At 36.3% G+C, this 57,671-nt stretch carries 60 protein-coding genes, 5 tRNA genes, 1 rRNA gene, 1 other RNA gene and 1 other annotated feature (1 of these 68 running past the window's edge); of the genes, 55 read left to right on the top strand and 12 right to left on the bottom strand.

Annotated features, from left to right (window positions below):
- Positions 1–80 precede the first annotated feature (80 nt).
- The 11 genes from FC66_RS04505 (at position 81) to FC66_RS04555 (ending at position 7,405) form a co-directional block, all read left to right on the top strand.
- A tRNA-Glu gene (locus tag FC66_RS04505) sits at positions 81–152 on the top strand.
- Positions 153–161: 9 nt separating this feature from the next.
- Positions 162–234: transfer RNA gene (locus FC66_RS04510), tRNA-Thr, on the top strand.
- A 36-nt stretch (positions 235–270) separates the two neighbouring features.
- Positions 271–386, top strand: a 5S ribosomal RNA gene (gene rrf, locus FC66_RS04515).
- Positions 387–595: 209 nt separating this feature from the next.
- The gene (locus FC66_RS04520) at positions 596–2,059 is read left to right on the top strand and encodes a peptide MFS transporter (protein WP_057974200.1); all 1,464 of its coding nucleotides are present in this window, start codon (positions 596–598) and stop codon (positions 2,057–2,059) included.
- 62 nt (positions 2,060–2,121) lie between these two features.
- Positions 2,122–2,946 (top strand): metallophosphoesterase, encoded by an 825-nt coding sequence (locus tag FC66_RS04525; protein WP_057974201.1) that lies wholly within the window; start codon positions 2,122–2,124, stop codon positions 2,944–2,946.
- A 66-nt stretch (positions 2,947–3,012) separates the two neighbouring features.
- Positions 3,013–3,096, top strand: a tRNA-Tyr gene (locus FC66_RS04530).
- Between the two features lie 11 nt (positions 3,097–3,107).
- Positions 3,108–3,179, top strand: a tRNA-Gln gene (locus tag FC66_RS04535).
- A gap of 114 nt (positions 3,180–3,293) precedes the next feature.
- The gene (gene proC, locus FC66_RS04540) at positions 3,294–4,091 is read left to right on the top strand and encodes a pyrroline-5-carboxylate reductase (RefSeq protein ID WP_057974202.1); all 798 of its coding nucleotides are present in this window, start codon (positions 3,294–3,296) and stop codon (positions 4,089–4,091) included.
- Between the two features lie 74 nt (positions 4,092–4,165).
- On the top strand, positions 4,166–5,293 hold the full coding sequence (nagA, locus tag FC66_RS04545; protein ID WP_057974203.1) for an N-acetylglucosamine-6-phosphate deacetylase: 1,128 nt from the start codon (positions 4,166–4,168) through the stop codon (positions 5,291–5,293).
- A 25-nt stretch (positions 5,294–5,318) separates the two neighbouring features.
- The gene (locus FC66_RS04550) at positions 5,319–6,020 is read left to right on the top strand and encodes a GntR family transcriptional regulator (protein ID WP_057974204.1); all 702 of its coding nucleotides are present in this window, start codon (positions 5,319–5,321) and stop codon (positions 6,018–6,020) included.
- Between the two features lie 155 nt (positions 6,021–6,175).
- The gene (locus FC66_RS04555) at positions 6,176–7,405 is read left to right on the top strand and encodes a NupC/NupG family nucleoside CNT transporter (RefSeq protein ID WP_057974205.1); all 1,230 of its coding nucleotides are present in this window, start codon (positions 6,176–6,178) and stop codon (positions 7,403–7,405) included.
- A gap of 39 nt (positions 7,406–7,444) precedes the next feature.
- On the opposite strand, the gene FC66_RS04560 is transcribed toward FC66_RS04555, so the two are convergent.
- Positions 7,445–8,191 carry a WecB/TagA/CpsF family glycosyltransferase gene (locus FC66_RS04560; protein WP_057974206.1) on the bottom strand — a complete coding sequence of 249 codons (747 nt, stop codon included), beginning with the start codon at positions 8,189–8,191 and terminating at the stop codon, positions 7,445–7,447.
- A gap of 162 nt (positions 8,192–8,353) precedes the next feature.
- Between FC66_RS04560 and FC66_RS04565 the strand changes: the two genes are divergently transcribed.
- The 12 genes from FC66_RS04565 to accA all read left to right on the top strand — a co-directional run bounded on the left by FC66_RS04565 (position 8,354) and on the right by accA (position 21,288).
- Complete coding sequence (locus FC66_RS04565) at positions 8,354–9,817, top strand: nicotinate phosphoribosyltransferase (protein WP_057974207.1); 1,464 nt, start codon at positions 8,354–8,356, stop codon at positions 9,815–9,817.
- A gap of 17 nt (positions 9,818–9,834) precedes the next feature.
- On the top strand, positions 9,835–10,662 hold the full coding sequence (nadE, locus tag FC66_RS04570) for an ammonia-dependent NAD(+) synthetase (RefSeq protein ID WP_057974208.1): 828 nt from the start codon (positions 9,835–9,837) through the stop codon (positions 10,660–10,662).
- Positions 10,663–10,865: 203 nt separating this feature from the next.
- Positions 10,866–13,520, top strand: coding sequence for a cation-translocating P-type ATPase (locus tag FC66_RS04575; RefSeq protein WP_057974209.1), 2,655 nt, complete (start codon positions 10,866–10,868; stop codon positions 13,518–13,520).
- A gap of 15 nt (positions 13,521–13,535) precedes the next feature.
- On the top strand, positions 13,536–13,976 hold the full coding sequence (locus tag FC66_RS04580) for a hypothetical protein (RefSeq protein ID WP_057974210.1): 441 nt from the start codon (positions 13,536–13,538) through the stop codon (positions 13,974–13,976).
- A 97-nt stretch (positions 13,977–14,073) separates the two neighbouring features.
- Positions 14,074–16,248 carry a Tex family protein gene (locus FC66_RS04585; RefSeq protein WP_057974211.1) on the top strand — a complete coding sequence of 725 codons (2,175 nt, stop codon included), beginning with the start codon at positions 14,074–14,076 and terminating at the stop codon, positions 16,246–16,248.
- A 1-nt stretch (position 16,249) separates the two neighbouring features.
- The gene (locus tag FC66_RS04590; protein WP_057974212.1) at positions 16,250–16,702 is read left to right on the top strand and encodes a SprT family protein; all 453 of its coding nucleotides are present in this window, start codon (positions 16,250–16,252) and stop codon (positions 16,700–16,702) included.
- Between the two features lie 59 nt (positions 16,703–16,761).
- Positions 16,762–16,846 (top strand) — tRNA-Leu (locus FC66_RS04595).
- A 188-nt stretch (positions 16,847–17,034) separates the two neighbouring features.
- Positions 17,035–18,012: a beta-ketoacyl-ACP synthase III gene (locus FC66_RS04600; protein WP_083478964.1), complete on the top strand. Its 978-nt coding sequence runs from the start codon at positions 17,035–17,037 to the stop codon at positions 18,010–18,012.
- A 17-nt stretch (positions 18,013–18,029) separates the two neighbouring features.
- Complete coding sequence (locus FC66_RS04605; protein ID WP_057974213.1) at positions 18,030–18,416, top strand: acetyl-CoA carboxylase biotin carboxyl carrier protein; 387 nt, start codon at positions 18,030–18,032, stop codon at positions 18,414–18,416.
- Between the two features lie 9 nt (positions 18,417–18,425).
- Complete coding sequence (locus FC66_RS04610) at positions 18,426–19,715, top strand: acetyl-CoA carboxylase biotin carboxylase subunit (RefSeq protein WP_057974214.1); 1,290 nt, start codon at positions 18,426–18,428, stop codon at positions 19,713–19,715.
- 14 nt (positions 19,716–19,729) lie between these two features.
- On the top strand, positions 19,730–20,512 hold the full coding sequence (locus tag FC66_RS04615; protein WP_057974215.1) for an acetyl-CoA carboxylase carboxyltransferase subunit beta: 783 nt from the start codon (positions 19,730–19,732) through the stop codon (positions 20,510–20,512).
- An 11-nt stretch (positions 20,513–20,523) separates the two neighbouring features.
- Positions 20,524–21,288, top strand: coding sequence for a carboxyltransferase subunit alpha (accA, locus tag FC66_RS04620; protein ID WP_083478965.1), 765 nt, complete (start codon positions 20,524–20,526; stop codon positions 21,286–21,288).
- Between the two features lie 45 nt (positions 21,289–21,333).
- Here the strand turns inward: accA and FC66_RS04625 are convergent, their stop codons facing one another.
- Positions 21,334–22,368 carry an LCP family glycopolymer transferase gene (locus tag FC66_RS04625; protein WP_057974216.1) on the bottom strand — a complete coding sequence of 345 codons (1,035 nt, stop codon included), beginning with the start codon at positions 22,366–22,368 and terminating at the stop codon, positions 21,334–21,336.
- 417 nt (positions 22,369–22,785) lie between these two features.
- On the opposite strand from FC66_RS04625, the gene FC66_RS04630 reads away from it, so the two are divergent.
- Both FC66_RS04630 and FC66_RS04635 read left to right on the top strand, forming a co-directional pair.
- Positions 22,786–24,054: a C40 family peptidase gene (locus FC66_RS04630; RefSeq protein ID WP_057974217.1), complete on the top strand. Its 1,269-nt coding sequence runs from the start codon at positions 22,786–22,788 to the stop codon at positions 24,052–24,054.
- 85 nt (positions 24,055–24,139) lie between these two features.
- A complete protein-coding gene (locus FC66_RS04635) occupies positions 24,140–24,832 on the top strand; it encodes a 2,3-bisphosphoglycerate-dependent phosphoglycerate mutase (protein WP_057974218.1) in 693 nt (230 codons plus the stop codon).
- Positions 24,833–24,849: 17 nt separating this feature from the next.
- Here FC66_RS04635 and FC66_RS04640 read toward each other — a convergent pair whose 3' ends face one another.
- The 3 genes from FC66_RS04640 to FC66_RS04650 form a co-directional block, all read right to left on the bottom strand.
- Positions 24,850–26,184, bottom strand: a complete 1,335-nt coding sequence (locus tag FC66_RS04640) for a C1 family peptidase (protein ID WP_057974219.1) — start codon at positions 26,182–26,184, stop codon at positions 24,850–24,852.
- 159 nt (positions 26,185–26,343) lie between these two features.
- Positions 26,344–27,045 carry a ribose-5-phosphate isomerase RpiA gene (rpiA, locus tag FC66_RS04645; RefSeq protein WP_057974220.1) on the bottom strand — a complete coding sequence of 234 codons (702 nt, stop codon included), beginning with the start codon at positions 27,043–27,045 and terminating at the stop codon, positions 26,344–26,346.
- Positions 27,046–27,059: 14 nt separating this feature from the next.
- Positions 27,060–27,350, bottom strand: a complete 291-nt coding sequence (locus FC66_RS04650; protein WP_057974221.1) for a GNAT family N-acetyltransferase — start codon at positions 27,348–27,350, stop codon at positions 27,060–27,062.
- Positions 27,351–27,462: 112 nt separating this feature from the next.
- Between FC66_RS04650 and FC66_RS04655 the strand changes: the two genes are divergently transcribed.
- The 20 genes from FC66_RS04655 (at position 27,463) to mprF (ending at position 45,001) form a co-directional block, all read left to right on the top strand.
- Positions 27,463–27,999, top strand: coding sequence for a dCTP deaminase/dUTPase family protein (locus tag FC66_RS04655; RefSeq protein ID WP_057974222.1), 537 nt, complete (start codon positions 27,463–27,465; stop codon positions 27,997–27,999).
- A gap of 101 nt (positions 28,000–28,100) precedes the next feature.
- Positions 28,101–29,471 (top strand): DNA repair protein RadA, encoded by a 1,371-nt coding sequence (gene radA, locus FC66_RS04660; RefSeq protein ID WP_057974223.1) that lies wholly within the window; start codon positions 28,101–28,103, stop codon positions 29,469–29,471.
- 16 nt (positions 29,472–29,487) lie between these two features.
- The gene (locus FC66_RS04665) at positions 29,488–30,600 is read left to right on the top strand and encodes a PIN/TRAM domain-containing protein (RefSeq protein ID WP_057974224.1); all 1,113 of its coding nucleotides are present in this window, start codon (positions 29,488–29,490) and stop codon (positions 30,598–30,600) included.
- Between the two features lie 128 nt (positions 30,601–30,728).
- Complete coding sequence (gene gltX, locus FC66_RS04670) at positions 30,729–32,222, top strand: glutamate--tRNA ligase (RefSeq protein WP_057974225.1); 1,494 nt, start codon at positions 30,729–30,731, stop codon at positions 32,220–32,222.
- Between the two features lie 253 nt (positions 32,223–32,475).
- Entirely contained in the window at positions 32,476–33,885 is a 1,410-nt protein-coding gene (cysS, locus tag FC66_RS04675) for a cysteine--tRNA ligase (RefSeq protein ID WP_057974226.1), read from the top strand.
- On the top strand, positions 33,885–34,307 hold the full coding sequence (locus FC66_RS04680) for a Mini-ribonuclease 3 (RefSeq protein ID WP_083478966.1): 423 nt from the start codon (positions 33,885–33,887) through the stop codon (positions 34,305–34,307). Before cysS ends, FC66_RS04680 begins: the two co-directional genes overlap by 1 nt.
- Positions 34,288–35,046 (top strand): 23S rRNA (guanosine(2251)-2'-O)-methyltransferase RlmB, encoded by a 759-nt coding sequence (gene rlmB / locus FC66_RS04685; protein WP_057974228.1) that lies wholly within the window; start codon positions 34,288–34,290, stop codon positions 35,044–35,046. The genes FC66_RS04680 and rlmB overlap by 20 nt, the downstream gene beginning before the upstream one ends.
- Positions 35,047–35,048: 2 nt before the next feature.
- Complete coding sequence (locus tag FC66_RS04690) at positions 35,049–35,573, top strand: NYN domain-containing protein (protein WP_057974229.1); 525 nt, start codon at positions 35,049–35,051, stop codon at positions 35,571–35,573.
- 68 nt (positions 35,574–35,641) lie between these two features.
- Positions 35,642–36,250 (top strand): RNA polymerase sigma factor, encoded by a 609-nt coding sequence (locus FC66_RS04695; protein ID WP_057974230.1) that lies wholly within the window; start codon positions 35,642–35,644, stop codon positions 36,248–36,250.
- A gap of 121 nt (positions 36,251–36,371) precedes the next feature.
- The gene (rpmG, locus tag FC66_RS04700) at positions 36,372–36,521 is read left to right on the top strand and encodes a 50S ribosomal protein L33 (protein WP_057974231.1); all 150 of its coding nucleotides are present in this window, start codon (positions 36,372–36,374) and stop codon (positions 36,519–36,521) included.
- 11 nt (positions 36,522–36,532) lie between these two features.
- Positions 36,533–36,712 (top strand): preprotein translocase subunit SecE, encoded by a 180-nt coding sequence (gene secE, locus FC66_RS04705; protein WP_057974232.1) that lies wholly within the window; start codon positions 36,533–36,535, stop codon positions 36,710–36,712.
- A 115-nt stretch (positions 36,713–36,827) separates the two neighbouring features.
- The gene (nusG, locus tag FC66_RS04710) at positions 36,828–37,379 is read left to right on the top strand and encodes a transcription termination/antitermination protein NusG (RefSeq protein ID WP_057974233.1); all 552 of its coding nucleotides are present in this window, start codon (positions 36,828–36,830) and stop codon (positions 37,377–37,379) included.
- Between the two features lie 32 nt (positions 37,380–37,411).
- A complete protein-coding gene (locus tag FC66_RS04715) occupies positions 37,412–38,269 on the top strand; it encodes an alpha/beta hydrolase (RefSeq protein WP_157051993.1) in 858 nt (285 codons plus the stop codon).
- A 114-nt stretch (positions 38,270–38,383) separates the two neighbouring features.
- A complete protein-coding gene (gene rplK / locus FC66_RS04720; protein ID WP_057974235.1) occupies positions 38,384–38,809 on the top strand; it encodes a 50S ribosomal protein L11 in 426 nt (141 codons plus the stop codon).
- Between the two features lie 106 nt (positions 38,810–38,915).
- Complete coding sequence (rplA, locus tag FC66_RS04725) at positions 38,916–39,599, top strand: 50S ribosomal protein L1 (RefSeq protein WP_057974236.1); 684 nt, start codon at positions 38,916–38,918, stop codon at positions 39,597–39,599.
- A 63-nt stretch (positions 39,600–39,662) separates the two neighbouring features.
- Positions 39,663–39,778: a sequence feature (ribosomal protein L10 leader region), on the top strand.
- 34 nt (positions 39,779–39,812) lie between these two features.
- Positions 39,813–40,319: a 50S ribosomal protein L10 gene (gene rplJ / locus FC66_RS04730; RefSeq protein WP_057974237.1), complete on the top strand. Its 507-nt coding sequence runs from the start codon at positions 39,813–39,815 to the stop codon at positions 40,317–40,319.
- A 69-nt stretch (positions 40,320–40,388) separates the two neighbouring features.
- Complete coding sequence (rplL, locus tag FC66_RS04735) at positions 40,389–40,757, top strand: 50S ribosomal protein L7/L12 (protein WP_057974238.1); 369 nt, start codon at positions 40,389–40,391, stop codon at positions 40,755–40,757.
- 156 nt (positions 40,758–40,913) lie between these two features.
- Positions 40,914–41,486 carry a dihydrofolate reductase family protein gene (locus FC66_RS04740; protein WP_057974239.1) on the top strand — a complete coding sequence of 191 codons (573 nt, stop codon included), beginning with the start codon at positions 40,914–40,916 and terminating at the stop codon, positions 41,484–41,486.
- A 266-nt stretch (positions 41,487–41,752) separates the two neighbouring features.
- Positions 41,753–42,334, top strand: a complete 582-nt coding sequence (locus FC66_RS04745) for a TMEM175 family protein (RefSeq protein WP_057974240.1) — start codon at positions 41,753–41,755, stop codon at positions 42,332–42,334.
- A gap of 57 nt (positions 42,335–42,391) precedes the next feature.
- A complete protein-coding gene (gene mprF, locus FC66_RS04750; protein ID WP_057974241.1) occupies positions 42,392–45,001 on the top strand; it encodes a bifunctional lysylphosphatidylglycerol flippase/synthetase MprF in 2,610 nt (869 codons plus the stop codon).
- Positions 45,002–45,097: 96 nt separating this feature from the next.
- On the opposite strand, the gene FC66_RS04755 is transcribed toward mprF, so the two are convergent.
- The 3 genes from FC66_RS04755 to FC66_RS04765 all read right to left on the bottom strand — a co-directional run bounded on the left by FC66_RS04755 (position 45,098) and on the right by FC66_RS04765 (position 46,693).
- Positions 45,098–45,742 (bottom strand): DUF998 domain-containing protein, encoded by a 645-nt coding sequence (locus FC66_RS04755; protein ID WP_057974242.1) that lies wholly within the window; start codon positions 45,740–45,742, stop codon positions 45,098–45,100.
- A 221-nt stretch (positions 45,743–45,963) separates the two neighbouring features.
- Positions 45,964–46,317, bottom strand: coding sequence for a bacteriocin immunity protein (locus tag FC66_RS04760; protein WP_057974243.1), 354 nt, complete (start codon positions 46,315–46,317; stop codon positions 45,964–45,966).
- Positions 46,318–46,372: 55 nt separating this feature from the next.
- Entirely contained in the window at positions 46,373–46,693 is a 321-nt protein-coding gene (locus tag FC66_RS04765; RefSeq protein ID WP_057974244.1) for a bacteriocin immunity family protein, read from the bottom strand.
- Positions 46,694–46,955: 262 nt separating this feature from the next.
- Between FC66_RS04765 and FC66_RS04770 the strand changes: the two genes are divergently transcribed.
- Positions 46,956–48,308, top strand: coding sequence for a hemolysin family protein (locus tag FC66_RS04770; RefSeq protein ID WP_057974245.1), 1,353 nt, complete (start codon positions 46,956–46,958; stop codon positions 48,306–48,308).
- A 195-nt stretch (positions 48,309–48,503) separates the two neighbouring features.
- Here FC66_RS04770 and nrdF read toward each other — a convergent pair whose 3' ends face one another.
- Genes nrdF through nrdH form a run of 4 tightly spaced genes read right to left on the bottom strand, consistent with a single transcriptional unit; the run spans position 48,504 to position 52,277 of the window.
- Positions 48,504–49,496 carry a class 1b ribonucleoside-diphosphate reductase subunit beta gene (nrdF, locus tag FC66_RS04775; RefSeq protein WP_057974246.1) on the bottom strand — a complete coding sequence of 331 codons (993 nt, stop codon included), beginning with the start codon at positions 49,494–49,496 and terminating at the stop codon, positions 48,504–48,506.
- 21 nt (positions 49,497–49,517) lie between these two features.
- Positions 49,518–51,689 (bottom strand): class 1b ribonucleoside-diphosphate reductase subunit alpha, encoded by a 2,172-nt coding sequence (gene nrdE, locus FC66_RS04780; protein ID WP_057974289.1) that lies wholly within the window; start codon positions 51,687–51,689, stop codon positions 49,518–49,520.
- Entirely contained in the window at positions 51,667–52,047 is a 381-nt protein-coding gene (gene nrdI, locus FC66_RS04785; protein ID WP_057974247.1) for a class Ib ribonucleoside-diphosphate reductase assembly flavoprotein NrdI, read from the bottom strand. The genes nrdE and nrdI overlap by 23 nt, the downstream gene beginning before the upstream one ends.
- Positions 52,047–52,277: a glutaredoxin-like protein NrdH gene (gene nrdH, locus FC66_RS04790; protein ID WP_057974248.1), complete on the bottom strand. Its 231-nt coding sequence runs from the start codon at positions 52,275–52,277 to the stop codon at positions 52,047–52,049. The genes nrdI and nrdH overlap by 1 nt, the downstream gene beginning before the upstream one ends.
- Positions 52,278–52,488: 211 nt before the next feature.
- Between nrdH and FC66_RS04795 the strand changes: the two genes are divergently transcribed.
- The 9 genes from FC66_RS04795 to FC66_RS04830 all read left to right on the top strand — a co-directional run.
- Positions 52,489–53,091, top strand: a complete 603-nt coding sequence (locus FC66_RS04795; RefSeq protein WP_057974249.1) for a class I SAM-dependent methyltransferase — start codon at positions 52,489–52,491, stop codon at positions 53,089–53,091.
- The gene (tadA, locus tag FC66_RS04800; RefSeq protein ID WP_057974250.1) at positions 53,092–53,592 is read left to right on the top strand and encodes a tRNA adenosine(34) deaminase TadA; all 501 of its coding nucleotides are present in this window, start codon (positions 53,092–53,094) and stop codon (positions 53,590–53,592) included.
- A 41-nt stretch (positions 53,593–53,633) separates the two neighbouring features.
- Positions 53,634–53,720: signal recognition particle sRNA small type (gene ffs, locus FC66_RS07885), an RNA gene on the top strand.
- Positions 53,721–53,807: 87 nt separating this feature from the next.
- A complete protein-coding gene (dnaX, locus tag FC66_RS04805; protein WP_057974251.1) occupies positions 53,808–55,523 on the top strand; it encodes a DNA polymerase III subunit gamma/tau in 1,716 nt (571 codons plus the stop codon).
- Between the two features lie 17 nt (positions 55,524–55,540).
- Positions 55,541–55,855 carry a YbaB/EbfC family nucleoid-associated protein gene (locus tag FC66_RS04810; RefSeq protein WP_057974252.1) on the top strand — a complete coding sequence of 105 codons (315 nt, stop codon included), beginning with the start codon at positions 55,541–55,543 and terminating at the stop codon, positions 55,853–55,855.
- Positions 55,856–55,882: 27 nt separating this feature from the next.
- A complete protein-coding gene (gene recR, locus FC66_RS04815) occupies positions 55,883–56,482 on the top strand; it encodes a recombination mediator RecR (RefSeq protein WP_057974253.1) in 600 nt (199 codons plus the stop codon).
- Between the two features lie 15 nt (positions 56,483–56,497).
- Entirely contained in the window at positions 56,498–56,740 is a 243-nt protein-coding gene (locus FC66_RS04820) for a YaaL family protein (protein ID WP_057974254.1), read from the top strand.
- A gap of 162 nt (positions 56,741–56,902) precedes the next feature.
- Complete coding sequence (gene tmk / locus FC66_RS04825; protein ID WP_057974255.1) at positions 56,903–57,544, top strand: dTMP kinase; 642 nt, start codon at positions 56,903–56,905, stop codon at positions 57,542–57,544.
- A gap of 19 nt (positions 57,545–57,563) precedes the next feature.
- Positions 57,564–57,671 carry the 5' portion of a cyclic-di-AMP receptor gene (locus FC66_RS04830; RefSeq protein WP_057974256.1) on the top strand. Its footprint extends 222 nt past the window's final position, so the window shows 108 of its 330 coding nt (coding positions 1–108); it begins with the start codon at positions 57,564–57,566; its stop codon lies off the right edge, out of view.

Genomic DNA, 57,671 nt, shown 5'->3' on the forward strand with positions numbered 1-57,671 from the left:
GCGAGGGTAGGACGTTGCCATGCTAATAAATAATTTAAAAATGTGCTAATCGATCTGATTAACACGTTTTTATGTATTATGACCCGTTGGTCAAGTGGTTAAGACACCGCCCTTTCACGGCGGTAACATGGGTTCAAATCCCGTACGGGTCATTTTTTTTCGCCGGCTTAGCTCAGTTGGTAGAGCATCGGTATCGTAAACCGAGGGTCACAGGTTCGACTCCTGCAGCCGGCATTTTAATGGTTGCAAAGTTATTATTCAAAAAAAGAGTGTGGTGGCGATAGCAAGAAGGATACACCTGTTCCCATGTCGAACACAGAAGTTAAGCTTCTTAGCGCCAAGAGTAGTTGGGGGTCGCCCCCTGCGAGGGTAGGACGTTGCCATGCTAAATATGAATGGACCGGAAATTTTACGACCGTTATTAAAGGAGATTTGTCAAATGACAAATCTCCTTTTTATTTATAACGTGTTAAATGATAAAACAAGTAGTAATTGATTAGATAAAAGTAAAAATTTGATTTGACTATTGATATATTAAAATTGTATAATGTGTAATGCATTAAAAATACATACTAGTTTATATCGGAGGAAGTCCATGAAAAATAAAAGTACAGATACGGCCTTTTTTGGTCATCCTAGAGGTTTATCAACACTATTCTTTACAGAAATGTGGGAACGATTCAGTTACTACGGAATGAGAGCAATTCTTTTATACTATATGATTTCTAAGGTAGATGGTCTTGGTTATGATCAAGCTACGGCAATGTCAATTATGTCAATTTATGGTTCATTAATTTATTTATCAGGTGTTATTGGTGGATTTGTTAGTGATCGTATCTGGGGCAGTAGAAAAACTGTATTCTTTGGTGGAATACTTATAATGATAGGACATATCGTTTTGGCGACACCATATAAATCAGTTGCGTTATTTATCTCAATTGCACTAATTGTATTGGGAACTGGATTATTAAAACCTAATGTTTCTGAAATGGTCGGTGGACTATATAGTAGCAAAGATCCAAGACGTGATTCTGGGTTTAGTATCTTTGTATCTGGAATTAATATTGGCGCATTGATTGCACCGTTATTAGTTGGATGGGTTGGACAAGAATACAATTATCACGTTGGGTTCTCTCTAGCCGCGATTGGTATGTTTTTCGGTTTAGTTCAATACTACTTCGATGGAAGAAAATATTTAACTAAAGATAGTTTATATCCTAATGATCCAATTCAACCTAATGAGTTGTCATCTATTATGAAAAAGGCATCAGTTGGTATTATTGCTTTGGCATTAATTTTAATCATTATGTTTTTATTTAAAGCATTAAACATTACGAATGTTATTCTTTTAATTACAATTCTTGCAGTTATTATTCCTGTTTATTACTTTACTATGATGCTTACAAGTAAAAAAACGTCTAAAGTTGAGCGTTCAAGACTTACGGCATATATTCCTTTATTTATTGCTAGTATCTTATTCTGGTCAATTGAAGAACAAGGATCCGTCGTTTTAGCAATGTTTGCTTCAACTAGAACAGAATTAAGTGCTTTTGGAATTTCTTTTCCGGCTAGTTTCTTCCAAAGTATGAATCCAATGTTTATTTTAATCTACGTACCAATTTTTGCTTGGTTATGGGTTAAATTAGGATCAAAACAACCTAGTTCGCCTGCTAAATTTTCAATTGGTTTAATGTTTGCAGGTGCTTCATTCCTTTGGATGATGTTACCAGGAGTTCTTTTTGGAACAGATACTAAAGTTGGACCCTTATGGTTAGTTGTTAGTTGGATGATGGTTATGCTTGGTGAGGTTTTGGTCTCTCCAGTTGGACTCTCAATTACAACTAAACTAGCGCCTAAGAGCTTCCAGTCGCAAATGATGAGTGTGTGGTTCTTAAGTGATGCCGTTGCTCAGGCGTTAAATTCACAAATCGTTCGTTTATATACACCCGGAACAGAATCAATGTATTTTGCAGTTGTCGGTGGTATAACTGTAGCCTTCGGTATTATGTTAAGTTTCTTCATTCCTAAAATTCATAAGCTGATGGAAGGCGTCAATTAAATAGATTTTTCTTAAAAGATATGTTAATTTTAATTAGCATATCTTTTTTTGAGGAGGAAAACATGACAATTATTGCAACGAGTAGTGATAATCATTTTGATGTAAATAAAGTAAATGTAAATGAGATTATTGATCAACAGGCAGCATACTTGCTCTCAATGAATGTTGATTATTATTTGATCGCTGGTGATTTATTCAATGACTTCGACGAAACGTTGAAATATATTAGCGATTTAAAAAAAATCTTGAATAACCGAGTTGTTGTATTGTTTATTGCGGGTAACCACGATATGGTAAAAAATGTAACGTTTGATACATTAGAGACTCTTTCAAACGAGTCGTACCTTCATAACCGATATATTGATATTCCTGGCACGCAATGGCGACTTGTTGGAAATAACGGATGGTATGACTATAGTTACTCAAAACAGCTGAAACGGTCTGATGAGGAAATGCTGCGTTGGAAAATGAATTATTGGATTGATAGAAAAATTGTTCAACCTATGTCAGATGTAGAGCGATTCAATTTAAGTTTAAAGCAAACTGATAAATTAATAAGTGAGGGCAAAAAATTAAATAAGAAAATTTTATTTATGACTCATTTTGTGCCTAGTCTTTCATATATTAGGGTAAATGATGATAATCGCTTCTGGAATGTTGTAAATGGCATGTTGGGTAGTCAGAAGATGGGAAGTTTATTAGAGAGTTATAAAGTTGAAAAAGTTTTATTTGGACATTTGCACGTTAAACACAATCCAGTTCAGATACATGAGACGACGTATTACATGAAACCAGTGGGGTACGGCCAAAAAAAATATAACGAATGGACAAAAAATACGTTCATGGAAGAGTGGAAATTTGCGTTACAAATAATTAATTTAAAATAAATGAAAAAAAAGCTTGATATTTGTTTCATTTTTTTGTATGATAATTAAGTCGGATAAAGCTGATATGGAAGAGTAGCGAAGAGGCTAAACGCGGCGGACTGTAAATCCGCTCCTTCGGGTTCGGTGGTTCGAATCCACTCTCTTCCACCATTTTATAATATTGGGTTATAGCCAAGCGGTAAGGCAACAGGTTTTGATCCTGTCATGCGATGGTTCGAATCCATCTAACCCAACTAGTTAAAAAGCAGATACTTAGGTATCTGCTTTTTTGTTTTACTTGTAACTTTAAATTTTTTTGCGGTATGATGGGGATAGAATTTAAATATGGTGTATGAAATGGGGAAATTATGAAAATTGGATTTATTGGGGCTGGTAATATGGCTCGCGCGATAATTGAGGGTTTAATCAAGGCAGATTTTGTGACAGCAAAAGAAATATTAGTTCATAGTGCGAGAAAGACTAGTTATGAGCCTTATGCGAAGGAAAATGGGCTTACAGCGTTAGATAGTAATGATCAAGTGGTTAGTGAAGCAGATATTGTTTTTCTTGCTGTTAAACCAATTGTATTGGCGAAGGTTTTAGCGGAAATTAAAAGTTCAGTAAGGCAGCATACACCTGTGCTCGTTTCAATCGTATCGGGTGTTTCAATCTCCGAAATTGAAACAGAGCTGGATAATCAATCAGTCAGCATTTTAAGAACAATGCCAAATGTTAATGCAACCGTATCTGAAAGTATGACTGCATTAGTTGGAAATGATGCTTTAACGGAAAAACAAATGAAACAGGGGACTGATTTATTTGACACCATTGGAGAAACGATGCAAGTTGCCGAACATGATTTCAGTACGTTTGTTGCTCTCGCTGGGAGTTCACCTGCTTTTATCTACTTATTTATTGATACACTTGCCCGAGCTGGGGTTAAATATGGTTTAGCAAAGGATGAGGCAACTAAGATTGCCGCTCAAGCCGTGTTAGGGAGTGCCAAGAAGGTATTGTCTACTAATGACGTGCCTTGGAAATTGATTGATGAGGTTTCGTCTCCAGGTGGTACCACTGTTGCCGGATTACTTGCGATGGAAGAAGCTGGGTTCATGAATTCAATTATCAAAGCAGTTGATGCAACGATAGCTAAAGATCAAAACTAAATTTTGATAGAACCTTGTATTTTTGGTCTATACCGATTATACTAAGTGTATAAATTGAAGGGATGGCGGATAAAATGAGTATTGTTTTAAAACATGCTGTAATCTATACGGGTTCAGAAAAAATTGAAGATGCATATATTCGATTTGATAAACAAATTAGTGCAATGGGGCCAATGAGCGATTATAGAGCTTTGGCAACTGATGAAGTGAGAGACGTTGATGGACAAGTTCTCGTTCCTGGATTTATTGATGTTCATAGTCATGGTGGCTATAGTTTTGACGCAATGGATGGGGATGCCAACCAAATCAATGAAATGGTTACTGATATGATTCATGAAGGTGTCACGACTTATTTTGCGACAACGATGACACAATCACATGAAAATATTGCTAAAGCCATGGTTGCTATTAAAAAAGCAGCTGAGATGAATCCTGTTATTCGAGGTATTCATCTTGAAGGACCATTTATTTCACCTGTTTTCAAGGGCGCACAGCCTGAAGAGTACATTGAAGCACCAGATACAAAATTATTTGATAAATGGAATGAATTATCTGGTCATATGATTAAACTAGTTACTTATGCGCCAGAACATAAAACATCTCCTGAATTTGAAAAATACTGTATTGAAAATAATATCGTACCTTCAGTAGGTCATAGTAACGCTACGCGTGAAGAAATGAAACATTCACGTGCAAGTCATGTAACGCATTTATACAATGCTCAACGTGAATTTAAGCATCGTGAACCAGGTGTAACTGGACATGCATTTTTAGAAGACAATATTTATACGGAAATTATTGCTGATGGTTTCCATATCGTACCTGATATGATTAAATTAGCATACGATTTAAAAGGTCCAGAACGTATTGAATTAATTACGGATTCAATGCGTGCCAAGGGGATGCCTGAAGGTTTGAGCGAACTTGGTGGACAAAAAGTTATTGTTAAAGACAAGCAAGCAAGATTGGAATCTGGTAACCTTGCTGGATCAGTTTTACAATTCCAAGATGCATTTAGAAATATTATGAAGTTCACTGGTTGTGGTATTGAAGAAGCTGTATTAATGACTTCTGTCAATCAAGCTAGAGAATTTAATTTGACGTCAAAAGGTGCAATTGAAATTGGAAAAGATGCCGATATGAATTTATTTGATGCTGACTTGAAATTAGAAAGCACATATAGTTTAGGACGCAAATTTTAATAAAAGTTTAGGGTGGTAATTGCTGATGGGATCTCCCATATATATTCAAATTCACAATGATATGAAAAAAACAATCGAATCTGGTGAATGGGAAGTTGGCAATCGCATTCCGGCAGAGCGCGAGCTAGCCGTTGTATTTGGTGTCAGTAGAATGACACTCAGGCAGGCGATTCAAACCTTAGTTGATGAGGGTATTTTGGAACGTCATGTAGGTGATGGAACGTACGTTGCCCGTAAAAAGGTGCAAGAAAAAATGTCTGGTGTTACAAGTTTTACTGATTTAATGGCTGAACAAGGTAAGGTTGCTTCAAGTAAGACCATAACATACCATGTTACAACGCCTTCATTAAGTGAAATTGAAAAATTACAATTAAGTGATGGTGAGCTCGTTTTACGAATGGAACGAATTCGTTATGCTGACGGGTTACCAATTTGTTTTGAAGTTGCAACAGTCCCTAATAAATTAGTTGATGGATATAGTAAAACTGAAATCACGAGTTCTTTGTACCGTACGTTGGAAGAAAAAGCTGAATTGACGTTAGGTGGGGCACAACAGACGGTGTCTGCAATGTCTGCCGCTGAAAACATAGCTGAGTACCTCTCAATCAAGCGTGGTGAAGCCATTTTAAGACTTCGTCAAGTTAGTTTTTTAAAGAACGGGGAACCATTTGAATATGTTCGGACACAATATGTAGGGAATCGTTTCGAATTTTATCTAGAAAAATAAAGTTCAAAAAAATATTAATTGCTCTATCTCAACCGTATCAGTGGATGAGATAGAGTAATTTTTTTGAGGGAATTTTGTTCGATTGACATCAAATTAAGATAAGGCTATATTATTTTAGGAGCAAAAATAAATTATTTGAAGGAGTTTTAATCTATATGTATTTATTAGTTAATATTTTAGGTGTTGCCATTTTTATTTTAGTTGCATTAGCGTTTTCCAAGAAAAAAAGAGAAATAAACTGGCGCTCAATTGCAATTATGGTTGTTATTAATTTATTTTTGGCTTGGTTCTTAACAGAATTCTCACTAGGACGTAATATGGTGGAAGGTGCCGCTAATGGGTTTAACTGGTTAATGAGCGCTGCATATCAGGGTATTCAATTTATGGTGCCAGCTATGCCTAAAGTAACTGAATTAGGGTTCTTTATGAGTGTCTTGTTGCCCGTTATTATGATTGTACCGTTATTTGATATTTTAACGTACATCGGCATTTTGCCATGGATCATCAAATGGATTGGCCGCGGTTTATCAAAAATAACTGGTCAACCAAAATTTGAATCATTTTTCGCAGTAGAGATGATGTTTTTAGGAAATACAGAAGCGCTTGCCGTTTCAAGTTTACAATTAAAATTAATGAAATCCGAACGAAACTTAACGTTGGCAATGATGTCAATGAGTTGTGTGACGGCCTCAATTATTGGTGCCTATACAACAATGATGCCAGGTCAATATATATTGACAGCTATTCCAATCAATATTATTAATGCCATAATCATAACGAGTATCTTAAATCCAGTGAAAGTAACTGCTGAAGAAGATACTATTGCTGAAATGACTGGTAGTAATTCAAATGATTTAGAAGTTTCTGAATCAGATGGTAAAAAAGAACCATTCTTCGCTTTCTTAGGTGATTCGATTTTGGGCGCTGGAAAATTAGTTTTAATTATTGCCGCAAATGTTATTGCCTTCGTAGCTTTAGCAGCCTTGATTGATAATATTCTTGGATTAGCTAATCCAAACTTATCACTTGAAAATATTTTAGGGGTTATCATGTTCCCATTTGCTTGGTTAATGGGCTTCAATCCTTCAGACGCGTTTGAATTAGCACGTTACATGGGAACAAAATTAGTTACAAACGAATTTGTTGTCATGGGTCAAGTATCAAGTACGATTAACTCATTCGCACCACATTACAAAGCAGTATTAACTGTCTTTGTAACGTCGTTTGCAAACTTCTCAACAATCGGCATGATTATCGGTTGTTTCAAGGGAATTGTAAATAAAGAAAAAAATGATGTTATCGCAAGAAACGTTGGTTACATGTTATTATCAGGTATTTTAGTATCATTGTTATCAGCTGGTATGGTTGGTATTTTTGTTTGGTAATATCAAAGTACGTAAAAAAGAACCGAGAAAATTAATTTCTCAGTTCTTTTTTTTGCGTCTTGAAAATTTTTCTTTATATATTAAAAATAAATAATGTGGGATGGCTAACATTCTAATAAAACGGGTAGGCTCTTGGAAGAGTCGGTACAGCCATTCGACATGGTGATCTTGCCAAAATTGAGGCGCACGGTTGACGTTACCAGCTAGAACATCAAAACTACCACCGACGCCCATCCAAATACTATCAGATACATGGCGATTCCGTTGAATAAATGCTTCTTGGTTAGGAAACCCCGTTGCAACAAAGACGAAATCGGGCTGTGTAGCCTTTATTTTGGCAACAATTTCGTGATCGTCCTTGAAATAGCCGTTATGAAAGCCTACTAAATTGATATTTGGGTAATCCGTATCCATTTTAGTCACGACTTTTTGGATAACGGGTTCTGCTGCCCCCACCAAATAGATTGATTTGTGATGACTATTAGCCCATTCAAGTAGGCTTGTTAAGGTATCAAAACCAGTTATTCGTTCAGGGAGCGGCGTTCCTAAGATGGCGCCACCTTTAATAATGCCAATACCATCTGGCGTAACATAGTCGGCCTGCGAGAGGATTTTTTTGTAATCCAAATGTTGTCTCGCAAATAAAACAATTTCTGGATTTGCCGTCACAATAAATCGATTTTTACGAGCTAATGAATCAGATTTGATTTGTGCTAAAAAGTTAGCGTTGGTTGTATTAATAAACTCAATATCTAAAATAGTTGTTTTTTTAAAATTATTTGACATAAAATTATCCTCACTTTATGGACTTTGATTCATTATAGCAGAAGATAAATTGAAAATGAGAGCTGAATATGACGAATTGCCGAAAAAATGGTAAAATGTAAATTATAATTTGTGTGCTGGAAAACCTTTCTAGTAATGCATTCATTTTAAAGGAGAAACATCATGGTAAAAAATTACCCAGATGATAGTTATACTTTACATACGGACGCTTACCAAATCAATATGATTCAAACGTATTGGCAAAAAAACATTCATAATAAAAATGCTGTATTTGAGGTTTTCTTTAGGAATCTACCATTTTCCAACGGTTACGCAATTTTTGCTGGTTTAGAACGAGCGATTAATTATATTCAAAATTTAAAATTTTCAGAGACAGATATCGCGTACTTAAGAGAAGTGGCAGAATATCCAGATGATTTTCTTGCTTATTTAAAAGATTTTCATTTTCGTGGTACAATTCGTGCTGCTGTTGAAGGTGAAGTTGTTTTTAACGGAGAACCTATTTTACAAGTTGAAGGCCCTCTAGCAGACTGTCAGTTAGTTGAAACGGCGCTATTGAATATTATCAACTATCAAACATTAATTGCAACAAAATCGGCCCGGATTAAAGCCGTTGCTGGAAATGATGGCGTATTAGAATTCGGGACTAGACGTGCACAAGAATTTGACGCTGCTATCTGGGGTACACGTGCAGCGTACATCGGTGGATTTGATGCGACGAGTAACGTTCGAGCTGGTAAGATTTTCGGTATTCCTATTAGTGGAACACACGCTCATTCGTTAGTTCAGGCTTACAGGGATGACTATGATGCCTTTATGGCTTATGGGACAACGCATCGTAATTGTGTCTTTTTAGTGGATACATACGACACCTTAAAAAGTGGCGTTCCTAGCGCAATTAAAGTTGCCAAAGAGTTAGGCGATAAGATTAACTTTATGGGCGTGCGGATTGATAGTGGCGATATGGCGTACATCTCTAAACGGGTTCGTGAACAATTAGATGAAGCCGGTTTTACGGAGGCTAAAATCTATGCTTCAAACGATTTAGATGAAAAAACAATTACTAACTTAAAAATGCAAGGTGCTAAGATTGATGTTTGGGGTGTTGGCACAAAATTAATTACGGCTTATGATCAGCCTGCCTTAGGTGCCGTCTATAAGATGGTCGCTATTGAAGGTGGAGACGGAAAAATGGTTGATACCATTAAATTAAGTAACAATGCTGAAAAAGTATCGACGCCCGGCAAGAAACAAGTTTGGCGCATTACGAATAAGGCTGATGGTAAGACTGAAGGGGATTACATCGCATTGTGGGATGAAACACCTCAAAAACAAGAATCACTTTATATGTTCCATCAACAATATACGTATATCAATAAGTTGGTAACAAATTACAATGCGCGTCCAATTTTACAAGATATTTTTGTTGGAGGCGAACTGGTCTATGATCAACCTGAGTTAGATGAGATTAGAGAATACTCAAGAATTCAGTTGGAAGGATTATGGGAAGAATATAAACGCGAATTGAATCCGCAAGACTATCCCGTTGATTTATCGCAAAAAGCTTATGATAATAAAATGTCTATTATTCAAGAAATTAGAAATAATATGAATAACATTAAGTAAATGAGGGTGGGTTAATTTTGACTGACTTACAAAAACAAATTATCGAAACGTTAAAAGTAAAATCAAGTATAGATCCCGCAGAAGAAATTCGAATTAGTATCGATTTCATGAAAGCTTACCTACTGAAATACCCATTTTTAAAATCTTTGGTTTTGGGAATTTCTGGTGGACAAGATTCAACACTTGCCGGATATCTAGCACAGCAGGCAATCAAGGAATTACGTGAAGAAACTGGCAATACGGATTATCAATTTATTGCAGTCCGCTTACCATATGGAAATCAAGCTGATGAGTCTGACGCATTGGACGCCATTAAATTTATGCAAGCGGACCAAGTGGCACGTGTCGATATTAAAGGTGCTACTGATGAAATGGTAAAAAGCTTGATTGCAAATGACCTTGAAGTTTCTGATTTTAATAAAGGAAACGTGAAGGCTCGCCAACGAATGATTGCCCAGTACGGAATTGCTGGTGCAAAAGTTGGTGCCGTCGTTGGAACGGATCATGCTGCCGAAGCAATTACTGGATTTTATACAAAATATGGTGACGGTGGGGCAGATATCACACCACTTTGGCGATTGAACAAGCGTCAAGGTCGATCAATGCTGACCTTGCTAGAGGCACCTGAACATTTGTATTTGAAAGTACCTACGGCCGATTTGGAAGAAGATCGTCCAGCACTACCTGATGAGGTCGCATTGGGCGTAACTTATGATAATATTGATGATTATCTTGAGGGTAAGACTGTTTCGAAAGAAGTTAGTAATAAGATTGAAAATTGGTATTTAAAGACGGAACACAAACGCCACTTACCAATTACTTTTTATGATTCTTTTTGGAAGTAAATAGTTGCGTTACGCGTTTCATTTCAGTTATACTTAAAGAAATCATAGGGGAGTAACTAGCGGTTTAACCGCGGCAATGTCACCAACAAGAAAGTTCTTTTTCTGGTATTGCCTTAAATAGTGAGACTTATGTATGTTCAAAGTTCCGCAACATACATAAGTCTTTTTTTGTATATTGCGAAACTATTATAAGGAGGATCACTATGGCAAAAAGGATTTATGCACAATCAGTTGAAGATGTTCTGGCAGATCAAAAGACAGATCTGGAAGGACTAACGACCCAAGAAGTAACGGAACGAACAGAAAAGTATGGACTAAACCAACTATCTGAGGGCAAGAGCAAGTCAATGATTCAAAAATTCTTTGATCAATTCAAAGATTTCATGATTATTGTCTTAATTGTTGCGGCTTTAATTGCGGCTTCATCAGGAGAAGTAGTAGACGCAATTATCATCATGTTAGTTGTGGTATTGAATGCTGTATTCGGTGTTTTCCAAGAGTCAAAGGCCGAAGAGGCAATTAATGCATTAAAAGAGATGTCTACACCTAATGCAAATGTCAAACGAAATGGTCAAATCGAAATTGTAAAAAGTGAGCACCTAGTACCGGGAGACATTGTGTTGCTTGAAGCTGGCGATGTTATTCCGGCAGATTTACGATTAACACAGATTGCATCACTTAAAATTGAAGAATCTGCACTAACGGGTGAATCGGTGCCTGTTGATAAAAGTTTGCTTCTGTTAGAAGATGAAGATGCCGGGATTGGCGATCGCCACAATATGGCCTTTATGAACAGTAATGTTACTTATGGTCGTGGCGAGGGAATTGTCGTTGGCACGGGAATGGATACTGAGGTTGGACGAATTGCCGGTATGCTTAACTCCGCTGATGAAATGAAAACACCATTACAAGAAAATTTAAATCAACTAGGTAAAACGTTAACGATTTTAATTTTAATCATTGCTGTTATTGTCTTTTTCGTTGGGTTACAAAACGGAGATAACAGTGTTATCGATATGTTACTGATTGCAATCTCATTAGCCGTTGCTGCTATTCCAGAAGGATTACCAGCGATTGTGACCATTATTTTAGCGCTTGGTACACAAAAAATGGCTAAACGTAATGCAATTGTTAGAAAATTACCAGCAGTTGAAACATTGGGTAGTACGGATATCATTGCATCAGATAAGACGGGAACATTAACGTTAAATCAAATGACTGTTGAAAAGCTATTTATTAATAATGAGTTAGTTGATGCCGATAAGGTAGAGACTAATTTAGATAATCCGTTATATCAAGTCATGTCATTTAGTAATGATACGAAACAGACATCTGAGGGCGAGTTAATTGGTGATCCAACGGAAACAGCTTTAATTCAGTACCATTTAGACCATGGTTTAAATGTGACGGAGCTATTAGCTAAAGAACCTCGTGTCGCTGAAGTGCCATTTGATTCAGAACGTAAATTAATGTCAACTATTCAAAAGAATACTGATGATACATTCTTTGTTGCAGTTAAAGGTGCGCCCGATCAATTATTGAAACGTGTTACACGTTATATTGAAAATGGCGAAATTAAAGCAATGACTGATGCACAATTAGACCATATTATGGCAAATAACCATGATATGGCAACACAGGCATTACGTGTGTTAGCATTTGCTTATCGTCAAATAGATGCTATTCCTGAAACTTTAGATTCAGAAACCGTAGAAAATGATCTGATTTTTGCCGGATTGGTTGGGATGATTGATCCAGAAAGACCAGAGGCAGCCGCTGCAGTTCATGAAGCAAAGAAAGCTGGAATTCGTCCATTGATGATTACTGGTGATCACCGTGATACTGCTGAAGCAATTGCTGTTCGATTGGGAATTGTTGAAGCAGGGCAACACGAAGCGATTATTTCTGGTTCTGAGTTAGATGATTTGTCGGACGCAGAATTTGAAAATAAGGTTGAACAATACTCTGTTTATGCGCGAGTATCACCCGAACATAAAGTTCGAATTGTTAAAGCATGGCAGAAAAAGAATCAAGTTGTTGCTATGACCGGTGATGGTGTGAATGATGCGCCAGCCCTAAAATCAGCAGATATTGGAATTGGAATGGGTATTACCGGAACAGAAGTATCTAAGGGTGCTTCAGATATGGTTCTTGCCGACGATAATTTTGCGACAATTGTTTTTGCTGTTAAAGAAGGTCGTAAGGTCTTTTCTAATATTCAAAAATCTATTCAATATTTACTTTCTGCTAACTTGGGTGAGGTTTTAACTTTATTCGTCATGACGATGATGGGTTGGAGTATTCTGGCACCTGTGCATATTTTGTGGATTAACTTGGTGACAGATACGTTCCCCGCAATTGCATTGGGTGTAGAACCCGCTGAAAAAGGATTAATGAGTCACAAGCCACGTGGACGTAAATCAAACTTCTTCTCTGGTGGTGTAATGCCAAGTATTATCTATCAGGGTATTTTAGAAGGTGCCATAACATTATTTGTTTATTGGTTAGCTTTAACGTATCCTGTTCATATGGGTGATAAATTAATTCATGCAGATGCTTTAACAATGGCTTTTGCAACATTAGGATTAATTCAGTTATTCCATGCGTTCAACGTGAAATCGATTCATGGGTCAATCTTTAACCGTAATATCTTCAAAAACGTAACATTTAACTGGTCAATCTTGGCATCATTTGCGTTGCTTGCAGCAACTATTTTAATCCCCGGATTAAATAAAATGTTCCATGTTAGCCATTTGGATATTTACCAATGGGGAATCGTTTTAGCGGGCTCATTCTCAATCGTCGTAATTGTTGAAATTGTGAAATTTATTCAACGATTATTCGGAAAAAATAAATAAAAGGAAGTTTATACTTTGAAAAAAAGAATCAATGTAAATTTTTATATTAATGCGTTAAATGATGTTGCTCAAGCAACTGAAGAGATGGGTAATTCACTAAATGATCATTACGAAATAATGGAAAAAGCAATTATTGCAAATGATTTTTCGATTGTTTCGGATGATGAATTTACCACGACCAAAGAAAAATTTGTTGAAGGTACAGCAAATTATCAAGAAAACTTAAGTAAGTTAGATGATTTGCAAGTTCCAATCCCCGTTTTAGGGAAGCATAAAAAATTGGTGAGTGGTTACCGGACTTTCGTTGAAGGTTGTGACGACATGACCAATAGTATTAATGTAGAAAAACACCTAGTTGAAGTTGATGCATTTAGAGCATCAGAAGAAAAGCAAGACCAGGGAATGACACAAACAACTGATATGATGCAAAGAATTATGCAACAAATTTTAGGTTAGCATTAATTAAAGAGATTAATTTTAGGAATGGTTGTACTGACGCCTATTATTAGTCTCTTTTTTATGAACAAAAAATACTCGAATTGAGGTTATTATTATGGAAAAGGCAATTATGCCAATTGTATTAAAAGAGTTAAAGCAGTATAAGGAAAAACAAGTTAACGCTGTTTTAGCGATGTTAGATGAAGGAAATACTGTGCCATTTATTTCACGATATCGAAAAGAAAGAACAGAAAGTTTAGATGAAGTCCAAATTCGTGAAATTGAGTCAACTTATAAACATGTGGAAAGTTTAGAAAAACGCAAGGCAGAAGTTATCCACACAATCGATGAGCAAGGTAATTTGACGGACGCTTTAAAGAATAAAATAAATGCTGCACAAAAATTACAGCAAGTTGAAGATTATTATTTACCTTTTAAACAAAAACGTCGGACTAAAGCAACAATTGCTAAGGAAGCTGGATTGGAACCATTTGCCAAATGGTTGTTAACATTTCCTCAAGCATCGACTGAAATTGAGCAAAAGGCAGCAACCTTTGTGAATACTGATGAAGCAATTATGAACGAAGAAGATGTCTTTGCGGGTGCCCATGAAATATTAGCCGAAGCATTTGGCGAAAGTGCTGAATACCGAGAATGGATTCGAAAGGCAACGCAAAAAGACGGTCTTTTTGAAGCTAAAGTTAAGTCTGAAGAAAAAGATGAAAAAGAGATTTATCGAGACTACTACGAGTTTAGTGAGTCATTGAAATCAGTGGTGCCGCATCGGGTGTTAGCAATAAACCGTGGTGAAAAAGAAGGTATTTTGAAGGCAAGCGTAGTAGTACCAGAAGCAACGATTATGACGTTTATGCATTTTAGAATTATCGGTAAAAATACCGGTGATGCCGTTTCTTTCATAGAGGATGCCTATCGAGATAGTTACAAACGATTTATTAAACCAGCAATTGAGCGTGAAATTCGTAAAGGCATGACAGAAGTTGCTGAAGAACAAGCAATTAATGTGTTCGGAGATAATTTATATCACCTGCTTATGCAAGCACCCCTTAAAGGAAAAATAGTTTTAGGCTTTGACCCAGCTTATCGAACGGGATGTAAGTTAGCGATTGTGGATGGAACAGGTAAGTTCCTAGATAAATTGGTGATTTATCCACATAAACCGGCAAGTGGTGAAAAACGTGCCGCCGCTGCTGGACAATTTAAAAAGTTCCTTGATCAATATCAAGTTGAGATGATTGCGATTGGTAATGGAACGGCAAGTCGTGAATCTGAACAATTTGTTTCAGATATTCTAAAAGAAATTGAACGTCCTATTTTTTATGTAATCGTCAATGAAGCTGGTGCATCGGTTTATTCAGCCAGTCAAGCCGCACGTGACGAATTTCCAGAATTACATGTTGAAGAACGTTCAGCTATCAGTATTGGTCGGCGCCTGCAAGATCCACTAGCTGAGTTAATTAAAATAGATCCTAAATCTGTTGGTGTTGGTCAATATCAACATGACGTTGCTGAAAAGAAATTGGATGCGCAATTAGACGTTGTGATTGAAAATGCCGTAAACAATGTTGGCGTTAACTTAAACACAGCTAGTTCAGAGTTATTAACAAAAATCTCTGGATTAAATTTAACAATTGCTAAGAATGTTGTTACGTATCGTGATGAGAACGGTAAGTTTACGAAGCGTCAACAACTTAAAAAGGTTCCTCGCTTAGGACCTAAGGCATATGAGCAGGCTATTGGATTCTTGCGTATTGTTTCTGGGGATAACATTTTAGATAATACGGATATTCATCCCGAAAGTTATCCACTAACGAAACTTTTGTTGAAAGAATTGGGGATAAAGGTGACGGAACTCGGGCAAGCGGAGACAAATGACCAATTGGCGCATGCAAATGCGGATAGTTTAGCACAGGTTGTGGACAGTGGTGTTGAAACTATTTCAGATATATTAACAAGTCTTCAAAAACCGGGACGCGATTTACGTGATGACATGCCAGCGCCATTGCTCCGTCATGACGTTTTAACGATTGAAGATTTAAAACCAGGGATGTCCTTACAAGGAACTGTTCGAAATGTGATTGATTTTGGTGCATTTGTGGATATTGGTGTTAAGCAAGATGGACTTGTCCACATTTCTCAATTAACGGATAAGTTTGTTAAAAAACCGAGTGAAGTCGTTGCAGTTGGCGATATTGTGACAGTTTGGGTAATGGAGGTTGATCTAAACCGACATCGTGTACAACTAACAATGAAACGACCAGCGGATAAGTAACATGACTGATTTTGAGTTAACAGCACTTGTGAAAAACTTATCCACAGCTTTGTTTAATCAACCATTTAAACATGAGGCAACCTTTAACAGTAGGCTACGAACAACTGGTGGTCGCTATTTGTTGAGTAATCACAACATTGAAATTAATCCAAAAATGTTAACAGAACATGGGCAAGACGTTTTAATCGGTGTGATTAAGCATGAGTTGTGTCATTACCATTTGCATCTTTCAAATAAAGGTTATCAACATCGGCATCAAGATTTTAAACAATTATTGGCAGCGGTTGGTGGTAGTCGGTTTGCGCCAGCTAGTCCTAAGGTAATCAAAAAGAAAAAGGTCATACACTATCAGTGTTCAAATTGTGGACAAGATTACCAGCGACAACGAAAAATTAACTTATCACGTTATGTTTGTTCAAAGTGTCGTGGACAGTTAATTTTACTTAAAAACTAATTTTTTTTAAATGTGACTTGTAACGGGGGACAATTTTTGCTACAATTATGATTGTTCTTGCGAGTATGGCGGAATTGGCAGACGCGTCAGACTAAGGATCTGGTGGGATAATATCCCGTGATGGTTCGAATCCATTTACTCGCATAATAGATTTATCGAAAAGCGCTTAACCTTGTTGCAATAGGGTTTAGTGCTTTTTTTAATGAATAACGACCATGGTAGCGTATTATGAGGTTAAAGAATTATTAAGCGTTAATTAATTTTGTGTCTTAATGTTGTAATTATTGATAAAATATAGGGAATTAAACTTAACGATTGGGAGAATAGTTAAATTGAATAAGTATATCAAAATAAAAAATATGGCTCATTTTGTACCAGAACGACTAGTAACGAATGATGAATTGGCTTCATTTATGCCTACATCTGACGAATGGATAGTGTCACATACGGGTATTAAGACGCGACATTATGCCATTAATGAAAATACGTCAGATTTAAGTACAAAAGTGGCAAATGAACTTTTACGTAAGTCTGGATATAAAGCGTCAGATATTGATTTAATTATTGTTTCAACGATTTCGCCGGATGCATTAACGCCATCAACGGCCGCAATTGTTCAAGGAAATATTAAGGCAACAAACGCATTTGCGTTTGATATCAGCGCGGCTTGTGCCGGGTTTATATTTGCGATGAGCACTGCGGAGAAGTTTTTACGCACGGGACAGTACCAAAGGGCAATCGTGATTAGTGCCGAAGTTAATTCAAAAATGATGGATTTTAAGGACCGAACGAGTGCCGTATTCTTTGGAGATGGTGCTGGTGGGGCCTTGATCGAAGCCTCTAATGATTCAACTGATGAAAGCTTTATTGCGGAGAAAATTGAAACAAATGGTCTTAAAAAAGAAGTGATTCATAGTGGTCGGATTACGCCATTAAGCGATATAAATGGCGACAATTATCCAACGATGGATGCCTTCTTCCAAGAAGGACGAGACGTTTTTGAGTTTGCTACGACAGTTGTTCCCGTTCAAATGAAACAAATATTGGCAGACAATAATTTGCAAACATCTGACATTGATTTTGTGGTGTGTCATCAAGCCAATTTACGAATTATTGAAAAAATTGCTGAAGAGCTAGAAATGCCTATTGAAAAATTTGCAACGAGTGTCACGCATCACGGAAATACTTCTTCAGCTGGTATTCCAATGGCTCTCAATGAGGCCCTGGAACAAGGATTTACGGGTGGAACGGTTCTGTTAACTGGATTTGGTGCTGGTTTAGCCTATGGTAGTCTACTAATAAAAATATAAGGCAGGTATGTGAATCTATGAAATTTAATGAGATAAGTCAATTATTAGATAAAATTGCAACGATGCCATTTTCTCATGTTGAAATTAAAGACGGTGATATTGAGATAGTTGTGGACCAAGGACAAAAAAATGAAGAAATCGTGGCGTCGACAACTGAACAATCAAATGTAGATGAAGCTATTTTTGTTGTTAAAAGTCCGCTTGTTGGGTTGATTCATTTTGATCAATCAGGAGCGGTCGGGACTCAAATCATAAAAAAACAAGTCATTGCTCAAATTGAAAGCATGAAATTATATAATGATATCCAATCTCCGGTAACGGGTACTGTGTTAGAGCAGCTAGTCGATGATGGTGAATTGGTTGAATTTGATCAAGAATTATTTAAAATTAGAATAGACGGATAGGTGAGTCAGTTGTTTCAAAAAATTTTAATTGCAAATCGTGGTGAGGTTGCTGAACGAATTATTCGTGCTTGCCAGAAGTTAAAGATACAAACGGTTGCCGTATACTCAACGGTCGACGCGCAAAGTCGATTTGTTGAACTTGCTAACGAAAAAATTTGTATTGGGTCGGCACCGGCAAAAAAATCATATTTAAACCGTGAAAGTTTGTTAATGGCGGCCTTAAATTTAAATGTTGATGCAATCCATCCAGGTTATGGATTCTTATCTGAGGATGCTCAATTTGCAGAAATGTGTGCCGAGTGTGGGATTACTTTTATTGGCCCGGAATCTGGGTTAATCCGTCAACTAGCAGATAAAGATAAATCGCGGCTGTTGGCAATCGAACAAGGGGTACCCGTTATTCCTGGTTCCGATTTGATTACCTTTGATGATGAACTGATTATGCAGGCGAAAGAAATTGGGTTTCCATTGTTGATCAAAGCGGCTCACGGTGGCGGTGGTAAAGGCATTAGAGCAATTAAACAAGAAGCTGATTTATTATTAGGTGCCGAAATTGTTCAGCAAGAGGCGAAGTCTTCTTTTGCCGCAGGTAGTTTTTATCTTGAAAAAAAATTAGTACATGCGCGACATATTGAGGTCCAAATTTTAGGCGATGGGCAACACGTTCAGGTACTGGGTGATCGAGACTGTAGTCTACAAAATCATCGACAAAAAGTAATAGAAGAAAGCCCATCAACTGTGCTGACGGATGAACAACGAAGTCAACTTTATAAATACACACGTCAGTTAATAGAAAATCAACACTATGTTGGATTAGGGACTATAGAATTTTTATTTGCTGAAAATAAATTTTACTTTTTAGAAATGAATACGCGATTACAAGTAGAACATGGCGTGACAGAAGAGACCGTTAAGATGGATGTTGTGCAACAACAATTACTAGTAGCTGATGGTAAAGACGTGACGAATGCTGACGTAATGATGAACGGACATGCGATTGAATGTCGATTAACCTTGAGTCCGTGTGTAACCAATGAGATTACGCAGTTTGATTTCCCCACGAATATTCGAGTTGAAACGGGGTACCGTGTTGGGGATAAAATCTCTGCTTATTACGATGGCTTATTAGCAAAAATAATTTGTCACGCGGAAACAAGAAAATTAGCTATTATAAAAATGAAAAAGGCTTTGGAAGCCATCCATGTTTCCGGTATTGAGACGAATCTGATGCAACTAAAAACAATTGTTAGTTCACAAGAATTTATGGAGAATACGATTTCAATTGATAGCAAAATTTAAAGGTGGTAGGTTAAATGAGTCATTATCCAGAGACAAATCAATGGCAAAAATGTCGGAAATGCGGTGCGCATTTACACGAAAGTCAATGGGCTCCTTATTTCATTTGTCCAAATTGCCAATCTTATAAACGACTGACTGCTATGGAAAGAATCGCTATTCTAGCGGATGAGTATAGTTTTGAAGTCATTAATGTACCAAATCAAACCCAAAATAAAGCCGAATTTCCTGGTTACACTGAAAAATTAGAACGCGCTAAAAGTGCAACAACGTCTGATGAAGCAGTAGTGGTGGGGATAGCCACGATTAATAAACAAGCGTTAGTTTTAGCTGTCATGGATAGCTTTTTTATGATGGGATCTTTGAATACGACAGCCGGAGCTAGAATCAAAGCGGGGATGAAAGTAGCGTTAGAAAAAAAGTTACCGTTTGTGATTGTTACTGCGTCTGGTGGCGCAAGAATGCAAGAAGGCATCTACTCCTTGTTACAAATGAATTCAATTTTGTATATGAAACAAAAATTGGACGATGCGGGTCTATTAGTGATGTCTTTATTGACAGATCCAACAATGGGTGGGGTTAGTGCAAGTTTTGCATTAAATAATGATATTGTGTTGGCAGAAAAACAGGCTAAAATTGGTTTTGCCGGTGAAAGAGTGATTAAAAAAACTACGAATGAGAGACTGCCCGTTGATTTTCAAACGGCAGAAGGTCTGTATAGTAATGGATTTGTTGACCAGGTTATTGATCGAAAGAATCTTAAACAGGTAATTAGTCAATTGCTAACATTACATGCATGAGGAGAGACGAAATGGACTCAAATTTTTTAAAAAACGTTCGATCTAATGATAGATTGAGTACCAAATTAATTATTACCAATCTATTTGATGAATTCTTCGAAAATCATGGTGATAGGGTTGGTGAAGAAGATGCATCTATTACAGGCGGTATCGGACTCTTTCATAATCGACCAGTTACTATTATTGGTATTAATCGTGGAGAAACCCTGGAGGAACGCCTAATTTATAATTTTGGTGCCGTGAAACCAAGCGGTTATCGAAAAGCAATGCGTTTGTTAAATGAAGCTGAAAAATTTAAACGGCCCGTAGTTACGCTAATTAATATGCCAGGCGCGGATGCCAGCGTTAAATCTGAACAAACCGGTCAGAGTTATGTTATTTCTGAAATGATTTTAAAAATGGGTGCTTTAAAAGTGCCAAATATTGCTATCTTTTTAGGCGAAGGTCAGAGCGGAGGCGCATTGGCACTAGCTAACGCGAATGCCATTATGATGGTTGAGAATAGTTTGTTTTCAGTTGCCTCTCCGGAAGCGGTTAATGCTATCTTGAAGAAATCAAATTCGAATGAAATTGAAACAAGTTTGCCGATGACTGCCTCTGAACTTTTTGAAATTGGTCTAGTTGATGTCGTATTGCCAGAAACTAATCAAGCAACGACAATAGGGTCGATGGATAAAAATTTAACTGAATTAATTGAAAAGCTGGCCATTAATTCGGTTGACGAACTAATCGAACAAAGGGAAATGAAATACCAAACTTTTCTGGAAAAATGGTAAAAAAAATAAGTTAAACTCAGATTTAATTGGGTTTAACTTATTTTTTTATTTTGAAAGTTGTTGTTCTAGACTGGTGAAGTCTTGTGTGGATTCTTTTAAACCTAACTCGGAGCGAATCGCATTTGAAACACGTTTTTTCTCATCTGAAGTTGGGACTTCATAGGAAAGTCCTTCCACAGCCGTGCTAGTTCCTTGTAAAAGATCAGATTTAATTGATTCCGAAGCAGAACCATAGTTAGTTTCAACCGTAATCATATCGTTGAAACTAAGATCAGTTATCATATTACCGTCAATTGTTTTTAATAATTGTTTGTAATTTGCGAGTGAGTTTACTGACGTTGCTTTTCCGGCGATTGCCGTAATAATTTGTTTTTGACGTTTTTGGCGGCCGTAATCGCCCATTGGATCTGAGTGACGCATTCTCGTGTAAGCTAATGCTTGTTTACCGGTTAAGTGAATTTTCTGACCTTTTTTGTAATGCGTTCCTTCAAGATCAAATGTCAGTAAAGGTTTGACATCAACGCCATCAACGGCATCGACAATTTGTTCCAAACCGCCCATATTAATTAGCATGTAGAAATCAATCGGAACATCTAATAAATTTTGAACAGTGTTAACTGCTAATGTTGCACCATCTTTACCACCATACGTGTAGGCGCTATTTATTTTTGAAGAGTCTTCTCCGCTACCGTCGATTTTAACTTGAGTATCACGAGGAATACTTGTTAAAGTCGTTTTTTTCGTTGAAGGATTAACAGTTGCGATAATCATTGTATCCGTCCTACCCATATCGCTTCTGCCAAGTGCGCCAGTATCTGTACCCATTAGTAAAATAGAAAAGGGTTTCTTTTGACTTAAAACGCTAGAAACATTGCGTAACTTAGTCGCATTTGTATCTTTATAAGTTTTTGCGACCGTCTTCTCAGTATGTGTGAATACGGAGTAGGCGTACACGCCACCAGATCCAATTCCTAATAGAAGAAAGATTAATAATCCCCATAATATTGGATGTTTATTTTTTTTATTTTGAGAGCTACCATTAATCGGAGATGGCATTCCGAAATCATTATTTTTAGACATAGTCACTTATTACCTTTCATTTCGTTAATTAAAGTGATTATACGATAAAAGGAGCAGAAAAGAACAAAAAAGCATTTTTCTTACGGTATTATTAAATAATTAACTGAAATTTTAAAATAAAATCGTTGTTGTATCAGTAAAAAATGACTAATTGTATTACGATTTTGTCATTTTGATCGAAATTGATGAATGCTTATGTAGCAAGCAATAGAAACGTTAAAATATGATTAAAATGCGTTTTGTAACACTCATGTAATATGACTGAAATTAAATGGTGTCAATTGAATTCGAATGTAAAGGAATCGTAATGGTATGTACCGAAGAACCGTGCTATTCTATTCAAGTTAAGAAAAACGGATAATTGAAATTAAATAAATAGATATAAAATTAAATGGGAATTAATTAGGAGAGTGTCTTTTGAAAATTAATAATAAAATCGCTAAAGTAATGATGATGACTGCAACGCTTATCGGGATGACTGCAGTTGCAGAACAAGCTAACGCTTCAGATAGTATCACTGATTTAACAAGTACAATTACTAAGTTAAATAGTAAAAGTACAGAAGTAACTGCAAAATTAGCAACAATTAATGATGAAATTGATTCAACAAAGGCAGAAGTGAAAAGTGCCAAGGATGATGCCGCAAAACTTGAATCAGATCAATACAAATTAGGTAAAAAAATCAGCCGATTAAATGTTGAAATCACACAAAGAGATTCACAATTATCTGATCAAACACGTGCTTTACAAGTAAATGGTAATACATCAAGCATGGTTGAATTTGTTTCGGATTCAAAAAGTGTTGTTGACGCATTTAAACGTGTTGGAACAGTTACAACATTAGTTGGTGCCGGTCAAAAAGCTGCTAAACAACAAAAAGTTGATAAGGCTGAAGTTAAGGCTGATAAAGTTGAATTAGATAAAAAAGCAATTGCTCAAGAAAAAACAGTTAAAGAATATACAAATAAACAAGCTGAATTGGCCGTTAAACAAGCAAGTGCCAATACATTAAAAGCACAAATTGATACAAAAAAATCAGACGCACAATCTTCAATTGATGACGCAAAGGCAGCAGAAAAAGCGGCAGAAAAAGCAGCAGCTGATACAAAAGCAGCAAACGATAAAAATGATGCAGCAGCAGCAGATGCGGCAGCAGCAAAAGCAACTGAAGCAGCAAGTTCATCAAATTCAGACGCAACAAGTAATAAAGAAACATCAGACTCAAGTGTTGCTAGTGCTCCAAGTGCCAACAACTCAAGCGCTGATACATCAAGCAAGAAAACATCAAATACATCATCAAGTTCTGTAGCTTCTTCAAGTCTTGATACAAGTAGTATTACTGCTTTAGCAAGATCATTGACAACAAAGAGCATCCCATATGTATGGGGTGGAAAATCATTAAGTGGTTTTGATTGTTCCGGATTTACTAGCTATGTCTACGCACATGCTGCTGGAAAATCAATTGGTGGATACACTGTAGCTCAAGAAGGACAAGTTTCTTATGAATCAGTTTCACAAGCACAACCAGGAGACTTACTTTTCTGGGGTTCAAAAGGTTCATCATACCATGTTGCCATCTACTTAGGTGGAAGCCAATTTGCTGAAGCACCAACTGAAGGACAAAATGTTAAAATTAGCACAATGAGTGCTTACTGGAAACCAGATTTCGCTGGCCGAGTAAAATAAACTTTGAAAGACTTAAGACAACGATGTTGTTTTAAGTCTTTTTTGTTATAATGGGTACTAATGAAGAGTAAAGAAGGTTTGAATAATGGTTGAAGTGGTCATGGTCAGACATGGTGAAAGTTTGGCAAATCAAAATAATGAGTATACGGGTTGGTCTGACGTTCCTTTAACCACTGCCGGAATGAAAGAAGCTGAAATTGCGGGGACCATCATTCGTGATACCGGTATTTGTTTCTCTCAGGTCCACACGTCTGTCTTAAAACGTGCCATCATAACTAGTAATATCATCATGGAAGAGGCCAATCAACTTTGGGTCCCAATACAAAAGAACTGGCGGTTAAATGAACGTCATTATGGCGCATTACGTGGCTTGAATAAAGATGATACTAAACGTATTTATGGTAGAAATCAGGTGGCACAATGGCGAAGAAGTTACACCGCGGTGCCGCCAAAGTTAGATGCCCCGGATAGTGATAGACGTTACAAACAACAACTTGGAAATAAGTTGCCAACTGCTGAAAGTTTAAAAATGGCATTTGAACGTATTTTACCGTACTGGCAAGACGTTATTGCGCCAGAATTACGACAAGGTAAGAATCAGTTGATTGTTGCGCATGGTAGTACGCTGAGAGCGCTGATTAAGTATTTAGAAGCTATATCGGATTCAGATATTGATGGCGTTGAAGTGCCAAATGGGGAACCCATTTTATATACATTAAATAATGATTTAACCATTAAGAATAAGCAAATATTGGTACAAAAAAAGAAGCAACAGTAAATGTTGCTTCTTTTTGATTACGCTAAAGCGCCCATTGGATCCCAAGGAGCAAGAACTTTAGGTTCTTCTTTTAATATAGTTTGTAGTTTTTCTGGTAAGAACTTTTTGTTAACAACCACTTGATAACAATATTCTTCCATCCAATTATCACTCATCACGAAGAAGCCTTTTTTACCAACTTTTTCGCCCCATGAGTTTTCAACTTTCCATTTAGTTGCTTGATCATCAACTATGTCAACGCCCGTTAAAACCATAGCGTGCGTCATCAAGCTTTCGCCATAATCAAGACGTTCAGCTTTTGATAAAGCTAAATCGATATTGAATAATTCATCTTTATGGTAAAGCTCTGTATCCATAATTCCTAACTGGCGTTCAGAAGATTGACCAACGTCACAACCGAACCAGACGCTTTCGCCTGATTGCAATTGTTTGATAGCGACGTCTCTAAAATCTGCCATGTTAACATTCAAATGGCGAACCGGACGGCCATTTACAACGTTTCCAAGACGATCAACGGTATACATATTATTATATGGTTTATCGTCAGTTGGGCCATTTATAATTGAAACATATTCATCTAGGTCCCATCCGATGAATTTATCATAGAATGTTTTTGGTGTTAAATTTTTGTCGATATGGTATTCATTATCAGAATCACGATATTCGAAGTCAAAGGTTGCAGGTGGTTCACCGAAACTATAAGCAAGTAAACGATATATCTCAGTTAATTTTGCTTCCTTAACGGCTTCAATTTCTGCTTCACTTGTTCCGGCTGCAACAAGTTCACGCAAATCAACAGCATCTTTTCTTAATTTTAAGTTTAATGTGGCATTAATTTCAGTTGATTTAGAACTATTGTATGTTTCAGGCATAACAGACTGAGGGACAACGCCATATTTTTCAATAATTGCGACGATCATATCCCATTGACCACCATCTTGTTGAGGCGTTGTCATTAACCATGATACCGTACGGTCATCAGTTGGTTTATCTGCCGTTTCAAGAACATTTTGATAGAAATAATTTGCTTTTTCTAGTTTATCCCAGAAGTAGGTGAAGTTTTGTGATAATTCAAAATCTTTAGTCACTTTAAAATTCGTTTTCATATCATGTCGCATTGTATTTAACGCGGCGAACATCCAACAACGACCTGACTGTTTTTGATTAGAGACGTTACCAACATCGAGATCAATTGAGAATACGGGTTCCATTTTAGCTTGAGCTTTTAAATCGTAACTGTTTGCTAAAATTCCATTTTTTGTGACGGCGCGTTCAATCACGTCATGGCTTTCACGTGCATGTAAGTTCTTTTGAAATTTTGCAAGTTGTTCTGAACTAATTGATTGTGTCAAAATATCACACTCCTAGGTAAGATTTAAGTACTAATTTCAGTATAATGCATTTATTTAAATTAGTAAACAATGTTAAAAAGAAAAGAAAACTCTCATTTAACAGAAATGGTGTTTTGCGTATTTAAAAAGAGTCGATAAAATCGGCTCTTTTTAGTTTACTTATTTAATTGTGAATGTATCCGGACGAGCGTCCAGAACTTCAGGACCATCCTGACGTCCGACGATAACCGTATTAACGCAGTCTAAGAATAAACCTTGTTCAACAACACCAACTTGTTTTGCTAAGTAGTCTTGTAGGCCAGCTGGGTCAGTTATTTCACCTAAATGTAAATCAATAACAAAGTTTTTAGAATCAGTTAAGACGTTTTTCCCATCAACAGTTCTAAATTCAGGATTAAGTCCTTTGGCTGCTAGTTTCTTAAATAATTGGTGGCTACCATAAGGAATTACTTCAACAGGGAGAGGGAATTTACCCAAAGTATGAACCATTTTACTTTCGTCAACAATCCACATGTTTTTTGTTGAATTAATGGCAACAATTTTTTCAAATAAATGAGCAGCACCACCACCTTTAATGCCTTGGAAGTGGTCATCAATTTCGTCCGCACCGTCAATAGTCAAGTCAATATGATCAACTTCATCAACTGATTTAACGGGGATACCTAATGATTTTGCTTGTTCTTCAGTTCTAATTGATGTTGAGACACCAACAATAGATAGATTCTCGTCTTTAACGCGTTTGCCTAATGCATCTACCATAAATTTGACGGTGGATCCTGTACCAAGTCCAACTACCATGCCGTCTTCAATAAACTCAACAGCCTTTTGTCCAACTAATTTCTTTAAATCGTCTTGATTCATTTAAGCCACGCTCCTTATTTTTGTTTAGGTGTATAAATTAATTCAGAAAGTGCAGGATGTTCACTAAAATAAAATTTTGTGTAGGGACATAGCGGTAGAATTGTTTGCTTATTTTCAATAACTTGATTAATTAAGTACTCAGTTAACGATTTTGCGATACCTTGATGGCGATGGTTGTCATCTACCCAGGTATGTTCAATGACTATTGTTTGATTGTCATTGATGATTGTAAAACTAACTTTACCAATTAATTGCTTATTGTCGTCATATCCACGTAAATCGTTTTCATTTAGTTCGAAAGTCATCTAAACACCTCACCTTTAAATATGATTATACCATTAAAAAACACCCAAAAACTAGCCAATTATGTCATAAATGGGGTAAGATGAAAGGTAAACAGATTATGAGGACATTTAAATGAAAACTAGAGGTTTTGAAATTGTTACTAAGTATGCGGATGATGTTAGTTTACCCGTAAGATCAACTAAATCTTCGGCAGGGTATGATTTAGCTGCGGCCGAAGATTTTGTGTTGCCTTCTATTTGGAAGAGCGGCTTCTTAAAAGTACTATGGTTAATTCGACATGGTAAGACTGTGAATGAAAATGAATTGACTCAGGCAAATAAGATTTTGAAACCTTATTTGATTCCTACGGGAATTAAAGCATATATGCAAGATAACGAATTTTTATTATTGGCTAATCGTTCGAGCAGTCCATTGAAACGTGGGTTAATTTTACCAAACGGGATTGGTGTAATTGATTCTGATTACTATAATAATCAGAACAATGAAGGTGAAATTTTTATTCAGATAGTGAATTTTAGTTTGAAAGACCAAGTTGTTAAAAAAGGTGATCGCGTAGGACAGGGGATTTTTATGCCCTTCTTAACGGTTGATGATGAGAAAGTAACATCATCAAAACGAGTTGGCGGATTCGGTTCATCCGGTAAATAGTTATTATAGAATGTTTAAGAATTTCAGTCAAAATCACGAGTGGTATTTTATGTGATAAAATATTAATAATAGAATGATAATAAACGGGTGGGGGAATCTGAATGGCAAAAATAAAAACGCAATTTGTATGTCAGAACTGCGGCTACACCTCACCAAAATATTTAGGACGTTGTCCTAATTGTGGTGAGTGGAACACAATGGTTGAAGAGCGCGAACAATCACAAAAGGCAGATCGTAAAGCTCGCGTCAGTTTTAATGGAAACTCTGTTAAACCAGAATTGTTAGATGATGTCTCAATGGCAGAACAAGAACGTGTTGAAACTGATTTAGGTGAGTTAAATCGTGTTCTTGGTGGTGGTGTCGTCCCTGGATCATTAGTTTTAATTGGTGGTGATCCCGGAATTGGTAAATCAACGCTACTTTTACAGGTTTCTGGTCAGTTAAGCCAAACCGGTGGGACTGTTTTATACGTGTCCGGTGAGGAGAGCGCTGTTCAAATTAAAATGCGTGCACAACGACTTGGCGTTGGAGGTAAGAAATTTTACCTCTACCCTGAAACTGATATGGGAAACATCCGTCAAAATATCGAAACGTTGAATCCTGACTATGTCGTTATTGATTCGATTCAAACGATGCAAGAACCAGAGATGTCCGCGGCGGTTGGAAGTGTTTCACAAATTCGGGAAGTGACAGCTGAGTTGTTGCAAATTGCTAAAACTAATGGCATTACAATCTTTATTGTAGGACATGTCACAAAAGGTGGCGCTATTGCTGGACCTAAAATTTTAGAGCATATGGTTGATACAGTGCTTTATTTTGAAGGGGATATGCACCATACATTCCGTATTTTACGTGCAGTTAAAAATCGGTTTGGTTCAACAAATGAAATTGGTATTTTTGATATGCGTGAGGGCGGATTATTTGAAGTTGCTAATCCGTCAGAAATTTTCTTGGAGGAACGCTTAGACGGTGCAACTGGGTCGGCAATTGTGGTCTCTATGGAAGGAACCAGACCAATTTTGGTTGAGGTTCAAGCATTAATTACGCCAACCGTCTATGGAACAGCCAAACGCACAACGACTGGACTTGATCATAATCGTGTTTCATTAATAATGGCAGTACTAGAGAAACGCGCGAGTTTATTGTTACAAAATCAGGATGCGTATCTTAAAGCGGCCGGCGGTGTAAAATTAGATGAACCAGCAATTGATTTAGCCATTGCCGTTAGTATTGCATCAAGTTATCGGGACAAAGAAACAGATCCTGCGGATAGTTTTGTGGGCGAAATTGGACTAACTGGCGAAATAAGACGTGTAAATCGGATTGAACAACGCGTTGCTGAAGCCCAAAAATTGGGCTTCAAGCGCATCTTTATCCCTAAAAATAATTTATCAGGATGGACACCACCTAAAGGGATTGAAGTAGTTGGTGTTGCAACTCTAAGTGAAGCACTTAAAGTTGTGTTTAACTAGAAAGGAGGACTTATTAATGCGTAGAAATATTATTAAAGGTGTAGTTGCATTGATTGGTGGTGGAATAGGCGTTAGTTTATTGCCACTTTTTTGGAAGATTGTTTCAGCTTCAACGATTGGTTGGTTGAATAATGGCGTTGTTAACTTTTTAGTAGGTGTTGCTTTAGCTCTTATTGTATCTTTTTTCTTAATTACACCGCTAGAAAAATTATTAGCTAATATTGAAAGTTATTTAACAAAGCAAAGTCCAATGATGTTATTGACGGCAAGTGTCTCAACGATTGTTGGAATGGTCATTGCAGTTTTGGTATCAACACCATTCTATCGATCAGAAATTTGGTTACTAAATACCATTGTGCCTGTACTTTTACTTTTCTTATTAGGATACTTTGGATTTGTTATCGGAACTAATCGTTTAGAAGACTGGCGTAAGTTATTTACATCAAAAAATAAGAAAAGTGACGTCGTTGAAAACAATATACTGGAACGTAACACTAACGATAATTATCACGAATATAAAATTTTAGATACAAATATCTTAATTGATGGTCGTATTTATGATTTAATTAAAACGGGTTTTATCGAAGGAACGTTGTTGGTACCCAATTTCGTTTTATATGAGTTACAGTATATTGCTGATTCAGCAGACAGTATTAAACGCGTCCGTGGTCGACGTGGGTTAGACATTTTAAATAAACTTCAAGATGAAAAAATTATGCCGATTGAAATGTACGAGGGTGATTTTGAAGAAATTGATGAAGTAGATAGCAAGTTAATTAAATTGGCTAAAACAATTGATGGCGTTATTGTAACTAACGATTTTAATTTAAATAAAGTTAGTGAATTCCAAAATGTACAAATTTTGAATGTCAATGCGTTAGCTAAATCACTGAAACCACGCGTTATTCCCGGTGAACAGCTACGGGTTATGGTCATTAAAAATGGTTCTGAACGCCAACAAGGTATCGCTTATTTAGATGATGGAACGATGGTTGTTGTTGAAGAAGGAAAGTATTTCCTTAACAAAACGATTGATGTTGTTGTCACAAGTGCGTTACAAACGGATGCTGGAAGAATGATTTTTGCAAAACCGTTACACTCAATGAAAAAAATAAACGACAAGAAATAAGGTCAATACTAAGATTATTGGCTTTATTTTTTATGTAATTCATTGTAAACTAGATTAGTTGAATAAAGCCTTAAATAAACGATTTCAATCGTAATAGACAAATACAGAAAAAAGAAAGAGGCGTCATCATGGCTAAAAATAAAATTCGTGTCAGATATGCACCAAGTCCAACTGGACATTTACACATCGGAAATGCGCGTACAGCGTTATTTAATTATCTATTTGCAAGAAGTCAAAAAGGAACTTTTGTTATTCGAATTGAAGATACGGATACAAAAAGAAATATTGCTGACGGTGAACGCAGTCAATTAGACAACTTGAAATGGTTAGGGATGGATTGGGATGAAGGTCCCGATAAACCAGGAGATTTTGGACCATATCGTCAATCAGAACGTAAAGAAATCTATTTACCATTGATTCAAGAACTAGTGGATAAAGATCTAGCTTATGAATCATACAAAACTGAAGATGAACTTGAAGCAGATCGTGATGCACAAAAAGCACGTAACGAAATGCCTCATTATGAATATGAATATGCTGGTATGTCTGATGAAGAGATAGCCGCTAAGATTGCTGAATCAAAAGCTGCTGGATTAACACCAGTCATCCGTTTCCGTGTCCCAGCAAACAAAAAATATGAATTTAACGATATTGTTAAAGGCGATATTACTTTCGATTCTAATACTATCGGTGGCGATTTTGTGATTCAAAAACGTGATGGTATGCCAACTTATAACTTCGCCGTTGTTGTCGACGATCACTTGATGGAAATCACGCATGTTCTTCGTGGTGATGATCATATTGCCAATACACCAAAACAATTAATGATTTATGAAGCATTTGGTTGGGATGCACCAATCTTTGGTCATATGACGTTAATTATTAATACAGAAACAGGTAAAAAATTAAGTAAACGTGACGAAAACGTCTTACAGTTCATTGAACAATATCGTGAATTAGGTTACTTACCGGAAGCCATGGTAAACTTTATTACCCTATTAGGTTGGTCACCAGTTGGTGAAAGTGAAATCTTCTCTCGTCAAGAATTAGTTAAGATGTTTGATCCTAAACGTTTGAGCAAATCACCAGCTTCATTTGATGGTAAAAAATTGGAATGGATTAACAACCAATACATTAAAACAGCTGATGAAGATAAAGTAATGGATTTAGCTTTACGTCAATTAATTCAAGATGGTAAAATCGAAGCTGATCCAAGCGCCGAAAGAATTGAATGGGCTCGTAAATTAATTAGTCTTTACAAACAACAAATGTCTTACACAGGTCAAATTACTGAAATGGCTGAAGTATTCTTGAGCGAACCACCTGTTCTTGATGATGAAGCTAAAGCAGAATTGGCTGTTGAAACGGCACCAACTGTCTTAAAAGAATTTGCTGAACGCATCAAAGCGATTGATATTTTTGATGCTGTTGAAATTCAAGCAACTATTAAATCAATTCAAAAAGATACGAAGATTAAAGGCCGTCAATTATACATGCCTATCCGTATCGCAACGACACGTGAGATGCATGGACCAGAATTACCAGCATCTATTGAATTACTTGGCCGTGAAAAGGCGTTGGCTCATTTAAATAAAACGTTAGAAGAAATGAATACAAAATAATTTTTGATAAGAGAGAGTAGCAACTGGATGTTTTTTAGAAAGTTTTCGGTGATGTGAGAAAACAAACATTGGTTGTGAAGTGCCTCTTTGAGATGCTATGATGAACAAAGTAATGATAGTCGTGTAATGAACGTTAACTCATTAACGAGATACGGTTAATCGTATCTGCAGGAGTGGGTAACGTTCAAGACGTCTTTTATAGGTATATAAAAGACGTCTTTTTTTAACAAAATATTAACTAGTGGGTGATGAAATGATTTCAATATACAATACATTAACGAATCAAAAAGAAGTATTTAAACCGCTGGTGCCTGAACAAGTTAGCATGTATGTCTGTGGCCCAACTGTTTATAACTATATTCATATTGGTAACGCGCGAAGTGCAATTGCATTTGATACAATTCGTCGATACTTCGAATATCGTCAGTTTAAAGTTAACTATGTCTCTAATTTTACGGATGTTGACGATAAAATGATTAAAGCAGCTAAAGAAAATCATATTACGGTTCAACAATTAGCCGATAAATTTATCGCCGCCTTTATGGAGGATACAAAAGCTTTAGCAATTGAACCCGCAACTAAAAATCCAAAAGCAACGGAAAATATTGCTGATATTATTCAATTTATTTCAAGTTTAATTGCTAAGGGTTACGCTTATGAATCAGACGGGGATGTTTATTTTAGAACTCGTAAATCTCCTGATTACGGAAAATTATCTGATCAAAATATTGATGAGTTAGAGCAGGGTGCAAGCCAGCATGTTGACACTGAAGAAACGGCCCGTAAAGAAGACGTGATTGATTTTGCACTTTGGAAGTCAGTAAGAAATGATGAGCTTTCATGGGAGTCGCCATTTGGTAAAGGTCGTCCAGGTTGGCACATTGAATGTTCAGTTATGGCAACGAAATATTTGGGACCAACAATTGATATTCATGGTGGCGGACAAGATTTAATGTTTCCCCACCATGAAAATGAAATTGCTCAAAGCGAAGCTGAAACTGGTCAAAAGTTTGCTAACTACTGGATGCATAATGGCTTTGTAACTATTGGTGAAGATGACGAAAAGATGAGTAAATCGTTGGGTAATTTTGTTACGGTTCATGATATGATTAAAGAAGTTGATCCTCAAGTGGTTCGATTCTTTATGGCAACGACGCATTACCGACATCCTATTCAATACAGTCAAACAAATATTGAAGAAGCAACGAATAACTTGAATAAGTTAAAGACGGCTTTTGATAATTTGAATTACCGGTTAAAAGATGCCGTTGTTGGTTCGAATCAAGAAGTGGAAGCTCAAATTACTGAAAGTTTAGCTAAATTTGAAAGTGCCATGGATGAAGATTTCAATGCGCAAAACGGGATTGCTGTTGTGTATGATATGGCTAAAAAAATGAATGTTTATTCTGAAGCCGGCCAGGTGGAACTTGATTCAATCAATCATTTATTAGAAACATTTAAGAATATGACGGCAGTTTTTGGTCTTTCGTTTGATCAAGCAACTGAAGATTTAGGCGCAAGAGTTGAAGAATTAATTGCACAACGTTTAGAAGCTAAGAAGCAAAAGGACTTCCAAAAAAGTGATGATATTCGGGATCAACTTGCGGCTGAAGGTATCATTTTAGAAGATACGCCACAAGGAACGAGATGGAGAAAAGACTAATGGAAAAAAATGCAGATTATCAACAAATGAATGGAATTGCATTGGCCTACATGGGCGATGGTATCTATGAAGTTTTTGTACGTAAACACTTACTTGTCCAAGGATTAACAAGGCCTACACAGTTGCATCATCAAGCGACGCATTATGTATCGGCAAAGGCGCAAGCATTTTTAATCGATAAAATGACGGAAAATGACATTTTAACTGAAGAAGAAGTCGATTACTTTAAACGTGGTCGTAATGCTAAAAGTCATACTTCAGCTAAAAATACATCGGTCATAACGTATCGTATTTCGACTGGATTTGAAGCATTATTTGGCTACTTATTTTTAAGTAATCAAAACGATAGATTAGCCGAATTGGCAAAATGGTGCATTGACACCGTTGAAAAGGAGAACTTAAATGGGACAACCAAGAAGTAGTGAAGAGGCTGGCGATTTTATTATCGGACGTCACCCCGTAGAAGCTGCATTAAAGAGTAATCAATCAATTAATAAATTGTTTATACAATCTGGTTTGAAATCAGATGTTTTAAGTGGAATTGAACAAATGGCAAAGAAGAAGGGTATTATTACGCAACTAGTACCCAAGAGTAAATTAGATCTATTATCAGATCAACAAAATCATCAAGGTGTTATCGTTGCTGTTGCTGCATTTGAATATGCGACGATTGATGATCTTTTTAAAAGCGCTGCTGATAAAGATGAACCACCATTTTTCCTTATTCTAGATAATGTTGAGGACCCACATAATTTAGGTTCAATCATGAGAACGGCCGACGCTGCTGGGGTACACGGGATTATTATTCCAAAACGCCGTGCTGTTGGGTTAACATCAACAGTTGCTAAGACGTCAACGGGGGCAATTGAATACATGCCAGTTGCCCGTGTTACTAACTTAGTAAATACCGTTAATGAATTAAAAAAAGCTGGATTATGGGTTTTTGGAACGGATATGGATGGACAAGATTATCGTGAGTGGGATGCCAAAGGACCTACGGCGCTTGTGATTGGTAATGAAGGAAAGGGAATTTCACCATTATTGAAAAAAGCATGTGATGGTATGTTAACTATCCCGATGATTGGACACGTTCAAAGTTTAAATGCTAGTGTTGCAGCCAGTTTGCTCATTTATCAAGGATTTACTTCAAGGGGTAAATAATAATGAAAAAGCAAATTTTAGTTGTGGATGCTTACAATATGATTGGTAATTGGCCAGAATTAAATCGATTGAAACAATCTGAACGGCTTGATGAAGCACGTGACTTATTGCTGCACAAACTTTCAAATTACCACAAACAAATTGATTCACGGCTAATCGTTGTTTTTGACGCAATGTACGTTCCAGGACTATCAAAAAGCTATATAAAATATGGGCTGGAGATTATTTGGACGGCAGAAGGCCAAACGGCAGATAGTTATATTGAAGCAATGATTGGTGAGTTACAGACAAAGTTAACGCAAGTGACTGTTGCCACCAGCGACCAGGCAGAGCAATGGACGATTTTTTCACAAGGTGCATTGAGAATTCCAGCTTGGGAACTATACAAAGATATTAATGAGTCAAAAAAAGAAGTGGCGCAACAAGCAAAGCAGTACCAAACTGAAGCTTTAGTTAGACGGTCACCTTGGAACTCTAAACAGTTGGATAATTTAGCTAAATTACGTGATGATCTGTCTGGTAAATAACCGACTGTTGTAATTGGGCGATATGTTTGTTATATTGAAAAACGGAGACCCGGATATGGAGAGTCTACTTGTTAGATGAAACTTACCGGAGTACTGAAAAAGAAACTGATTTTCAATTAATTTGTCAAATCAAATTAGGGGCAGAACATAAATTTGAACCGTTATTTGAACGCTATCGGCCGATGGTCTATTGTGTTATTCGCAAATACTATTTAAAATTATGGGATACAGAAGATTTTTTACAAGAGGCCAGGGCGGTTTGTTTTAGAGCGTTGAATAATTATCGACCGGACAAAGGTATCACGTTCGGACAATATTTTAAAACGAGTCTATCAAATTGTATTTTTAGCTTAATTCGTAAAGAATCTGCGGCTAAAAGACTATCTGATGTTAACTCACATTCTTTAGAATGTTATGAAGAAACGTATGGTGAATGTGAACGACCAGCGTTTTATTGTGAATTGTTAGCAGATGATAGGCTGATTCTTCAAGAAAAATTGAATGCTTTTGAATTGAAATTATCGGAATTTGAAAGAAGTACTTTCGTTTTACTTTATTATCAAATGAAAACACCGGAGGAAATTATGCTTGTTTTAGATTGTGACATAAAGAAAGTGTCGGGAGCTATCTCAAGATGTAAGAGTAAACTGGGATTATTCTTTAAAGAAAATCGATAATTTGAAAAGAAAGAAAAGGGGGTGGTTCCTTTTTTCTTTCTTTTAATGTAAAATGAGAGTATTCTTTAGAAATGTTGGTTGAAGCTAGCAATAGTTAGCTCTACATTAAGGAGAAACGGTTATGGCACAAAGAAAAGTAGCATTGGCTTGTATTGTTTGTGGCTCACGTAACTATATTGTGGCCGCAAAACCGAGCAGAACTGAACGTTTAGAAGTTAATAAATTTTGTAAATACTGTAATAAACATACGTTACATCGCGAAACAAAATAGGGGGATAAATCATGAGAAAAATTAATGCATTTCTTAAAAGTGTCATTGTAGAAATCAAAGCAACCACTTGGCCAACAGGTAAGGAACTACGTCGAGACACAACAACAGTTGTCGTAACTGCTATTATGTTTGCGATTTTCTTCTGGATCGTTGACTCGGGTGCTTCTGCATTCTTAACCCTATTTTCATAGAAAAATAGCTATTTAACTGATATTTTGATATAATGACACAAGTGAGAAAACTTCGTTGATGCGGAGTTTTTTTTGTTTGAGAAAAATGAACCCGATAATTTAAGGAGAGATATATATAATGGAATCAATCGAAAAAAGCTGGTATGTCCTACATACCTACTCTGGTTACGAAAATAAAGTTAAAACAAATATTGAATCACGTGCACAATCAATGGGAATGGAAGATTTTATTTTCCGCGTAGTTGTTCCTGAAGAAGAAGAACGTGAAGTCAAAAATGGTAAAGAAAAAACAGACATGAAAAAAACATTCCCTGGATACGTTTTAGTTGAAATGGGTATGTCAGATGAATCATGGTATGTTGTTCGTAATACACCAGGCGTAACTGGTTTCGTTGGTTCTCACGGTGCCGGAAGTAAGCCAGCACCATTATTACCCGAAGAAGTAGAATTAATTCTCCGTCGTTTGGGTATGAGTGCTCGTCATCAAGAATTAGATATTGAAATTGGCGAATCTGTCACAATCGTTGAAGGCGCATTTGCCAATCTTGTGGGTAAAGTAACTGAAATTGATAACGAAAAACTAAAACTTAAAGTTAACATTGATATGTTTGGTCGTGAAACAAGTACTGAATTGAACTTTGACCAAGTGGATAAATTATTAGGTTAAAGTAATGATTTACAAAATAGAAGGTGATTTAAGTGAATAAGAGACTCTTGAAGATGGGGCTATTAGGTCTGGGCGCTGGCGCAAGTTTCATCGTTGGCAACAAGTTCAGACGTTATGGACACGTTTCAATCGATGCATCTGATCCCATTGTACCCAGTGATAAAATGATACCAACATTATTTATTCACGGATATGGGGGTAATCGGCTCTCCTTTGGACCGATGATTAGCCGATTTGAACGTGATGGGTACGGTCGAAAAGACATGGTAATTATTGTTGATATTGATGGTAGTTTACACGTTGAAGGTCAATTGAGATCAGCACAGCCATTTATTCAAATATTATTTAAAAATGATATCGCTTCTGTTGAAAAGCAGAGTGCATGGTTGTACCACATTATGCAATTCTTATTTGGTGCATATGGCATTAAACAAGTTGATTTTGTGGGCCACTCTATGGGCGGGGTCAGCATATTACGTTACTTAACGGAATGCAGGGATGCGCTTGATGCACCAGTAGTGGCACATGCCATTTCAATTGGTGCTCCCTATAATGACCATAACGTGGCACAAACGACGCCACAAATTGAAGATTTACTTTTAACGGATGCTGGTCCAATAGAAACCACGCCCTTATATCGTTATTTTGAAAAAACGATGCGTCATCTACCAAAAAACTTGCAATTCCTAAATATTGCAGGTGATTTGAAAGATGGCAATGATGGGGCAGTTTCTGTTAATAGTGCGTTATCACTTCGATATTTGGTTCAAAATCAGCTTAACTATCACGAACTTATTGTGAGCGGTCGAAAGGCAGCACATAGATTATTACATGAAAATCAACGAGTTGATGATTCAATTTACACATTTTTATGGAAAAAACATAAATAAGATTGCGTGGAACCCATCTGGGTGTTATATTATATAAGTATGTTCTGCATACAGTGGGAGGAGAAATTTATATCTCCATTTACCACGCACGGACTTTACAAGGAGGTATGTCACGTGGCTAAAACAGTAGCAAACGTCGTTAAATTACAAATTCCAGCAGGGAAAGCAACTCCTGCTCCACCGGTTGGTCCTGCATTAGGACAAGCTGGTATTAATATTATGGGCTTTACAAAGGAATTCAATGCACGTACAGCTGACCAAGCTGGTATGTTGATTCCCGTTGTAATTAGTGTTTACGAAGATCGTTCATTCGATTTCGTTACAAAAACACCACCCGCAGCAGTTCTTTTAAAGAAAGCTGCAGGCGTTGAAAGTGGTTCTGGCGAACCTAACACTAAAAAAGTTGCAACAGTAACTAGTGCTCAAGTTCAACAAATCGCTGAAACTAAAATGCAAGATCTAAACGCTTCAGATGTTGAATCTGCAATGCGCATGATCGAAGGAACTGCACGAAGCATGGGATTCGTTGTAGAAGGTTAATTCCTACACTACAAACACGCTTCTCGGTCGGATACTCTATGAAAGTAGATGTATCAAGTGGGAGGTTTATCCGTTAGACCACATATTGCAAGGAGGAAAATTCAAGATGGCTAAAAAAGGTAAAAACTATCAAGACGCACTAAAACAAGTTGAAGAAGGTAAAAACTATTCAATCGCTGATGCAATCGCATTAGCTAAGAAAATGGATTTTGCTAAGTTTGATGCAACAATCGAACTTGCTTACAACTTAAACTTAGATACAAAACAAGCAGACCAACAATTACGTGGGGCTGTTGTACTTCCAAATGGTACTGGTAAAGACCAAACAGTTGTTGTATTCGCTAAAGGCGATAAAGCTAAAGCTGCACTTGCAGCCGGCGCTGACGTTGTTGGTGATGATGACTTGGTTGAACGTATTTCTGGTGGCTGGTTAGACTTTGATGTTGCTATTGCAACACCAGATATGATGGCTCAAGTTGGACGTTTAGGCCGTGTCTTAGGACCTAAAGGCTTAATGCCTAACCCTAAAACAGGTACTGTTACAATGGACGTTGAAAAAGCAGTTTCAGAATCTAAAGCCGGCAAGGTAACTTACCGTACTGATAGAGATGGAAATGTTCATGTTCCAATTGGTAAAGTATCATTTGATGATGCTGCATTAATTGGTAACTTTGATGTTATCAACGATGTTATTGTTAAAGCTCGCCCATCATCAGTTAAGGGTGGCTACATCAAACATTTATCTGTTGCAACAACATTTGGTCCAAGCTTAAACTTGGCTCAAAACTAATATTAGATAATTAAATTTCTTTAGTTGACCCATAAATCTAACTGTGTTAAATTTATGGAAGTCAATTAATTTATGATTCTACCGAAGACTCAGGTGGCGTAAGCCTTAATTTTCCTGCCGAGGAGTGAAGTTCTACTCTCTCTGTGTCTTGGTGGACACGGAGTTTTTTTATTGTAAAAAAGCTCTGACACGACTACAGGAGGTGAATCAATTATGAGTAAAGAATTTATCGCACAAAAAGCATTAATCGTGGATGAAATAACTGAAAAATTCAACAACGCTGCATCTGCAGTTGTTGTGGATTACCGTGGTTTAACGGTTGAACAAGTGACTGCATTACGTAAGGAATTACGCGAAGCAGGCGTTGAAATGAAGGTTATTAAAAACAAGATTTTAGTACGTGCTGCTGAAAAAGCAGGGTATGAAGGTATGGAAGAAGTATTTTCTGGACCTACTGCAGTTGCATTTTCTAGCGAAGATGTTGTTGCACCTGCACGTATTATTGCTACTTTTGCTAAAACTGCTGAAGCACTTAGCATTAAAGGTGGCGTCATCGAAGGTAAAGTTGCAACGTTAGAAGAAATTAACGCTCTTGCTACATTACCAAGTCGTGATGGCTTACTTTCAATGTTACTTTCAGTATTACAAGCACCTGTTCGCAACGTTGCTTATGCGCTTAACGCTGTTGCAGAAAGCAAGGACGAAGAACCTGCTGCTTAATACTTAGCATTTATGATCGGTACCTAACGGTACAAACAAAATCGTACACATAAAATGGAGGATACACACATGTCATTAGATACAGAAAAAATCATTGCTGATTTAAAAGAAGCAAGCATTTTAGATTTAAACGACTTAGTTAAAGCAATCGAAGAAGAATTCGGTGTTTCAGCTGCTGCTCCTGTAGCTGCTGCTGGCGCTGCTGCCGGCGAAGCTGCTGGTGAAAAGTCAGAATTTACTGTTGAATTAACAGAAGCTGGCGACCAAAAAGTTAAAGCTATCAAAGCCGTTCGCGAAATTACAGGTTTAGGCCTTAAAGACGCTAAAGGTTTAGTTGATAACATTCCATCTGTTATTAAAGAAGGAATTGCTAAAGACGAAGCTGAAGCAATGAAAGCTACTTTAGAAGCTGTTGGTGCTGTAGTTACTCTTAAATAATTTAATTATTTTTGAATAGATTTTAGCCTAAGGCTACCCCATTTTGGGTTAGCTTTAGGCTATTTTTTTTACAAAAAAATAGCCTAAAGTGGTACAAATGTGGTACGGTAAAAAGCATTAAGGAATTGATTAGTATTTCAGGGGGAGGACTTTATAATGAATAAGAGAAAGGTTATTTTATACATTGCAATGAGTTTAGATGGTTATATTGCGGATGAAGATGGGTCAATTGATTTTTTGAATCTACACGATTCAGAGTTAAATGGGACATCACAAAGTGATTTTGAAGATTTTTACGCCGAAGTGGATACCGTTGTAATGGGTAGTAAAACATATCAACAGGTCGTAACGGAATTATCACCGGAAGACTATCCTTATTCGAATGTAATATCATATGTATTAACCTCACAAAGTATAAAAGTTCAGGAAGAAAATGTTCACCTTGTGAATGAGCCAATTGACGCATTAGTGAAACGTCTTCGTGAAGCACCGGGACAGTCAATTTGGATTGTGGGTGGATCTAGTGTAGTGACACCACTCATTGCGGCCAATTTGATTGATGAATATATTTTAACAACCATCCCGGTTATATTGGGCAGGGGTATTCCACTATTTCAGGTACAAGAGAAGTGGCTTGAATTAGTTCCGATTCAAACCAGTTTGAAAAATGGGTATATTCAAAGTGTCTATCATAAAGGTACTCTTTCAGAGGGTATCGAAAGAGACTAAGAACTATTTATTGTTTCTTAGTCTCTTACAAGTGAAAAAGCCGTTATTAAATAATGGCTTTTTCTTTTTGGTTAAAATCAAAAAGTAGAGACATACGATAAAAGTACGTATTAACGACAATCATTGTAGAGTAAAATAATTTGGTTATCTTAATAAAGCATGATACAGTATTTAAATGGTCATTTGAGTAAGATAGATAAAAAAATAACCTTATAACTGGAAAAAAGAAACTGATTAAAATATAATGAAGGTGAAGGAGACAAGCTATGGACAAAAAAAGATTAGAAGCATTTACGGATGCGATAGTCGCTATTGTCGTGACTATTTTAATATTAGAATTTAAGGCACCTTCAAAACCAGATATTCGATTGGTTCTAGAAGAGTGGCAAAGTTTTGCCATCTATACAATCAGTTTTTTGCTGATATTCACAGTCTGGTATGATCATCATGGTCTATTCAAAATAGCTAAGCGTGTAGATAAACGAGCCTATTGGGCTAATGCGTTCTGGTTATTTTGGTTATCAATTATACCGTATGCTACATCGTTTTCGGGTAAATTTCCAAATTATCGAGGTGCCTCATTGCTATATCTAGGTATTTTATTCATGTGGACAATTAGCTATATTATATTGTCTAAGACACTTATAAGAATTAATCCTGAAATCACGAGCCAATTAAGGCAAATTGGGTTTCTTAATGGTAGGGATCTCATTATATTTGAAGGTACCTTAATATCGGGGTTCATCATTAGTTTCTTTATACCTATCTTTACATGGATCGCATTGATTTTACTGACGATATGGACAGTATTTTTTAACAGAGGTTATGTAAAAGAACCAGGATCATAGATTTGTATACTTCGGGGGGAGCATACGAAACCAATAATAAGTCGGGGGATTTAAAGAATGAAGAAAATAATCAGTACAAGTAACGAATTTATAAAAAAAAGATTAACGGCTATTAAGCTCCTATTTATTTTATCAGTTTTAATTTTTGTTATTATTGAAGTTGGTCGAATCTTTAAAGATATTAATGGTAATCAGGTTCGACAAAGTCTGGAATCTCAATCGACTGAATCAATTATATTAATGTTAGTAATAGGATTTATCGCTGTTCTTCCCATGATGGTTTACGATTTTGTTATGGTTAAATTTTTACCAGAGAAATATTCGTGGCGATATATTCTGCAAAGCGGTTGGATAACCAATACGATAACCAACATTGCAGGATTTGGTGGTCTACTAGGTGCATCACTTAGAGCAAATTTTTATAGCAAGAATGCATCTAAAAAACAAGTTTTGTTTGCCATATCTAAGATTGCATTATTTTTAGTCGCCGGGTTATCACTGTATTGTTGGGTTTCCTTAGGAATGATTTTTGGCCTAAATATTGGACCTCAGTTTGGTCAATATTGGGTATGGTTATTGTTAGGTGGGTTATATTTCCCAATTGTCTTTATTATTACCAAAACAAAAGATTCAGAATTTTTTGCTGACTTAACACTCGGACGCGAATTAACCTTAATCCTTGGGTCATCTTTAGAGTGGGGATCTGCCGGATTATTTTTCATTTATATTGGATTTATGATGAATGTGGATACATCCAGTTTAGTTGCCGTTTTTCCGTTATTTATTATCGCATCAATTATTGGTGTCGTATCAATGATTCCAGGTGGATTAGGTTCATTTGATGTCTTTATGATATTAGGACTTCAGACTTTGGGCGTAAATGATGGAACTGCCGTTATCTGGTTGTTATTCTATCGATTGTTTTACTATATTTTCCCATTCTTGGTTGGAGTTGCTTTATTTATTAAGGATTCGGGAAGCCGAATTAATGAATATCTAAAAGGTTTACCTGTTATGCTACTTAGTCGAGTTGCACATCTTATTCTTGTGTTATTTTTCTATGTGACGGGAGTTGTCCTTTTATTGGCCTCGACGGTTCCAGAATTCACGTATGCTAATCCTATTATCAGACAATTATATCCATACACGTTCTATTTTATTCATCAAATGAGTAATATATTCTTGGCCTTTCTAATGATTGGAATTGGGCGTGGAATCGAGTCTAAAGTGAAACGTGCTTACTGGCCGATGGTTATTTTTGTGGTAATGGGAATTATTAATACCCTTTGGCATGATTTTTCGATTAGTTTACTTATCTTCTTATCTATCATTTTAATTTGTGCACTCTTATCCAAGCAAATATTCTATCGTGAAAGATTCGAATATTCATGGGGTCGTTTACTAATTGATGGTAGTATTTTTGCCGGAACGTTTATTTTATACACGATTGTTGGATTCTTTAATATGCCTGAATTTCACTACACGGGTAAGGTGCCAGATGTCTTCTTATTTCCATCAGAGAAAATATGGTTATCCGGATTCTTAGGCCTACTTTTAGCAGTAGTCATCTTATGGGTTACGTTTACCTATCTATCTCGTAAGGATAAACGTTTTTGTGAACAAGAATTCCCAGCTGATCGCGTTAAAAATGTGATTGATACTTATGGCGGTAATGAAGTTAGTCACCTTGCTTACTTAAGGGATAAAAATGTGTATTTCTATCAGAATGAAGGTCAAGACGAGGTCTTTTTCCTTTATCAAAAAAAATCTAATAAATTAGTTGTTATGGGTGAACCAGTCGGTAACCCTGAATTTATTCGTGCTGCAATTGATAAATTTATTGTTGATGCAGATGTTGAAGGAATGGAATTAGTCTTTTATGAAGTTGATGCTCAATTGACAATGATGTTACATGAAGTTGGATTTGATTTTATTAAAACGGGTGAAGAAGGTTTCGTGAGAGTTGCCGAGATAGAGTTAGCTGGTAAAAAACGACGTTCTGAGCGTGCATTAATGAACAAATTTGAGCGAGAACATTACACGTTCGCGATGATTGAACCACCTTATTCAAAAGAAACGATTCAGGAATTAAAAGAAATTTCAGATAGTTGGCTTAAAGGTCAATCTGAAAAAGGGTTCTCTCTAGGATTCTTTGATGAATATTATCTTAATCAAGCACCAATCGCTGTTATTAACGATGTTGAGGGGCACAAAGTTGCCTTTGCAACAATGATGCCAACCGGAAATCATGAGGTCTTATCGATTGATTTAATGCGATACAATAGAGAAACAGCTCCTTCTGGTATCATGGATAAAATTTTCATTAGTTTATTCCAACAGGCGAAGGAAGATGGGTACGAATTCTTTGATATGGGTATGGCGCCATTGTCAAATGTTGGTGCATCGAAATTTAGTTTTGTTGAAGAAAAAACGGCTCATCTCATCTATGAATATGGATACCGATTCTATGGATTCCAGGGATTAAAGAAATACAAAGATAAGTACGTAACTGAATGGCATCCAAAATACATTTCATTTAGAAAACGTAGTTCAATTGCATTTACGTTACTACAAATTTTGGCAGTTGTTAACCAGAAGCGTGTTTCAAGTAAAAAAGCGAAAACGCCTATCTTTATTTTGAAAAACTTCTTAAGAAATTCTAGATAAACATTAAAAACACCTAATCATGTGAATATGATTAGGTGTTTTTTTGACGAGAAGGCTATCAAAAAGGATGAAACTTTATCGAAGATTGTGAGGTTGTTAACTGTGCTGCTTTTTAAATATTTCTTTAACCGAAATGAGCAAGAATGGCATATAGAGTAGCCATAAATTTAATCGCTGCCATAAACCGCGATATGGAATCTTAAATTGGGAGTCGGGCATAATTCTTGGGTAAACGAATAAGAATTGGATGCCTAACGAGATGATGAATGCTCCCATCAAAAGAGTAGCGACCGTTTTTTTTCCTTGCATACGGTACAGTTTTAATAAAATGAACATACTGATTAAAAGAGCCGTATCACCAATTCCAGATGAATAGTTATGGATCATGCCTGTGATGTTTTGTGTGTTTGATGTAGCAGCGCGGTCAAATAATCCTGTGAAGATACAATCCGTGAGGCTAAAGATGACAAGCATTGTTGTGAACCAACTAGATAATTTTTTTGAGGTGTTTTTAAAATACGCGTAAAAAGTTGGAGCCGAAAGTAAGAAAAAAAGGCCATTTGCGACCTCCCAAACTTTAAAGGCCATATGAGTTGGGGTTCCAACCTCTCCAAAATCACTAATCAAATTGGTGAATTGTAGATAACCTGGTATGAACGCCGCAAGTACTAAAGGTAACACCCATTCGCTGATAACTGCAATCGCCATAAAATGAAAACCATATTTCTTTAAAAATGTCATTATGAATCCCCTATTCCATTTATTATACTGTTCTATTTATTTTACCTTAATAAGACGGCAATTGTCTGTTGAAACCCTCTAAGATACTAATATTTATAATTGTTAGCATGAGATTTGATAGAATTGTAGTTTAATTAAATCAAATAAAAAAGTTTAACGAATACTATCAAATTTGGTAGTATTCGTTAAACTTTGGCAGGTTTTAGTTGGATTAAAGATAACTAATTTCGACGAGGTATTTCTTCAATGTAACTGTAGAATTGTGATTTATCGGAAAAATCAGCCATGTACAAACCGTTTAATCCGGCCTTTTGACCAATGGCGCTTAAACCGATAATCAATTTTTCCTGATTTTCTGGAAAATGAAGGTGGTCTGCTAGTGCTATACTACGGATATAATTAACCAGTCTGTTAATAAGTGCTTCAGGATTATGAGACGAGTCTAATTTTTTGTACACCTGAGTTAATACGTCATCAATATCAAGTATTCCTGTAGATTTGGGTTGGTGCTCTTCTAGAAGAGTACGTAAATTTTGGATATCTGTTTTTGCCTCTACAATAATATTTTTTGTCATGGTAAATAACCTCCTAAAATTTTATGAATAATTTATATAAAATGGATAATTCTCATTAATTAAACGGACTGAAGGTAAAGTGTGTCGCAACCAATCCATAACCAAGATTTACGTTGCGTAATTCTTCTTGATTAAGTTTTTTTAATTTATCTTGAACATATTGATACAAAATCCGATTAGCTTTTGGAAAACTCATTGGGACCATGTAGTTATCATGGTAAAGCGCATATATTGCAATACAAACATTAACCTCATCTGTACCGCTTGACAGATTTTTGGCGACGTTTAAAAGGCCTTCTTTATACTGTTTTGGTTGATCAGAAAGATCCTCGGCGTACGCAGCGTCTATTAAATTAAATAGGTTATCATTCTCCAAAGTGGAACATCTCCTAGGTTAATAATATTTTTACGCTTTCATCATAGATCAACCAAAATTGGATGTCAAAGAAATATAAGAAAAATCCATTATTACTAGAACTATTATCTAATAAAAGAGGGCGTATAGATGATCAATGATTAATTGAATCATTGATCTGATATTTAAAAATGCTACTTGTTACTTACTAGTTTATGAGAGATATATTTGGTATAATGGGGGTTAATAAAAAATTATTATAAATTGAAAGTAGGGTGTTACCTTGGATTCTGGTCCGGAAAGTTACTTATTGAATATCATTGTTATCATTGCGATATTACTCTTGTCTGTGTTATTTACGCTTACTGAGTATGCGCTGGTTCGTGTGCGTGTTAGTGCGTTAAAAGATATGCAAGAAAAAAAGCCGTTTAATAAAAATGTTAAAAGGGCTATCCATATGACGGAGAACCTAACGGAATACCTGTCAACGGCTCAAGTCGGAATAACCTCAACCAGTTTGATTCTTGGTTGGATTGGTGAAAAAACGATTGCGGATGCGATTATTCAATCGCATATATTACCCGCGGCCATGGCAAATGCTGTTGCATCGGTAGCTGCAATTCTAATTTTTACGGTTATCCATGCCGTATTTACTGATTTGGTCCCTAAAAATATTGCAATTGCGGATCCGTTACCGGTGTTATTATTTATTGTTCGACCTATCTTGTTTTTCCATATCGTTTTGTATCCTTTGATATGGATACTGGATCGATCAGCAAATTGGATTACACATTTATTAGGTTATGAAGTAGAAAATGAAGAAGATATTTATTCGCAAACTGAAATATTGTCATTATCACGTTTATCTGCGAACGCCGGTGAACTAGATGAAGAAGATTTAACCTTCATGCGACGTGCATTTGATATGAATGATAAAGTTGCAGTTGATATCATGATTGATCGGACATCTATGGTTGCGGTCGATATAGACGCGACAATTAAAAATGTTGTTAATCTGTATTGGAAAACAAGATATTCTAGATTCCCGGTTATTGCTAATAATGATAAAGATAAAGTTATCGGGTACGTTTATAGTTATGATTTATTGCGACAGGAAAGAATTAATAAGACAAGTTTGATATCAACTATCATGCGTGATATTCCGGCTGTTCAAGAAAATGCTGAAGTTCATGGTATTATGGACGTTATGGTATCGAGACGAACACCAATTGTCATTGTAGTTAATGAGTACGGTGGTACCTCAGGAATTATTACTGATAAAGATATTTACGAAGAGTTATTTGGTGTTGTTAGAGAAGAATTTGATGATACCAATGACGATAATATTGTAGATATGGGTAATAATATTTATAAGGTCTCAGGAAAAGTTACCCTGTATGATTTTGAACGTTACTTTGATACAACGCTCAAAGAGACGGAAGAAAGTGAAGCGGTGACGCTGACGGGTCTTGTTCTTAATAAAGACTCTAAATTCCGCGCTAACGATGAAATGACGATTGCTAACTTTAAAATAAAGGCATTAGATTATGAAAATGCTTATATTTCTGAATTTGAAGTGACCGTTTTGCCAGTAAGTGAAAAAACTCATCATAATGAATTAAGTGAACAAAACTAGCCTTCACGATTTTGTACTGTGAAACTAAAGGCACACCCATAAGTTAATTTATGGGTGTGCCTTTTTATGTGTAGTTATTATTGGTAATTCTATAATAATGAAACCATATCCGATTAAATTAATATGGTCAGTGGAAGACAGCAATTTTTTTATGAGGTATAAAAAAATCCCATACAGGTGTATGGGATATCTTTTCTAGCGTTTAGGACGACGTTTCATTTGGCCGCTTTCGCCAATTTCATAATCTGAATCATCCATTGACTCAACACTACCAAGTAGGTAACCATTACCAACTTGAGAGAAGAAATCATGATTAGATGTTGACGTCGAAATCCCGTTCATTACAACAGGATTAACATCAGAAGCTGTATCAGGGAATAAAGGGTCTTGACCCAAATTCATTAATGCTTTATTTGCATTGTAACGAAGGAAAGTTAAGACTTCTTCAGTCCAACCAACTTCATCGTAAAGTTCGTGAGTGTATTTCTCTTCATTTTCATATAATTCAAAAAGAAGATCGTACATCCATGTCTTCATTTTTCCTTGTTCTTCTTCAGAAAGTTCATTAAAGCCTAGTTGGAATTTATAACCGATAAAGGTTCCGTGAACAGATTCATCACGTAAAATTAATTTAATAATTTCAGCAACGTTGGCTAACTTATTATGGCCCAGGTAATAAAGGGGCGTATAGAAACCAGAATAGAATAAGAATGTTTCAAGAAAAACAGAAGCAACTTTCTTTTCTAAAGGCGTTCCATTTTGATAAATACCATTAATTCGTTGGGCCTTTTTTTGTAGAAATTCGTTTTTATCAGTCCATTCGAAAATTTCAGTAATTTCTGAAGCAGTATTTAAAGTCGAAAAGATTGATGAATAACTTTTTGCATGAACAGATTCCATGAATTGGATATTGTTTAAAACAGCTTCTTCATGAGCCGTACGTGTATCATGGCGTAATGATTCCATCCCATCTTGTGATTGAACGGTATCCAACAAGGTTAAACCACCGAAATCATGGCCAACTAATGTTTTCTCTGCGGGACTTAATGTCCGCCAATCGTCTAAATCATTTGAAAGGGGGATACGTGTATCCAACCAAAACTGCTCAGTTAGTTTTTCCCAAGTTGCTTTATCAACTTGATCTTCAATTTCATTCCAATTAATTGCTTTATAAATATCATTATTCATTTAACTTTCCTCCGTTACAGTTTAGATAACACAACTCTCACAAGCATTTGCGCCAACTTCTTCTTGATCATCAGTAAAAGTTCTGATGTAGTAAATTGACTTAATACCTTTATTATACGCATAATTACGCAAAATGTTTAAGTCACGTGTTGTCATTTTATCTGTACGGCCATTCTTCCATTCATAGAGACCTGCAGGAATTGTTGAACGCATGAATAAAGTTAAACTAAGTGATTGGTCAATATGTTCTTGAGCAGCAGCATAGACATCGATTACTTTACGCATATCCATATCGTAGGCTGATGTGTAGTAAGGAATAGTGTCATTTGAAAGGTAAGGTGCTGGATAGTAAATCTTACCAATTTTCTTTTCTTGACGTTCTTCAATTCTGTTAATGATTGGGTGAAGACTAGCAGTCGTATCGTTAATGTATGAAATAGAGCCATTTGGTGCAACGGCGAGTCTGTTTTGATGATAGAGGCCAGTGGCTTGAATATCAGCCTTCAAAGCAGCCCAATCTTCTTGGTTAGGAATGTCGATACCATCAAATAAAGCAGCGACTTTATCGGAATCTGGACCCCAATCTTCATTAATGTATTTGTCGAAATAAGTGCCTGTTGCATAAGTACTTTTTTCAAAGTTATGAAATGTTTCGTTTTTTTCTTGCGCAATTGCATTTGAAGCTTTCAATGAATGGTAGTTAAGCATCATGAAGTATACACTTGTGAAATTGATTGAATCATCTGAACCATAATGCATATGGTTCTTGGCAAAGTAGGCATGTAGACCCATTGCGCCTAAACCAATCGTATGTGCTAAACTGTTTCCTTTTTGAATAGTAGGTACAACGTTGATATCTGAGCTATCAGTCACAAAAGTTAAAGCGCGAACCATTGAATCAACTGAACGACCAAAGTCTGGAGAAGCCATCATATTAACGATATTTGTTGAACCTAAGTTACATGAAATATCAGTTCCCATGACATCAAAACCCTGTTCGTTATTGATAACTGAGGGCGTTTGAACTTGCATGATTTCTGAACAAAGATTACTCATGATAATCTTACCATCAATCGGGTTTGCACGATTGGCAGTGTCAACGTTAACGATATAAGGATAACCAGACTCTTGTTGTAATTTAGAAATTTCAGTTTCTAATTCACGAGCAAGAATCGTTTTCTTAATAATATTTTCGTTGGCAACCATATTGTCATATTCTTTTGTAATATCAACATATGAGTAAGGAACGCCGTATTCTCTTTCAACGCTATATGGATCAAAGAGATACATCGTTGCATTATCTTTAATGAGTTCATAAAATTTGTCAGGGACAGTAACGCCCAACGATAAAGTTTTAACACGAATTTTTTCATCAGCATTTTCTTTCTTGGCTGATAGGAACGCTACGATATCTGGATGGAATACATCTAAATAAACGACGCCGGCACCTTGACGTTGACCTAGTTGGTTTGAGTATGAAAAACTATCTTCTAACAATTTCATAACGGGTAAAACACCAGAAGCGGCACCTTCAATCCCCTTAATTGGTGCGCCAGCACCTCGTAAATTGCTAAGCGTAATTCCAACTCCGCCACCAATACGAGATAATTGGAGTGCTGAGTTAATACCACGGCCAATTCCGTTCATATCATCCGTAATTTGAATTAAGAAACAAGAAACTAATTCCCCACGACGTTTACGACCCGCATTTAAGAAACTAGGTGTGGCAGGTTGGTAACGTTGATGAATCATTTCATTAGCTAAGTTCATGGCTAAATCTGTATCACCATCAGCAAAGTAAAGAACGTTCATCGCAACTCGATCAATATAATTTTCAAGGTAATAGGCATTGTTATCTGTTTTAAGTGCATACTGAGCGTAGAATTTGTAGGCAGCCATAAATGTCCCAAAATGGAATTTTTGAGCCGCTAAATAAGCGTACAATTCTTCAATAAATGAAAATTCATATTTATTATAAAAACCGGTTTCAATATAATTGTTATCAATTAAGTAATCAAAACGAGCCTGTAACGAATCGAATTTCATTGTGTTTTCAGCAACATTTTCTTTTAAGAAGGCAGTCAAGGCTTCTTGATCTTTTTGAAGCGGAATTTGACCGTCTACAGGAATATTAATTTCATTATTTAAATCATAATAAGTGACTTTATCACTATCTAACGTTTTTAATGTCAATTTCATCAACTACTTTCTTCATATTGAGGACATCTTCTTCGGTTCCATTGAATTCGAATTCGTACAATAAAGGAACTTTATAGTCAGTCGCGATATCTTTAGCCGTAAAAATAAAAAGTTGGGCGAAGTTTCGGTTCCCACCGCCAACAACACCCAGTATGTTTTCTCTATTTGATTTGTATTCAATGAAGTCATTAACCGATTCAGTGAGCCCAATTTCATAGGTTGGAACAACCAATATGTAGGGTTCATTTAATTCAACGAATGGGTTCGTTGGGTCAATTTCGAATGAAGGATGGCCAATCTTGTTAATGAAGCGACGTGTCTGACCCGTAATACTAAAGAAAACAATTTTCATTAGACTGCCAACTTTTTAAGCATATCTGGACGGAATCCAGCAATTGTATCAAATCCAGTAGCTTCGACAACAGGAACAGCTTGGAATCCTTGGTCTTTCAAGTAGTCAATGGCGTTGTCATCTTCAGAAATGTTACGTTCGTCAAAGTCTACGTTATTTTCCTCTAAGAAGCGTTTTGTCATTTTGCATTGGATACAGTTATTTTTTGTAAATACAGTTACTTTTTTCATTATATAAATCCCCCTTTAATATTTTGTTAATAAGCTAAGTATACATCACGCAACTCAAAAATCAATTAAAAAAACACCGCATTTAGTATGATTTTAAGTTGCATCACACAAGATGTAGTGTTCAAGGTCTTGACTCGTTTATATTAAATTTAGATTGCGAAAATCGAATTTTCTCCGTATTATAGAAACTATTGAGAAAGTAGGGAAAAACATGACTAACTATTATTTTACGAAAAATCCAGATGTCATTCACGACGAAAAAGAATGGACATTTGAATTGCTGAACAACGAATTTAAGTTTACCACAGATAACGGTGTATTTTCAAAAAAAACGGTCGATTTTGGATCAAGAGTTTTATTAAATGCATTTGCTCAACAAGAAATTATTGCGGGAAGTATTTTGGATGTGGGATGCGGGTACGGTCCAATAGGACTTGCTATTGCCAAGGATCAACCCGAACGTCAAATTGATATGACCGATGTGAATGAATTGGCATTAGAATTAGCAAAGAAAAATGCTGAAATTAATAAAATAACTAATGTCTCGATTTTTGAATCCGCTGCGTATGATAATGTCACGAAGACGGATTACGCTACAATTGTGACAAATCCTCCTATTAGGGCAGGTAAAAATGTTGTCCATGATATTTTAAGTGGTGCATTTGATCATTTAAAAGTGGGTGGTCAGTTATTTGCCGTGCTACAAAAGAAACAAGGTGCCGGATCTGCTCAAAAGAAAATGGCTGATGTTTTTGGTAATTGTGAGATTATTTTAAAAGATAAAGGATACTATATCTTGATGAGTGTGAAGTAGATGCCAGAAAAATTAACGGAAGAACAAAAAGAATTTTTTATGCGTGAAGCTTTGTATGAGGCAAGGAATGCAAAAATTATTGGTGAAGTCCCAATCGGTTGCGTCGTCGTACAAAATGGCGAAATTATTGGGCGTGGACACAATATTCGTGAGCACGTTCAAGATGCAACCTTACATGCCGAAATTTTAGCAATTCAAGAAGCTTGCGCTGCCGTTCATAGTTGGCGTCTAGTTGACGCGCAATTGTTCGTTACTTTGGAACCTTGTCCAATGTGTAGTGGTGCAATTATTAACTCGAGAATACCAGAAGTTTATTTTGGTGCGTTTGACCCTAAGGCAGGAACTGTAGGTAGTATTGGTAACTTATTAACGGATGAGCGATTTAACCACCAAGCAAAAGTTGAATCTGGATTATTGTTGGATGAAGCCAAAGATCTACTCCAATCATTCTTTAGAGAAGTTCGCCGTAAAAGAAAAGAAAAAAAGCGATCACAAGGGTAGCTTTTTTGTTCGATTTAAGGTATTATAATAATTGCCGCAAGGCCTTAAGGCAATAGTGTGCTTACGAATTGTGTCAGGTCCGGAAGGAAGCAGCACTAAGTTTGATTCACTTTGTGCCTTAAGTAATTATGATTATTTAAGACTCTTAGTCAGAAATGGCTGAGAGATTTTTTTATTTAAAAAACTATTTATAGATTTTGAAAGGGGAGATTGTGATGAGTTATCAAGCTTTGTACCGTGTTTGGCGGCCACAAAAGTTTAGCGATTTAGTGGGTCAAGACATGATTACGCGAACGTTAAAAAATGCCATTATGACACATCAAACGAGTCACGCATACATTTTTAACGGACCACGCGGAACTGGTAAAACATCCGCGGCTAAAATTTTTGCCAAAGCGGTTAACTGCCACTTTCAAGAAAATGGTGAACCGTGTAATAAATGTGAAACATGTGTCGCCATTACGAATGGCCAATTAAATGATGTCATTGAAATCGATGCCGCATCTAATAATGGTGTTGAAGAAATCCGTGATATTCGTGATAAAGTTAAATATGCACCCACACAAGCTGATTTTAAAATCTATATTATTGATGAAGTTCATATGTTATCTACGGGTGCTTTCAATGCGTTATTGAAGACACTTGAAGAACCTCCCGAAAATGTTATTTTTATTCTTGCAACAACTGAGCCCCATAAGATTCCGGCAACAATCATTTCTCGAACACAGAAGTTTGATTTCAAACGAATTACGCCAGCTGATAGTTATGCTCGAATGGTGTACATTTTAACGGAAAAAGAAATTGAATATGAAGAACCGGCACTTAAAGTTGTCGCAAAAGCGGCTGAAGGTGGCATGCGAGACGCACTAAGTATTTTAGATCAGGTTATCTCATTTGGCGATAATAAAGTGACACTAGATAATGCGTTGTTAGTGACGGGTAGTGTGACGCAAGATAAAATTCAAACTTATGTGACAGAAGTTAGTCAAAAAGAAACCACTCAGGCGCTAGAAACGATTCAAGAAATTATTGATGAGGGCAAGGACTCAACTAGATTAATAGAGGATTTGATTGCGTATGGTCGTGATTTATTGCTATATCAACAAGCACCAGCACTCATTAATCAACTTGAATTAGGGATGGTTGATGATACATTTAAGACGTTATCACAAACTATTTCTGCTGAATTCTTATACCAAATGATTAATATTTTAAATGAAGTTCAACAACAAATGCGATTTACAACACATCCAGACGTGTATTTAGAAGTTTTGACGATTCGGTTATCACAGTTTAGTACGATAGAAGTGGTTAGTGATAATAGTCAGTCTGGACTTAATCAAGAAGCCGCTAAACAAATTAATGACTTAACTAAAACAGTAGAGACTTTAAAAAAACAATTACTTAATCTAAACAAGCATGACAATCAACATCAGACTGTGTCGGTAGCGAAACCCAAAAAAAATGTTACTACACAAAAAAAGGCGACATTAAATTTAAGTCAAATTTATCCTATTTTAGATAACGCTACAAAAGAAAGTTTGGTACAATTAAAACAGGTTTGGCCAGAACTATTGCAACAACTTTCAGTGACGCAACGAGCTATTATGCAGGCAAGTGAGCCGGTTGCGGCTAGTCCAGATAGTGTACTTGTTAGTTTTAACTACGATTTCTTAGCTGCTAAGGCATCAGGTGATACAGAACTGCTCGATGCTTTAGGTAATGGGCTAGATCGATTGTTGCATAATACGCCTAAGTTGGTTTGTATTACGGCTGAGCAATGGCCAGAAGTACGTAAATCGTATATCGAACAAAATGGTCATGAAGGAAATGAAACAACGATTGAACCAGTTCCCGAGGTGGTTGAGCAAGTCGTTTCAAAAGCCGAAGAAATTTTTGGAACTGAAAATATAGAAATTAAACAAGATTAGAAAGGGTGTAATTAATAATGATGCGAGGAAATGGTAACATGCAAGGTATGATGAAACAAATGCAAAAATTACAAAAAGAAATGACAAAGGATCAAGATGCTTTGAATCAAACTGAATTTGTCGGTGAAGCTTCAAATGGATTAGTCAAAGTAACCTTTACGGGAGACAAAAAAATGACTGATATTTCAATTAAAGAAGAAGTAGTTGATCCTGACGATGTTGATATGCTACAAGATTTGGTTATCATGGCTGTTAATGACGCAATGACTAAAATTGAAACAACAACGGCTGATAAATTAGGCAAATACTCTCAAGGAATGCCTGGACTATAAACTTAAAGTTAAAGAGGTCTAAAGAAAATGCAATATCCTGAACCTATCGCAAAGTTGATTGAAAGTTATATGAAATTACCGGGTATTGGTGGCAAAACTGCTACAAGATTAGCTTTTTTTACAATTGATATGGATGAAGATGATGTCACGGATTTTGCTAAATCATTGATATCTGCTAAGCGTGATCTGCATTATTGTAGTATTTGCGGTAATATCACGGAAGAAGATCCTTGTCAGATTTGTTCTGATCCATCACGCGATCAAACGAAAGTTATCGTAGTAGAAGAACCTAAAGATGTCATGTCATTAGAAAAAATGAAGGAATATCACGGGTTATACCATGTTTTACATGGTGTTCTATCACCAATCGAAGGCAAGGGACCCGAAGATATTAATATCACGAGTTTATTAACAAGGCTTCAAACACATCCCGATATGCAGGAAGTCATCATTGCGACAAATGCAACACCAGAGGGTGAAGCAACGTCAATGTACTTATCTCGATTGATTAAACCTGCAGGTATCAAAGTCACAAGGTTAGCTCATGGATTGGCAGTGGGTAGTGATATTGAATACGCTGATGAAATGACTTTATTTAAAGCTATTGAGGGACGGACTGAAATATAGAAATGGGTTGATAACATGTTTAATAAAAAAGCAAAACTTAAATTACGTAAAGAATATGATACAGAATTATTAAATTCAATTGACCGTGCTAAGTTAGCGTGGGATCAAGCCAAACAAACCGAAGAGGCTATTTATGAAGTTGATGCAGAATTAATCAATGAAACAAAAATGGCGAGAGCAAGATATTTCTTCCTCTACAATGAAGCTCGTGTTCGTTCCGTTAAGGGACACATGCAGGCCTCGGTAATTACACATTAATTAGAGTGAACGTTGAGACGGTTGAATAACTTGTCTTGACGTTTTTTTGTAAATGAGTGATTAGATTTATTAAACGAGAGATAGTATACTGTTAACAGGTTTATCTTATAGACAGGTTTTTAAGATTCAAGTACAATAATAATAAGCATTGGGGTCGTTAATGTGACTGGAAAATTTGTAACGATTGAGGGGCCAGATGGGTCCGGTAAAACAAGCGCTTTAAAAGGTATTATAGAAAAAATAAAAGTGCTTTTAGCAACAGAGTTAGTCGTAACACGTGAACCAGGTGGAAATCCAATATCTGAAGCCGTTCGCGATGTTGTCTTAAATCAAGACTATCCCGAAATGGATAAACGAACAGAAGCGTTGTTATTTGCGGCATCAAGACGTCAGCATATTGTAGAAACCATTTTACCGGCGCTTGAGGCGAATAAATTAGTCATGTGTGATCGTTATGTAGATAGCTCAATCGCCTATCAGGGAGCTGGTAGAGACATTGGCATGCAGGCAGTTGCTGATATGAATTTATTTGCAACAAATGGAACAGAACCTGACTTAACTTTGTATTTTGATGTGCCATCCGAAATTGGCTTAAAACGTATTTTTGAACACCGTCAAAATGAAGTGAATCGATTGGATGATGAGAAATTAGCTTTTCATCAAAAGGTGCGTAAAGCTTACCAACAGCTAGCGGTGGAAAATCCTGAACGCATAGTTACTATTGATGCGGCGCAACCTTTGGATAAAGTTATTGAAGATTGTATCAAGGTTTTAATGAAGAAATTACCCGAGTCTTTTAAATAAATGAAATGAGGGAATTCAAATGAAATTAATTACAGCGATTGTTCAAGATAAAGATAGTAACCGATTAAGTAATGTATTTATCGATGCAAATGTCCGTGCGACAAAGTTATCGTCAACAGGTGGGTTT

This window comes from Dellaglioa algida DSM 15638 (assembly GCF_001434695.1).
Lineage (GTDB): Bacteria > Bacillota > Bacilli > Lactobacillales > Lactobacillaceae > Dellaglioa > Dellaglioa algida.

Bases quoted from the DNA above. Each gene is read 5' to 3' on its own strand.
- FC66_RS04520 (WP_057974200.1), top strand. From the start codon at position 596: ATGAAAAATAAAAGTACAGATACGGCCTTTTTTGGTCATCCTAGAGGT.
- FC66_RS04525 (WP_057974201.1), top strand. From the start codon at position 2,122: ATGACAATTATTGCAACGAGTAGTGATAATCATTTTGATGTAAATAAA.
- proC (WP_057974202.1), top strand. From the start codon at position 3,294: ATGAAAATTGGATTTATTGGGGCTGGTAATATGGCTCGCGCGATAATT.
- nagA (WP_057974203.1), top strand. From the start codon at position 4,166: ATGAGTATTGTTTTAAAACATGCTGTAATCTATACGGGTTCAGAAAAA.
- FC66_RS04550 (WP_057974204.1), top strand. From the start codon at position 5,319: ATGGGATCTCCCATATATATTCAAATTCACAATGATATGAAAAAAACA.
- FC66_RS04555 (WP_057974205.1), top strand. From the start codon at position 6,176: ATGTATTTATTAGTTAATATTTTAGGTGTTGCCATTTTTATTTTAGTT.
- FC66_RS04560 (WP_057974206.1), bottom strand. From the start codon at position 8,191: ATGTCAAATAATTTTAAAAAAACAACTATTTTAGATATTGAGTTTATT.
- FC66_RS04565 (WP_057974207.1), top strand. From the start codon at position 8,354: ATGGTAAAAAATTACCCAGATGATAGTTATACTTTACATACGGACGCT.
- FC66_RS04575 (WP_057974209.1), top strand. From the start codon at position 10,866: ATGGCAAAAAGGATTTATGCACAATCAGTTGAAGATGTTCTGGCAGAT.
- FC66_RS04585 (WP_057974211.1), top strand. From the start codon at position 14,074: ATGGAAAAGGCAATTATGCCAATTGTATTAAAAGAGTTAAAGCAGTAT.
- FC66_RS04590 (WP_057974212.1), top strand. From the start codon at position 16,250: ATGACTGATTTTGAGTTAACAGCACTTGTGAAAAACTTATCCACAGCT.
- FC66_RS04605 (WP_057974213.1), top strand. From the start codon at position 18,030: ATGAAATTTAATGAGATAAGTCAATTATTAGATAAAATTGCAACGATG.
- FC66_RS04615 (WP_057974215.1), top strand. From the start codon at position 19,730: ATGAGTCATTATCCAGAGACAAATCAATGGCAAAAATGTCGGAAATGC.
- accA (WP_083478965.1), top strand. From the start codon at position 20,524: ATGGACTCAAATTTTTTAAAAAACGTTCGATCTAATGATAGATTGAGT.
- FC66_RS04625 (WP_057974216.1), bottom strand. From the start codon at position 22,368: ATGTCTAAAAATAATGATTTCGGAATGCCATCTCCGATTAATGGTAGC.
- FC66_RS04635 (WP_057974218.1), top strand. From the start codon at position 24,140: ATGGTTGAAGTGGTCATGGTCAGACATGGTGAAAGTTTGGCAAATCAA.
- rpiA (WP_057974220.1), bottom strand. From the start codon at position 27,045: ATGAATCAAGACGATTTAAAGAAATTAGTTGGACAAAAGGCTGTTGAG.
- FC66_RS04650 (WP_057974221.1), bottom strand. From the start codon at position 27,350: ATGACTTTCGAACTAAATGAAAACGATTTACGTGGATATGACGACAAT.
- FC66_RS04655 (WP_057974222.1), top strand. From the start codon at position 27,463: ATGAAAACTAGAGGTTTTGAAATTGTTACTAAGTATGCGGATGATGTT.
- radA (WP_057974223.1), top strand. From the start codon at position 28,101: ATGGCAAAAATAAAAACGCAATTTGTATGTCAGAACTGCGGCTACACC.
- FC66_RS04665 (WP_057974224.1), top strand. From the start codon at position 29,488: ATGCGTAGAAATATTATTAAAGGTGTAGTTGCATTGATTGGTGGTGGA.
- gltX (WP_057974225.1), top strand. From the start codon at position 30,729: ATGGCTAAAAATAAAATTCGTGTCAGATATGCACCAAGTCCAACTGGA.
- cysS (WP_057974226.1), top strand. From the start codon at position 32,476: ATGATTTCAATATACAATACATTAACGAATCAAAAAGAAGTATTTAAA.
- FC66_RS04680 (WP_083478966.1), top strand. From the start codon at position 33,885: ATGGAAAAAAATGCAGATTATCAACAAATGAATGGAATTGCATTGGCC.
- rlmB (WP_057974228.1), top strand. From the start codon at position 34,288: ATGGGACAACCAAGAAGTAGTGAAGAGGCTGGCGATTTTATTATCGGA.
- FC66_RS04690 (WP_057974229.1), top strand. From the start codon at position 35,049: ATGAAAAAGCAAATTTTAGTTGTGGATGCTTACAATATGATTGGTAAT.
- rpmG (WP_057974231.1), top strand. From the start codon at position 36,372: ATGGCACAAAGAAAAGTAGCATTGGCTTGTATTGTTTGTGGCTCACGT.
- secE (WP_057974232.1), top strand. From the start codon at position 36,533: ATGAGAAAAATTAATGCATTTCTTAAAAGTGTCATTGTAGAAATCAAA.
- rplA (WP_057974236.1), top strand. From the start codon at position 38,916: ATGGCTAAAAAAGGTAAAAACTATCAAGACGCACTAAAACAAGTTGAA.
- rplJ (WP_057974237.1), top strand. From the start codon at position 39,813: ATGAGTAAAGAATTTATCGCACAAAAAGCATTAATCGTGGATGAAATA.
- rplL (WP_057974238.1), top strand. From the start codon at position 40,389: ATGTCATTAGATACAGAAAAAATCATTGCTGATTTAAAAGAAGCAAGC.
- FC66_RS04740 (WP_057974239.1), top strand. From the start codon at position 40,914: ATGAATAAGAGAAAGGTTATTTTATACATTGCAATGAGTTTAGATGGT.
- FC66_RS04745 (WP_057974240.1), top strand. From the start codon at position 41,753: ATGGACAAAAAAAGATTAGAAGCATTTACGGATGCGATAGTCGCTATT.
- mprF (WP_057974241.1), top strand. From the start codon at position 42,392: ATGAAGAAAATAATCAGTACAAGTAACGAATTTATAAAAAAAAGATTA.
- FC66_RS04755 (WP_057974242.1), bottom strand. From the start codon at position 45,742: ATGACATTTTTAAAGAAATATGGTTTTCATTTTATGGCGATTGCAGTT.
- FC66_RS04760 (WP_057974243.1), bottom strand. From the start codon at position 46,317: ATGACAAAAAATATTATTGTAGAGGCAAAAACAGATATCCAAAATTTA.
- nrdF (WP_057974246.1), bottom strand. From the start codon at position 49,496: ATGAATAATGATATTTATAAAGCAATTAATTGGAATGAAATTGAAGAT.
- nrdI (WP_057974247.1), bottom strand. From the start codon at position 52,047: ATGAAAATTGTTTTCTTTAGTATTACGGGTCAGACACGTCGCTTCATT.
- nrdH (WP_057974248.1), bottom strand. From the start codon at position 52,277: ATGAAAAAAGTAACTGTATTTACAAAAAATAACTGTATCCAATGCAAA.
- FC66_RS04795 (WP_057974249.1), top strand. From the start codon at position 52,489: ATGACTAACTATTATTTTACGAAAAATCCAGATGTCATTCACGACGAA.
- tadA (WP_057974250.1), top strand. From the start codon at position 53,092: ATGCCAGAAAAATTAACGGAAGAACAAAAAGAATTTTTTATGCGTGAA.
- dnaX (WP_057974251.1), top strand. From the start codon at position 53,808: ATGAGTTATCAAGCTTTGTACCGTGTTTGGCGGCCACAAAAGTTTAGC.
- FC66_RS04810 (WP_057974252.1), top strand. From the start codon at position 55,541: ATGATGCGAGGAAATGGTAACATGCAAGGTATGATGAAACAAATGCAA.
- recR (WP_057974253.1), top strand. From the start codon at position 55,883: ATGCAATATCCTGAACCTATCGCAAAGTTGATTGAAAGTTATATGAAA.
- FC66_RS04820 (WP_057974254.1), top strand. From the start codon at position 56,498: ATGTTTAATAAAAAAGCAAAACTTAAATTACGTAAAGAATATGATACA.